General features: G+C 68.3%; 29 protein-coding genes and 3 pseudogenes. 19 read left to right on the forward strand and 13 right to left on the reverse strand.

Annotated elements, in window-relative coordinates; translation table 11 throughout:
• Positions 1-49: 49 nt before the first annotated feature.
• From AB0N06_RS27520 to AB0N06_RS27535, 4 genes and pseudogenes are all read right to left on the reverse strand, one after another.
• The gene (locus tag AB0N06_RS27520; protein ID WP_366137369.1) at positions 50-5,860 is read right to left on the reverse strand and encodes an RHS repeat-associated core domain-containing protein; all 5,811 of its coding nucleotides are present in this window, start codon (positions 5,858-5,860) and stop codon (positions 50-52) included.
• A 208-nt stretch (positions 5,861-6,068) separates the two neighbouring features.
• Positions 6,069-6,806: a LamG domain-containing protein gene (locus AB0N06_RS27525; protein ID WP_366137396.1), complete on the reverse strand. Its 738-nt coding sequence runs from the start codon at positions 6,804-6,806 to the stop codon at positions 6,069-6,071.
• Positions 6,795-7,244: pseudogene (locus AB0N06_RS27530) on the reverse strand (LamG domain-containing protein); the annotation flags it as partial. The pseudogene AB0N06_RS27530 and the gene AB0N06_RS27525, both read right to left, overlap by 12 nt.
• 72 nt (positions 7,245-7,316) lie before the next feature.
• Positions 7,317-7,817, reverse strand: coding sequence for a hypothetical protein (locus AB0N06_RS27535; protein WP_366137397.1), 501 nt, complete (start codon positions 7,815-7,817; stop codon positions 7,317-7,319).
• Positions 7,818-8,720: 903 nt separating this feature from the next.
• Between AB0N06_RS27535 and AB0N06_RS27540 the strand changes: the two are divergent.
• A pseudogene (locus tag AB0N06_RS27540) lies at positions 8,721-9,016 on the forward strand (hydroxymethylbilane synthase); the annotation flags it as partial.
• Positions 9,017-9,022: 6 nt separating this feature from the next.
• Here the strand turns inward: AB0N06_RS27540 and AB0N06_RS27545 are convergent.
• Together AB0N06_RS27545 and AB0N06_RS27550 are read right to left on the reverse strand one after the other, a co-directional pair.
• Entirely contained in the window at positions 9,023-9,229 is a 207-nt protein-coding gene (locus AB0N06_RS27545; protein ID WP_366137370.1) for a DUF397 domain-containing protein, read from the reverse strand.
• Positions 9,213-10,058: a helix-turn-helix transcriptional regulator gene (locus AB0N06_RS27550; RefSeq protein ID WP_366137371.1), complete on the reverse strand. Its 846-nt coding sequence runs from the start codon at positions 10,056-10,058 to the stop codon at positions 9,213-9,215. The genes AB0N06_RS27545 and AB0N06_RS27550 overlap by 17 nt, the downstream gene beginning before the upstream one ends.
• Before the next feature lie 151 nt (positions 10,059-10,209).
• Here AB0N06_RS27550 and AB0N06_RS27555 point away from each other — a divergent pair, with 151 nt between their 5' ends.
• Positions 10,210-10,854 (forward strand): histidine phosphatase family protein, encoded by a 645-nt coding sequence (locus tag AB0N06_RS27555; RefSeq protein ID WP_366137398.1) that lies wholly within the window; start codon positions 10,210-10,212, stop codon positions 10,852-10,854.
• A gap of 146 nt (positions 10,855-11,000) precedes the next feature.
• A complete protein-coding gene (locus AB0N06_RS27560) occupies positions 11,001-11,312 on the forward strand; it encodes a cupin domain-containing protein (RefSeq protein WP_358856361.1) in 312 nt (103 codons plus the stop codon).
• A 154-nt stretch (positions 11,313-11,466) separates the two neighbouring features.
• Here AB0N06_RS27560 and AB0N06_RS27565 read toward each other — a convergent pair whose 3' ends face one another.
• Entirely contained in the window at positions 11,467-15,315 is a 3,849-nt protein-coding gene (locus tag AB0N06_RS27565) for a GH92 family glycosyl hydrolase (RefSeq protein WP_366137372.1), read from the reverse strand.
• Positions 15,316-15,818: 503 nt separating this feature from the next.
• Between AB0N06_RS27565 and ngcE the strand changes: the two genes are divergently transcribed.
• The 9 genes from ngcE to AB0N06_RS27610 all read left to right on the forward strand — a co-directional run bounded on the left by ngcE (position 15,819) and on the right by AB0N06_RS27610 (position 28,210).
• The gene (ngcE, locus tag AB0N06_RS27570) at positions 15,819-17,267 is read left to right on the forward strand and encodes an N-acetylglucosamine/diacetylchitobiose ABC transporter substrate-binding protein (RefSeq protein WP_366137373.1); all 1,449 of its coding nucleotides are present in this window, start codon (positions 15,819-15,821) and stop codon (positions 17,265-17,267) included.
• A 50-nt stretch (positions 17,268-17,317) separates the two neighbouring features.
• Positions 17,318-18,241, forward strand: a complete 924-nt coding sequence (locus AB0N06_RS27575) for a sugar ABC transporter permease (RefSeq protein ID WP_366137374.1) — start codon at positions 17,318-17,320, stop codon at positions 18,239-18,241.
• On the forward strand, positions 18,241-19,158 hold the full coding sequence (locus tag AB0N06_RS27580) for a carbohydrate ABC transporter permease (protein ID WP_358856365.1): 918 nt from the start codon (positions 18,241-18,243) through the stop codon (positions 19,156-19,158). Before AB0N06_RS27575 ends, AB0N06_RS27580 begins: the two co-directional genes overlap by 1 nt.
• A 201-nt stretch (positions 19,159-19,359) precedes the next feature.
• The gene (locus tag AB0N06_RS27585) at positions 19,360-20,559 is read left to right on the forward strand and encodes an ROK family transcriptional regulator (RefSeq protein ID WP_366137375.1); all 1,200 of its coding nucleotides are present in this window, start codon (positions 19,360-19,362) and stop codon (positions 20,557-20,559) included.
• A 120-nt stretch (positions 20,560-20,679) separates the two neighbouring features.
• Positions 20,680-21,795, forward strand: a complete 1,116-nt coding sequence (locus AB0N06_RS27590) for a sugar ABC transporter substrate-binding protein (RefSeq protein WP_366137376.1) — start codon at positions 20,680-20,682, stop codon at positions 21,793-21,795.
• 253 nt (positions 21,796-22,048) lie between these two features.
• Positions 22,049-22,837, forward strand: a complete 789-nt coding sequence (locus AB0N06_RS27595) for an ATP-binding cassette domain-containing protein (RefSeq protein WP_366137377.1) — start codon at positions 22,049-22,051, stop codon at positions 22,835-22,837.
• Entirely contained in the window at positions 22,834-24,105 is a 1,272-nt protein-coding gene (locus AB0N06_RS27600; protein ID WP_366137379.1) for a sugar ABC transporter permease, read from the forward strand. The genes AB0N06_RS27595 and AB0N06_RS27600 overlap by 4 nt, the downstream gene beginning before the upstream one ends.
• Positions 24,106-24,597: 492 nt before the next feature.
• Positions 24,598-26,526: a 1-deoxy-D-xylulose-5-phosphate synthase gene (dxs, locus tag AB0N06_RS27605; RefSeq protein WP_366137381.1), complete on the forward strand. Its 1,929-nt coding sequence runs from the start codon at positions 24,598-24,600 to the stop codon at positions 26,524-26,526.
• Between the two features lie 172 nt (positions 26,527-26,698).
• Positions 26,699-28,210, forward strand: a complete 1,512-nt coding sequence (locus AB0N06_RS27610) for an amino acid permease (RefSeq protein ID WP_366137383.1) — start codon at positions 26,699-26,701, stop codon at positions 28,208-28,210.
• A gap of 7 nt (positions 28,211-28,217) precedes the next feature.
• Here the strand turns inward: AB0N06_RS27610 and AB0N06_RS27615 are convergent, their stop codons facing one another.
• Positions 28,218-28,628 (reverse strand): NTP pyrophosphohydrolase, encoded by a 411-nt coding sequence (locus AB0N06_RS27615; RefSeq protein ID WP_366137384.1) that lies wholly within the window; start codon positions 28,626-28,628, stop codon positions 28,218-28,220.
• A 26-nt stretch (positions 28,629-28,654) separates the two neighbouring features.
• Positions 28,655-29,761, reverse strand: coding sequence for an LCP family protein (locus AB0N06_RS27620; RefSeq protein ID WP_366137385.1), 1,107 nt, complete (start codon positions 29,759-29,761; stop codon positions 28,655-28,657).
• A 182-nt stretch (positions 29,762-29,943) separates the two neighbouring features.
• On the opposite strand from AB0N06_RS27620, the gene galE reads away from it, so the two are divergent.
• From galE to AB0N06_RS27655, 7 genes are all read left to right on the forward strand, one after another.
• Complete coding sequence (gene galE, locus AB0N06_RS27625; protein WP_366137386.1) at positions 29,944-30,930, forward strand: UDP-glucose 4-epimerase GalE; 987 nt, start codon at positions 29,944-29,946, stop codon at positions 30,928-30,930.
• Between the two features lie 107 nt (positions 30,931-31,037).
• On the forward strand, positions 31,038-32,147 hold the full coding sequence (locus AB0N06_RS27630; RefSeq protein ID WP_366137387.1) for a hypothetical protein: 1,110 nt from the start codon (positions 31,038-31,040) through the stop codon (positions 32,145-32,147).
• A 351-nt stretch (positions 32,148-32,498) separates the two neighbouring features.
• Complete coding sequence (locus tag AB0N06_RS27635; protein ID WP_366137388.1) at positions 32,499-34,355, forward strand: stealth family protein; 1,857 nt, start codon at positions 32,499-32,501, stop codon at positions 34,353-34,355.
• On the forward strand, positions 34,352-35,293 hold the full coding sequence (locus AB0N06_RS27640; RefSeq protein WP_366137389.1) for a hypothetical protein: 942 nt from the start codon (positions 34,352-34,354) through the stop codon (positions 35,291-35,293). Before AB0N06_RS27635 ends, AB0N06_RS27640 begins: the two co-directional genes overlap by 4 nt.
• Positions 35,294-35,302: 9 nt before the next feature.
• Entirely contained in the window at positions 35,303-38,176 is a 2,874-nt protein-coding gene (locus tag AB0N06_RS27645) for a stealth conserved region 3 domain-containing protein (protein WP_366137390.1), read from the forward strand.
• Positions 38,177-38,234: 58 nt separating this feature from the next.
• Complete coding sequence (locus AB0N06_RS27650; protein WP_366137391.1) at positions 38,235-40,238, forward strand: PIG-L family deacetylase; 2,004 nt, start codon at positions 38,235-38,237, stop codon at positions 40,236-40,238.
• Positions 40,239-40,281: 43 nt separating this feature from the next.
• Positions 40,282-41,670 (forward strand): GDSL-type esterase/lipase family protein, encoded by a 1,389-nt coding sequence (locus AB0N06_RS27655; protein WP_366137392.1) that lies wholly within the window; start codon positions 40,282-40,284, stop codon positions 41,668-41,670.
• 24 nt (positions 41,671-41,694) lie between these two features.
• Here the strand turns inward: AB0N06_RS27655 and AB0N06_RS27660 are convergent.
• From AB0N06_RS27660 to AB0N06_RS27675, 4 genes and pseudogenes are all read right to left on the reverse strand, one after another.
• A pseudogene (locus AB0N06_RS27660) lies at positions 41,695-42,033 on the reverse strand (NTP pyrophosphohydrolase); the annotation flags it as partial.
• Positions 42,034-42,198: 165 nt separating this feature from the next.
• Positions 42,199-44,328: a 3-hydroxyacyl-CoA dehydrogenase NAD-binding domain-containing protein gene (locus AB0N06_RS27665; protein WP_366137393.1), complete on the reverse strand. Its 2,130-nt coding sequence runs from the start codon at positions 44,326-44,328 to the stop codon at positions 42,199-42,201.
• Complete coding sequence (locus AB0N06_RS27670; RefSeq protein ID WP_366137394.1) at positions 44,325-45,569, reverse strand: acetyl-CoA C-acyltransferase; 1,245 nt, start codon at positions 45,567-45,569, stop codon at positions 44,325-44,327. Before AB0N06_RS27670 ends, AB0N06_RS27665 begins: the two co-directional genes overlap by 4 nt.
• 284 nt (positions 45,570-45,853) lie before the next feature.
• Positions 45,854-47,128: a ribonuclease D gene (locus AB0N06_RS27675; protein WP_366137395.1), complete on the reverse strand. Its 1,275-nt coding sequence runs from the start codon at positions 47,126-47,128 to the stop codon at positions 45,854-45,856.
• Between the last annotated feature and the right edge of the window lie 139 nt (positions 47,129-47,267).

Below are 47,267 nucleotides of genomic sequence, written 5' to 3' on the forward strand. Positions count from 1 at the left end.
CTCCGCCGCACCGGCCGCGACTACCACCGGCCCCTACGAGCCCTCGGCCTCACGTGACGAACCCAGACAGATCTCGATCATGCAATGACCCTGGGTCGCCGCTGGAGAAGCAGTCCAGGGCCGCGGTGATGCCCAGCTCGTCCATGACGATCTTGGTGATCGCCTTGACGGCCTGCTTGATGCGGCCCTTGGAGCCGTTGAGGTTCGCCTCGGCGTTGTTCAGGTTGTCCGTGGCGTCGTCGGCGGCCTTCTGCTCAGTTGTCTGATTGGTTTTGACGCGTTGGCCAGTGCAACTGCTGGGGTGCTGCTGGCAGTACGCCCGCTCGTCCGGGTCGTACAGACCCGTCGGGTCACTCGCCGAGACAGGACGGTTGTGCGCGTACGCGTACGCGTTCAGCTGCTGGGGATCGCTGGTGTCCACCACCGGGTCGGGCGAGATGAACTTGCCGAGGAAGGAGTCGTACTCCCGCGCCCCGATCGTCGTCAGGCCCGTGGAGGCATCGATCGTGCCGCCCACGAAGCCCTTCTCGCCGGGCCAGGCCCCTTGCGCCGGCTGGGTACCGCGGTTGTTTCCGTACGGGTCGAAGCGGCGCTGGGTGATGGCCCCCGTCGTCGCGTCGATCGACAGCTCGCCGGTGCCGTGGTGGTCCGAGGCGAGGAAGGAGAGCTTCTTGGTGTTGTCTCGGACCGCGATCGTGGAGTCGCCGTACCCGTAGTAGCGGGTGGCCTTGACCGTCGACGAGCCGGCGTCGAGGCGGAGTTCGGTGCCGGGCAGGTAGATCGTGGTGCCCGAGGGGTCTTTGCGCTGGACCCGGCCGCCGTCGGCGTCGTAGAGGTAACTGGTCTGTGATGCCTCGTTCTTGGCGGGGGTCGTGACGTCGTCGGGCTGGCTGTTCTTGATCACCTTGCCTTCGGCGTCATACTCCAGGGTCTGGGTGTTGCCTCCGATGGTGCGGGTGTGGGTGTTGCCCGCAGAGTCGTAGGTGTAGGAGTACTCACGGTCACCGGTCGGGGTGTTCTCGACGACCTTGGACACCTGGTGAGTGCCCGTCTTGTAGGTCAGGTTGCGCTTGGTGTCCTTGGCGGCGTCCAGGCCGGTGTCGTGCACCGTCTCGGACAGCCGGTCGCCGACCTCGTCGAAGGTGTACGAGGTCCAGTAGGCCGCCGGGCCACCGAGTGCGGAGCTGCCGGGCGTGCCGCTGCATGCGGCCGGGCGCGAGCCACCGAGCGGGATCTGGCTTCCGACGGTGCCGGACGCCTTGGCGGCGTCCTTGCCGGTCGCCGGGGTCCAGGCCTCCGTCATCCGGTACTGGTAGTCGTAGGTGAAGCACTGCAGGTCGGGAGCCCCGGTGCCTGCGGTGTCCGCGACCGACAGGATGTTGCCGACCTGGTCGTAGGAGTAGCTCGACTCCTTGGCCGGACCGGTGGTGGAGCCCGCGACATCGACCACGGAGCGGGTCAGCCGGTCGGTTCCCGTCTCGTAGTCGAAGGTCTGCCAGCTCTTCTTGCCGCCGTTCGACAGCTCCAGCTGCTGCAGGAGGCTGCGTCCCGACCAGATGGTGTTGGTGACATACGGCGTGGCGCCGGTCATCGTCGTCATGCGCTGCAGGTCGTCGTACCCGTAGGCGAGTACCTCGGCGTCAAGACCGCCGACCGCGGGGACTCCGTCGCTCTGCTTGGTGCCGTCGCGGTTGTAGTCGGCGGTGTAGGTGTAGGTACCGGCCAGTGCTCCTTGGGAGGCGGGGACCGCGTAGGCCGTCTTCAGCGGACGGTAGAAGTCGTCCATGGACTGCACGACCGTGGCGAAGTACTCGGTGCCGCTGATGTAGCGCAGCGAGGCGTATTCCTTGCCCAACCAGCCGGCCTTGTCGTAGCGCCGTTCAGTGAGCTTTGTGCCGGTGGTCGGCGCGCCGTCCCAGGTCGTCATGGTGCGGCCGAGCTTGTCGTAGACCGTGGAAATGGTCTCGCTGCGGCGGCCGTCTGTGGACGAGAGGACCTGGTCCGCGTCGTCGTAGGTGGTCGTCGTCGTTCCGGCGTCCGGGTCCCGCGCCTCGGTCTGCCGGCCTCGCTGGTCGTACGTGTATTTCCAGCTGTTGCCTTTGGCGTCGGTCAGCTGCTTGAGCTGGCCCGCTGCCGTGTACTCGTACTTGGTGGTGTCGTAGCCCGAGGACGGGCCTCCCGTGACAGGCGAGGCACCCTTGTAGTGACGCATTTCTGTGGTCTGGCCGCGGGCGTTCGTCAGGGTCGTCGTTGGCGTGCCGCCGACCGGCGGGTCGATGTGGGTGCGGTCGCCGCCGTGGGTGTACGTGGTACGCCACTGCTCGGCGCCCGAGACCGCGAAGATCTCCGCGGTGGTGCGACCCAGGCCGTCGTACTCGTACTGGGTCTGCGCGCCGACCTCGCCGTTGCGCACGATCAGCAGTTCGTCCGAGGGAGCCCCGGACGCGTTGTACGTGGCGTTGGTCTTGAGGATCTTGCCGGTGGCGCCGTAGAAGGTGTCGGCGACCATGCGGGTGCCACCGGGGCCTTCGGTCTGCTTCTGGCGGGGCCTCAGCAGTCCGTCGTACAGCTCGTACTCACTGCCGTACGCACCGCTCTCCTCGATCTTCTCCGTCTTGACTGCGACGGCCTTGTCCCGGCGCACGATGTACGAGTACTTGATGCTCGGGGTCTGGGTCTTGGCGCGGTTCGGCAGCCAGACCGAGACCAGCCGGCCGAGGCCGTCGAACGCGAGGTCGGTGCGCTTGCCGTTCGCATCGGTCTGACCGGTGGACTGGCCCCAGGCCGCGGCGATGTCACTGGTCGTGACGTGCCCGAGCGCGTTGGTCACCTTCGTCTGGGAGATGAGGCCGTTGACGTCGGTGTACGAGGTCTTGGTCTCCGCACCGACAGCGTCGATCTGCGAGGTGGGGCGACCGAAGGCGTCGTATGCCGTGGTGCCCGTCACCTGATAGGTCGCGGTGGTGCCGTCGTGCGACTTGAGGCGCTCGGTCGTCGTCGCGTTGCCCTTGGTGGGTGCGGCGCCAAAGGCTCCGCTGTCGTACGAGGTGCGCTCGTCGGAGATGACCTGAGTCTTGCGGTCAGGTGTCGCGGTGCACTTGACGGCGACGGTCTCGATCCGTGACGTCAGCTCCAGCATGTTCGCTGCGGTGTTGTCCGCGTAGTACGTGCGGGTGCACGTGTCGTCGGCGGTGGTGGAGAGGTCACCGAGGTCCTCGGACTCGATCGCGCGGCCGGTGCCGTTGGACGTGTCGTACTTGGTGTTCAGCTCGGTCTCGCGGCGACCGTCACCGCCCTCGGTGACGGTGTAGCCGCGCACCTTGGTCGTCTTGGTGATCGACGCCTTGGTGGAGCCCCAGATGTTGATTGCCGTCGCGGTGAAGTACCGCGCGGGGGTGTTGATCGACTTGGAGACGAGCTTGTCTCCGTCGTAGGTCGCGGCCTCCAGCTCCTGACCGGTGAACTCCTTGTAGTCCGTGTACTTGGTGCCCTCGGAGTCGGTCACCTCCGCACTGCGCGTACCGCCTGCGGAGTCCTTGTCCCCGTCCATTCCCTGGAAGTACGTGTAGTCGATACGGGTGGTCTGCTTGTCCTCGGCACCGCTGGTCACCTTGACCTTGCCGTAGCCCTGCCAGCCGCCCCACGTGAGGTACTTGTCCTCGGTGATGCCGTCCGGCTCGGCCTTCCGCCAAGCGGCCGGGCCCTGGTAGTCGTACCTCGTCACCAGCTTGTCGCCGCCGCCGGTGCGGTCGGTCTCGATGACCTCCGCGACGACGTACTTGTGGAACCAGTCCGTGATCGGGTCGATGTAGCCCGGCGGGGACCACTTGACCGGATAGCAGCGCTTGGTCGACTCACCCGGCTTCGGCAGCGCGTCCTTGGTGCAATTGGTGGGCGCGTAGTTGACGTCCAGCTGGGCGCCCGTCTCGCTCAGGACCGCGGCGAGCCGGAAGCGGTAGAAGGGTGCGATGTTGTCGCCGATCGCGTCCACGCGGTTGGCAAGCTGCATGCCGTAGAGCTCCAGCGAGGGAAGCTTGGCGGCGGTGCCGACGCGGCCCTCGTGGTCGATCTTGGACAGCCACAGCGTCTTGGAGTCGTCGCCGTTGTCGGTGAACAGGTGGGTGAAGGTCCAGGCGTCCACGTCCTGGTACGTCGTGGCGTCCTTGCGGATCTGCGTGGTGACGCCGGCCAGCCGCTTGCGGGTCCAGAACGACGGCGCCACCTGCGAGGCGGTGCACTTGGTGCTCGCGGCGCAGTACCGGTCCATCGGGACGTCCGGCCAGTGAGCGGCGTTCTCCTTCTTGAAGTCGGCCGCCGCGCAGGTGAAGGTGTCGGTCGGCAGGCAGCGCTCCTGGGTGTTGAAGACGACGCGGGCGGGTGCCTGGGCGGCGTACACCTGGCCGTCGCGCTGGCCGTAGTCGATGCGCTTCAGGTAGCCGCCGGCGTGGTAGGCGGTGCCGTTGACGTCCGTCTTGCCGTTCAGCGCGTAGTAGTTGGTCTCCCGTGCGTAGAAGTACGAAAGGGCGTTGCCCTGCGGGTCCTTGACGTAGTCGAGGCTCCAACGCCAGGCCTGGTTGCAGTGGGCGCTGGTGAAGGTGGCGTTGTAGCAGGGCTCGCCGGAGTCGTCGCCGAAGACCGGGGTGGTCCAGACGGAGGCGGTCTCCTCGTTCCCCGTGGCCCAGCCGGGCAGCCGGTTCTTGCCGAAGTAGTACTCGGTGCCGTCGGTCGTGGTGATCATCCAGTACTCACCGTCGTTGTCGCCGTTGGTGGCGCCGGTGAGCTTCTCCACCTTGGCGCCGTCGTCGGCGGCGAGGTGCCACTTGCCGTCGGTGGCGTCCTTGACCAGCTCCGTCGACATGCCGTTCAGCAGGACAGTGGCGTTCTCGAACGCCCAGCACTGCTCGGCGGAGCCGGAGTGGCCGTCGTCGGAGCAGGCCTTGTAGCGGCGCTCGATGTAGCCCGGCTCATAGCTGAAGCCCTCACCGATCCAGGAGCCCTGGTTGTTGGTGTCGGCGGTGCGGCCGTCGGCGGACTGGGACGAGTAGGCGAGGCCGACCGTGGGCGTGAGGCCGCCGGGGGTCGGCGGCGTACGCAGCGGGTACGACCAGGAGAAGCCGCCCGAGGAGTTCGCGACGGTCCAGCTCGCGGACTTCGACAGCGGGGTGGCCGAGTAGTTGCCCTGCGACGAGGAGTCGCCTGCGGCCAGGGCGACCAGCGAGTCGCCCGTCACGGCCATCGTCGACGTGCCGGAGGCGGCCGGAACAGCGGTGACGTCCGCGGAGACCGTGTGGTCCTTCGCGTTGTTCACCGTCGGCAGTTCCTTGGGCAGTTCGGGACAGGTCTTGCTGCCCGGCTCGGCGACCGCGGCGCAGGCAGGCAGCTGTACGAGGCGCAGCCGGGCCCCGTAGTTGCCGCCGTAGCCGTCGCCGAACGCCGAATAGTCCACGTTCAGGCGGACCTTGGCCGCTTGCTCCCCCTCGTCCGCCCGCTGCACGCGCAGCAGTGCGCCGGCGCCCAGCTTGGCGGCGCGCTGCGGGTCCAGAAGGTCGATCTTGACCTTGCCCGGCGCCGTACTCGCCGTCCCCGCGGTGGACTTGGCCTTGGCGGAGTCCTTGGGCGCGGTGACAGAGACCGGCAGGCCGCCGACCTTGACCTCGGTGGGGCTCTTCGCCCCGGCGGCCGACACGGTGATGTCGGCGCTGCCCTGACCGGGCCAGACAGCCTTGTCGAGCTGGGTCACGGCGGCCTTGCGGGCGGGGTCGGCCGGTCGGCCCTTGACCTTGCCCGCGGTGCCGTCGACCGGGTCGCCGAGATCCTGGACGCCGGGCCGGCCCTGACCCTTGCCGTCGGCGTAGGCCACGGCCTGGATGGTGGACGCGGACAGCGCCAGCGTCAGGCCGAAAACTGCCCCGCTGAGGAATCGTCTTGGTATGCGCCGATCAAGCAATCGGCCACGTAGATACATCAATGCACTCCGCATATCGATGTCGCAATGAGCAAAGTGAGCAGGAAAAGAAGTCGCGGGTGTGCCGGCCTTCCGTGGAAGGCCGGCAAACCCGCGGGGTGTGTTACATCTCCGGCAGCGCCGTCAGCGCCGCCATCTGGCGGATAGCTACCGGGTCGGCTGCACCGCTGTAGGCGCGCACCTCATCGATGGCACCGGCGAAGTACTCGCTGCCGCCATCCAGCGCCGAACGGCCCACCTGGAGACCGCCGGTGGCGGACCAGAGGGTTTCCTCGGCGCCGTGTGCCGTACTGGCCAGCTGTCCGTTGACGTACAGCCGGATCTCATTGGCGAAGGCGTCATAGACCACGGCCAGGTGCTGGCCGGAGCCGTCCGTGTCGGGCAGCTCCTGGTCGTCGTTGAAGACCTTCACGTCGGCCGTGGCCGAGTCGGACTCGGCGACGGCCAGCTCCCACTGCTGGGTAGCTGCCTGGTACCGGACCTGGACTCGGTTTGCGGCCGTACCCGGCAGCGAGAGCACGGTCTGCGACTTCGTCGCATCGAGCGAGGTGAGCAGCGCCCGGGCGGAGATCGTGAAGCTGGAGCCGCCGGTGACCGGGGCCGTGGCCGTGGCCGCGTAGTCCCCGTCTCCGTCCAGCACCAGGTTGCCTTCGCCAACCAGCGGCGCGGTGTCGAACAGCGGGTCCGCCGGGCGGTAGATCGACGCATTGCCGGCGAGGGTCAGGCCCGCACCGTTCCCGGTCTCCGCGGAAACACCGTTGGTGGCCGTATCGAGCTGCCAGTAGCCCTTGCGCTGCGGCTTGACCGTCTTGAGCTCAGCGACCTGCGCTGCGGGCAGCACCCGGTCGAAGACACGGACCTCGGCGATGTCTCCGGTGAAGTTGTCGCGGTAGCCGCTCTTCGCCGTGGCACGGCCGATCTGCAGCGGGCCGTACGACTTCCACACCGAGCGACGCACTGCGACGCCCTTGGACAACTCATTGATGTACAGCTGCAGTTCGGTCCTCTGGGCGTCGTACACGCCGGTCAGCAGGACCCACTGGTCCTTGACCACGGAGACCCCAGTGGACACGGCCTTCCATTGGCCGATCGTATCGACGTCGGTGACGGGCACGGAGAACGCCCAGGTTCCGGCTGTGGCGTCGTAGCCGAGGGTGAAGCCGGGCTCGCCCGTGCCGTCCTGGCTCACGACCGCCATGCTGTGGTCCAAGGCCGTGGGACGGACCCAGGCGCTCACGCTGAAGCCCTTCGAGGAGTCAATCACCGTCTCACCGGTGTCGAGGTAGGCGCCCGCGCTGCCGGGCCGCCCGCCGTGGACGCAGTCACTGTCGTGGTCGGGCTGGCAGTGCCGTCAAAGGCGTACCGGTACTTCACGACGTCGGTGTCCGGTACCGAGTCGTTCGGGTTCGGCGCGAAAGTGAAGGTGCCGTAGGTGCCCACCCCGTCGTGGTAAACCGTGTCCGACGGGTACTCTCTGGACAGCACGTTCACCGGGTCGCTGCTCGCGACCGAGGCCACTGAGCCGGTTGGATGTGGAGACACACTCGATCCGGCAAGGTGGAGGCGCGGTGGCAGAGCCCATCTTGTCGCAGACCGTCGTAGTGGTGTTGGAGAGGGAGTCCGTGGTCGAGAGCAGCCGGTCCAGGTCGTCGTACTCGTAACTGGTGGAGTCGGTGTCCGGGTCGGTCGAGATGTGCTTGCGACCATGCTGGTCGCACGTGTACGACCAGACGATGCTCTTGTTGTCGGTGACCTTGTCCAGCCTGCCGGCCAGGGTGTAGCCGTACCGGGTGGAGACGTAGTCGGCCGCGGTGCCCGTCGGAAGCGGCTTGTCGTCCTTGTACTGGCGCAGCTCGACCGTGCGGTCCCCTGTTCGGTATGGGGCAGGGCTGTACCGCGGGGCCTGATCGCGCGGCTCAGGAGGGTGACCAGTACGGGACTTCGGTGGCGATGGCGCCGTACCGCCCGAGCGGGAAGGCGACGGTCACCAACTCGATGCTCGCGGTGGGTGTCCCGGGTGAGGACATAGGAAGCGTTGTGGATGCCGGCGCGGCGCAGGTCTACCAGATCAAGGCGACGGAACGGTCGCAGAGACCCAGTGGATCGACCAGGATGCGCCCGACGTCGAGGGGGAGGTGGAACCCCGTGACTCCTTCGGCCAGCGGCTCGCCGCCGTCAACACCACTACGAACGTGGTCAGTACCCCGGCCATGATGCGGCTAGCCGTGGGGGTCCCGGGCGAGGATTCGGCGCCGGAGCAGGCAGATAAGGGTGGCGTGGCGTTGTTCTCGATGCTCGGAGCTCCCGGAGCCGCCGACAGGCTGGATCGAGCCAGGTTAGGTTACGGAATCCCTTCACAATCAGCTCCACGGCAGTTCGCCGGCATGAGCCTGGGCAGTAGTCCGTCCCTGTTGTACGTGGGCATGCCCTATGGCCCGGCGGAGGGCCGCGCGGTGTATGGCCCCCCCCTGGGGGCACCGCCAACGAGGGTGCCCCCAGCCAGACCTTCAAGCCCGGTGACGGCGGCCTCCCTGCCGATGGTCTCGCCTTCGGTGCCACAGTCCGCTGATCGCCATGTAGTACCGATGATCAGCGGCTCGCTCCTGCGGCGTCCCATCACGTCGAGACGTTCCTCGCTTGCCTCCTCTCGAAGGCTGCGGACCTGCGGTGGGCATCTATCGCACATGTGCCCGAGCGCCCCAACTGTCCTACGTCTCCGCTGACATGGGTAGGCGGCGTGCGCTGGGGAAACCGGGGGGACGCGGACCTCATCGACGCGATCAGCGGCCTCGGCCACCCGGCCAGCGAGGCTACCGCTGAGCGCATGTTCCTGCACGTCCTGCAGGGCCACTGCAATAGCCCCATCGTCGGCTACGCCCGCACCGAAGGCACCGGCGAGCTGTCATTGCGGGCGAAGGACTTCACACCCGACGGCAAGGATCCTCAACGCGCGCGAGTGGGCGGGCCGCCTGGACCCGGCCACGCTCGGAACGTCCGTCGCGGTCGCCCTCCTGCGCCAGGCGCGAACTCATCGACGGGATCCCTCACTGAACTGCTTCAGAACGCACGGCTCTTGACGCCCTTGACGAAGGCCATCCAGCCGACGGCGCCGAACACGAGCACCGGACCGTCCGTGATCTTGCTGTCGCGCACGGGGACGAGGTCCGGGGCGCCGTCGGCCACCTCCACGCAGCTGCCGCCGTCCCCGTTGCTGTAGGTCGACTTGCGCCAGGCGGCCGAGTTCGGTTCAGGTGCGGTGCTCATCTGGTGCGTGCTCCTTCGCCGCCGATTCGATCAGGGCCAGGGACGTCTCCGGCGACAGAGCGACGGCCCTGGCCAGATCGTATGAGGATTGAAAGTCCGCTACCAGGGCCGGTTCGTCGACCAGTTGGCCCGTGTAGGACCCTTCGGTGTACACAACCGGCGGAGCATCGGCGAACTGCATCAGCGAGACCATGGTGTTCAGGAACGGATGTGCACCGGCGGAAAAGGGCAACACCTGCAGAATGATGTGTGGGTGAGTGTGTGCCATCTCGACGAGATGCATCAGCTGGTCGTGCATCGCGACGGGACCGCCGAGAGGTACCCGGAGTGAGGCCTCATGGAGAATCGCCCAGAAGAGGGGCCGATCGCCGCCTGTGAGTAGTTGGGCGCGTTCCATACGTGTGCTGACGTGTTGCTCGACGACGTCATTCGGGGCGTACCGCTGTACGGACTTCGTCAGTGCTCTCGCGTAGGCCGGTGTCTGGAGCATTCCCGGAACCACCATCGGGGCGAACTCGCTGATCGCTGTTGCCCGTTGTTCCAGTTCCGCGGCATCGGCGAAGTAGTCCGCCACCTTCGACTTTCCGGCCAGCCGGCACAACCGTTCCAGATGCTCCCCGCTACCGAAGAGCTGATCGAAGACGCGGGACATGTCGATCTGCGGCCGCCGGTTCGCCGACTCGAACTGCCCGATGTACGACCCCGAGCAGAACACCCGCTCGCCCAGCTGCTCCTGGGACAACCCGGCGGCCTCGCGCAGGCGGCGCAATTCGGAGCCGTAGAAGGCTCGCGGGTTGGTGTACGGGTCCAGTTCCTTGGGTTGCGGCATGTGGCGGAATGTAGCCGGACACGAGGTCCCCGGACTCGGAAACGCGGTACCGGCCACCCCATCGTGGACGGTCCGGAATGCAATCGTGGATCAGCGGGTTTGCAACATCCGCAGCACGCGGCGCGAACAGTACAGAGAGCGGATGGCACCCATGGGCGAGTTGATCCTTATCCGGCACGGCGAGACCGAGTGGTCCCGGAACGGGCGGCACACGAGCCACACCGATCTGCCCCTGACCCCCCTCGGTGAGCGTCAGGCCCGTGCGATCGTGCCGCTGATCGCCGACCGGAAGATCGGGCTCACCCTGGTCAGCCCGGCCCTGCGCGCCCGGCGCACCGCCGAGCTCGCCGGCCTTGACTCACCCCGTGTCACACCCGACCTGCGCGAGTGGGACTACGGCGGCTACGAGGGCGTGACCACCGTCGAGATCCACCGGACCCGGCCCTCGTGGAACCTGTGGACCGACGGCGTCACCCCCGGCCCCGCGGCGCACCCCGGGGAGACGCCGGCTGAGGTGGGCAGGCGCGCCGACCGCATGCTCACCGAGATCCGGACGGCCGCCGAACAGGTGGGGGACGCGGACATCGCTCTCGTTGCGCACTCCCACTTCCTGCGCGTGCTCACCGCCCGCTATCTGGGGCTGACTCCTGCCGGCGGCACCATGTTCCAGCTCGCCACCGGGGCCGTCTCCCGGCTCGGCACCGAGCACGGGCAGCCGGTCATCACCGCTCTGAACCTGGCCCTGCCCGAGAGGCTCTTCCGCGCCGCCGTCCCGGAGTCGCCCGAGCAGGGCTGAGCAGGGCCACGCTGTTCATCCCGGGGCGCCGGTGCGGCGCTGATGGCGGCACGTATATTCGGCTGGTGCGACGCGGCGATCAAAGCTGTCACGTGGGATTTTGCGGCCCGGAGCACGAGTACGAACCAACAGCGAGGAGCAGGCCGATGACGACAACCGCTCGCCCGAGTGTGCAGCACGAGGACGACCAGGTGCGGGTCACCCGCTGGGACTTCGAGCCCGGGACGCGTACCGGCCGCCATGTCCATGCGCATGACTACGTGGTCGTGCCGGTCGTCGACGGTGTCATCAGCGCCTTCGCGCCCGACGGGTCGGTGACCGAGTCTCAGCTGCGGGCCGGTGAGTCGTACGCCCGCCCGGCCGGTGGCGAGCACGATGTCGTCAACACCGGCAGTGCCTGGCTGGCCTTCGTCGAGATCGAGCTCAAGGGGACATCGGCTGCGGCCGCTTCGTCCTGAGTCCGAGCGCCATGGACCGCCGGGGATGCCGTCCCCGTACCTCTCGGCTCCTCGGCGGCCGGCCCGATCCGACGACCGAGTCCGTCTGCACCGTGGGACGAAAGAACGGCCGGTACCTCACCCGAGGTACCGGCCGTTCACAGGAGTGGAGAGGTCAGGAGATCAGCTCCACCTCCGCCAGCGTCCCCTCACCGACCGGCACCAGGCGATAGCGCGCGTACGTTCCCGCCGTGCCCACCGAGAACACCCGGGTCTGCTTGTCCCACGCGAACGACTGCCCGGACCGCCTGTCGAGGTCCTTCCACGTCGTGCCGTCCGCAGAGCCCTGCAGAACCCAGCCCGTCGGCGCCTTCGCCGCGGCGCCCGAGGTCAGCGTGTACTGGACCGCCCTCGTCGCCGACCCCACCGGGAGTTCCACCTCGCCGGTCACCGTCGCCGTCGTGGCCGACGTGTTGTCGAACAGCGCGCCTTCGCCCTTCAGTACGTCCTTCTTCGGCGACGGCACCTGGTCGTCCTGGGTGATCGACGTCGGGGCCGCGTTCTTGCCCGTGCCCCACGCCGACGGCTTGGCGCCCATGTCGAACTCCAGGACGCCACCCTTGGCGAGCAGCTCGTGCGGCAGCGACGTGGACGTCCACTTCTTGCCGTTGACCCTCAGGCCCTGCACGTAGATGTTCTTCGCGCTGTTCTTCGGGGCCTTGACCACGAGGTCGTGGCCGTTCTCCAGGTGGACGGTGGTCTTCGTGAAGAGCGGCGAGCCGATGGCGTACTCGCCACTGCCCATTACCAGGGGATAGAAGCCGAGTGAGGAGAAGAGGTACCAGGCCGACTGCTCGCCGTTGTCCTCGTCGCCGTGGTAGCCCTGGCCGATCTCGCTGCCCGTGTAGAGGCGGCCGAGGACCTCGCGGACCTTCTCCTGGGTCTTCCAGGGCTGCGACGCCGCGTCGTACATGTACGTGACGTGGTGCGCGACCTGGTTGCTGTGGCCGTACATGCCCATCCGTACGTCACGGGCCTCCGTCATCTCGTGGATGACACCGCCGTACGAGCCGACGAACTCGGGACCGGCCGTCTCCGGGGTGGAGAAGTACGTGTCGAGCTTCTTCGCCAGGCCGTCGCGGCCGCCGTACAGGTTGACCAGACCGCGGCTGTCCTGCGGAGCCGTGAACGCGTAGCCCCAGCCGTTCGTCTCCGTGTAGTCGTAGCCCCAGATCCGCGGGTCGTACGTGTCCGAGGCGACCCGCCAGTCACCCTTGGCGTCCTTGCCCTGGAAGAAGCCCGCCTTGGAGTCGAACAGCTCGACATAGTCGCGGGCCCGGTTCAGGAAGTACTCCGACTCCTCCTTGTACCGCTCCTTCTTCGTCTTCTTGTAGAGCGCCTGGCCCATCTGCGCGAGGCCGTAGTCGTTGAGGTAGCCCTCCAGCGACCAGGACAGACCCTCGTGCGTCGACGTGTTCGCGTAGCCCACGAACGGGGACGTCGCCATCCCCTTCCGGCCGACACCCGACGTCGGCGGAACCACCGTGGCGTTCTTCAGGGCCGCCTCGTACGCCGCCTCGCCGTCGAACTTCACGCCCTTGACGTACGCGTCCGCGAACGCGACGTCCGACGAGGTGCCGGTCATCAGGTCGGCGTAGCCGGGGGAGGACCAGCGGGAGATCCAGCCGCCGTCCTTGTACTGCTGGACGAAACCGTCGACCATCACGCCGGCCTTGTCCGGTGTGAGGAAGGAGTACGCGGGCCATGTCGTCCGGTAGGTGTCCCAGAAGCCGTTGTTGACGTACACCTTGCCGTCGACGATCTTCGCCCCCGTGTGGGTGGGGGTGTCCGGGCCGATCTGCGGCGAGAACGGGCTGGCGTACCGGTCCTTGCCGTCGACCCGTTCGAAGCCCGAGTTCGGGTAGAGGTACAGCCGGTACAGGCTGGAGTAGAGCGTCGTCAGCTGGTCGGCGTCCGCGCCCTCGACCTCCACCTTGCCCAGGATCTCGTCCCAGGCCCGCTGCGCCCGGTCCTCGACGCGGCCGAAGGAACGGGACGCGGGGATCTCGGCGGCGAGGTTCTGCTTCGCCTGGTCGATGCTGATCAGCGAGGTGGCCAGACGGAGGTTGACCGTACGGTCCTTGCCGGCGTCGAAGCGGAGGTAGCCCGTCACGTCGTCACCGCCGCCGCCCTTGAGCTTGCCGCTCGCGGTGACCGGGGCGTCGAAGACGCCGTAGACGAAGAGCCGGGTGGCGCCGGTGGAGAGGCCGCTCTTCACGTCGGAGAAGCCGGTGAAGGAGCTGGTCCCCGGGTCGAGGGTGAGTCCGCCGTCGTTGGAGATGTTGTCGAAGACGACGGACGCGTCGTCACCGGGGTAGGTGAAGCGCATCCGCGCCGCGTGGTCGGTCGGCGTCATCTCGGCCTTGAGGCCGTTCTCGAACGTCACACCGTAGTAGTGCGGCTTCGCCGTCTCGTTCTCGTGCCTGAACGGCAGCGCGCGTGCCGTGCGGGAGGCGTCCGGGGTGTCCTTGGCCACCGACGGCATCAGCTGGAACGTCTGCCGGTCGCCCATCCACGGGCTCGGCTCATGGCTCGCGCTGAACGCCTGGAGCGTGGGCAGGTTGTCGGCGTTGTTGGCGCGCTGGTAGTCGTACAGCCAGCTCGTCGAGGCGGCGTTGGTGACCGGCGTCCAGAAGTTGAAGCCGTTCGGGACGGCGGTGGCGGGGAAGGTGTTCCCGCGTGAGAAGCCGCCGCTGGAGTTGGTGCCGCGGACCGTCGACGCGTAGTCGGACAGGTGCGCCCTGCGGCTCTCCGGGGCCTTCGGGGCGAGCTTGATGTCGTCGATCCAGCCCTGGAACTTCGCCGGGCCCTTGGGGGAGTCGTACGCCACCAGGATCCGGTCGACGGTCTTGCCCGCCGCGACTCTGCCGATGCGCGAGGCGACCTTGTTCCACTGGTTGACGTACAGCCGCTTGGCATCGGCCTGGCCCTGCGGGGTCAGCGGGCCGCCGTGGCTGTCGGTGGCGCCCAGATCGCTCAGGTACGTGCCGTCGGTGAACGCGAGGTCGACCGCCACATGCGTGGCCGGGTACGCGAGGTCCGTCTCGCCCATCTGCGGATAGACGAGGTAGGAGAGTTCGGTGTCCCGGGTGACGGCCGTGTCGACGTCGAAGACCTTGTTGTACGAGTACGCCCGGCCGTCCGCCTTGTGCGTGCCCGCGTAGCGCAGGGCCTTCTTGCCCGTGAAGCCCGCGCCGGCCTTGGCCGTGGGGGAGCCGGACGGACCGCGGTCGGTCTGGCTGCGCATCTCGGCGGGCGCCGGCGTGCTGGTGTTGCCGTCGGAGAACTGGACGTCGGCGAGCTGGGTGATGTTCGAGGCGCCGTTGTTCTTCGTGATGTCCAGACGGAAGTGCTGGTAGGCCGTGTCGGCCGTGATGTCGTACGACTTGGTCTGGAAGCGCTCGCTGAAGGACTGGTCGGTCCGGGAGTCGAGGTCCTTCCACGTCTTGCCGTCGGACGAGCCCTGGAGCGTCCAGTTCCGCGGGTCGCGCTCGGCGTAGTCGTTGGCCGAGGTGAGTGCGTAGGTCACGACCTTGACCGGCTCGGCCAGATCGAACTCCAGCCAGGCGGTGGGCTCGAAGGTCAGCCACTTGGTGGCGGACTCCCCGTCGATGAGGTTCTCCTTCACCTCACCGCCGCCGGTGTTTTCGTCACTGGCGCGGACATCCATGACCTTGTCCGTGACATTGCCCGGTATTCCGGACGAGAAGCCACCATCGATGCCCGACGACCGCTTCTTTCCGTCAGGTCCCTCTTCCGCGGTATTGCGCCAGTCCGGCTGCTTTTCGTCTGCCTCGAACGAGGAGGTGAACGTCTGGTCGGCTGTGGGCTTTTCACCCCTTTCGGGGGAACTTGCCGACTGGGCGGCGGCCGCCGTCGGGGCGGTCACGACCAGGACCAGTGAGGCCGCAATGAATGCGGCTGTGCGGCTTTGTCTCTTGCGAGAACCATGTCGGGGCTGCATGCCGAGCCATTCCTCCCGGGGAAGTGCGCGCTGGACAACGTTGTCAGAGTGATGCGCAGGATCCAGTAGGGAGCCAAGTGGCCGGATGTGTCAAGGGTGTTGGACGCGGAGGGCTGGGTGAATCGACCGGATTGCGGAAATCGTTACACCCGGACGAGGGCGCACGGGGCCCATGTATCCGCGAGGTCTCAACTCGGGAAAGACTGCTGTCCAAAGCTGCATTCGATCTTGCTCAGTTGGCCGCAAGTGGACTATACCTGTCGGCGTCTGCCCCGCCGTTTTCCACGCGGGCGGACAAGGGGGCCGGGGGAACGGTCGAGGGGGTACCCATGAGGTGCATCCGCCGCTCGATCTCCCGAAACCCCCACTGCATCCGGCTAGCCTGCAAAATCAGCATGACCCAAGCGCAACTGACCGCGGTGGCGGGGCCCTTCGCCTGAGGCGAATTTCGACGGGCGACCGGTACACACCGCCTGAGTCCTGGAGAAGGCGAGGACTTGAGCATGGGATCCACCTCCGGCCACACGAATGAGGGCCTTGGCCGTCGCGACGTGATCAAGCGGTCTGCCGCACTCGGTCTGATCACCGTTCCGACCATGAGCTTCCTGTCGGCGTGTGCGAGTAGTGACAGCGGCACCGACGACTCGGTCAAGAAGGGCAAGACGAGCGCCAAGAACCCGCTCGGCGTCAACGAGACCGCCGCCCTCGACGTCGTCATCTTCGACGGCGGTTTCGGTCAGCAGTACGCGATCGACGCGGAGAAGAAGTACAACGCGGCCTACCCGAAGGCCCCGAAGGTCAAGCACACCGCGACCCAGAAGATCCAGTCGCAGCTGCAGCCGCGCTTCAACGGCGGCACCCCGCCGGACCTGATCGACAACTCGGGTGCCGAGCAGATGGACATGGGTGTCCTCGTCGGCAAGAAGCAGTTGCTCGACCTGACGCCGCTGATGGACGCCCCGTCCATCGACGACCCGAGCAAGAAGGTCCGCGACACGCTGCGCCCCGGTGTCCTGGAGATGGGCCAGTTCGACGGCGACCCGGTCTGGATCATGTACTACGCGTACACGGTCTACGGTGTCTGGTACTCGCAGACCGCGCTGGACAATCTCGACGCGCAGTACCCCGAGACCTGGGACGACATGCTCGCCCTCTGCGCGAAGGCGAAGAAGAAGGGCATCGCCGGCTGGACGTACGCCGGTAAGTACCCGTACTACCTGCCGTTCTCGCTCTACCCGTTCATCGCCAAGATCGGTGGCCGGGAGGTTCTCGACAAGATCGACAACCTGGAGCCGAACGCCTGGAAGGACCCCGCGGTCAAGGCGGCGTTCGAGGCGTACTACGAGCTGTACAAGAAGGGGTACATCCTCAAGGGCACCCCGGGCATGACCCACATCCAGTCGCAGACCGAGTGGACCAAGGGCAAGGCGCTCTTCATCCCGAACGGTTCGTGGGTGGAGAACGAGGCGGCGCCCACCACGCCCAAGGACTTCAAGATGATGGTCTCGGCGCCGTCCAGCCTGGACGCGTCCGACAAGATGCCGTTCGGCACCATCTGGGCCTCCGGCGGTGAGCCCTTCATCGTCCCGGCCAAGGCGAAGAACCCCCAGGGCGGCATGGAGCAGCTGCGCATCATGCTCTCCGAGGAGTCCTCGAAGAACTTCACCAAGCAGGTCAAGTCCCTCAGCGCCTTCAACGGCGGCACCGACGGTCTGACCCTGTCCACGGCCATGCAGGCCGGCGTCGACGCGCTGAAGAAGGCCGGCGACAACGTGGTGAACCCGCGTCTGCAGGACTGGTACGTGAAGCTCCAGAAGGAGCAGATCGGCGTCGCCGGCATCGGCGAGATGATGGCGGGCCGCGCGACCCCGGCGGAAGCCATCAAGAAGATCCAGGCCTTCGCGGACGCGGCGGCCAAGGATCAGTCCATCAAGCACTACAAGCACCAGTGAGCAACCGTCACCAGCGGCGGCACCCGCGGAAAGATCGGGGTCGGTAAACGATGCAGCACGGCAAGTACCGGTTCATTGTGGGGTTCTTGGCGGCCCCACTGGCGTTGTACGCGGTCTTCGTCATTTGGCCGTTCATCCAGTCCATCTACTATTCCTTCACGGACTGGACCGGCCTGAGCCCGGACTTCAAGATGGTCGGCTTCGACAACTACACCAGGATGTTCAAGGACGACATCTTCTGGAAGTCCCTGCAGCACAGTGTGTTGCTTGTGCTGCTGCTGCCGCTGGTGACGCTGGGCCTCGCGCTTTTCTTCGCCTTCATGCTCAATGTCGGCGGCCGGCGGCGGAAGAACGCCACGGTCGCCGGCGTGCGGGGCTCGGGCTTCTACAAGATCGCCTACTTCTTCCCGCAGGTGCTCTCGATCGTGATCGTCGCCCTGCTCTTCCAGTTCGCGTTCAACCCCAGTGACGGGATGCTGAATTCGACCCTGAAGGGCATCGGTCTCGGCTCCGTCCAGCCGGACTGGCTGGGCGATCCGAACCTCGCGCTCATCTGCGTCATGTCGGTGCTGGTCTGGTCGACGGTCGGATTCTTCGTCGTCCTGTTCTCCGCCGGAATGGCGTCCATTCCGAAGGACTTCTACGAGGCGGCGCTCCTCGACGGCGCCAACCGCATCACGACGTTCTTCCGGATCACCCTGCCGCTGCTCTGGGACACCGTGCAGTCGGGCTGGGTCTACATGGGAATTCTGGCGCTCGGCGTGGAGGCGTTCACGGCCGTACAGGTCATGACCGTGGGTCCCGGTGGTCCCGACTACTCGACCACGGTCCTGCCGCTGTACGTGTACCAGACGGCCTTCCGTGACGGCCAGGCAGGATACGCAACAACGATCGGTGTCGGACTGCTCATCGTCACCATGGCCTTCGCGGCCATCGTGATGCGACTGGGCCGGCGCGAGCGGCTGGAGTTCTGATGAAGACCACTGACACCCCTCCCGCGCCTGCGGCGGACCGCGTGCCCGTGTCGCCGGTGACCGTGCCCGGTGGCAAGAAGGAGAAGAGCAGCGAGGGCTCCGTCCTCAACGTCTTCTCGCACGGTGTACTGATCATCTGGGCGATCCTGGTCGTCATGCCACTGCTCTGGGCGGTGATGGCGTCCTTCAAGTCGGACGACTCGATCCTGTCGACGCCGTGGGCGCTGCCCGACAAGCTGCACTTCGAGAACTGGTCGCGCGCCTGGAGCCAGGCGCACATGAGCGACTACTTCTTCAACACGATCATCGTGGTGGGCGGCTCGCTCATCGGCACCCTGCTGCTCGGTTCCATGGCGGCGTACGTACTGGCGCGGTTCGACTTCCCCGGTAACCGTTTCCTCTACTACCTGTTCATCGGCGGGATGAGCTTCCCGATCATCCTGGCGCTGGTCCCGCTGTTCTTCGTGATGAACAACATGGGTCTGCTGAACACGGTGCACGGACTGATCCTGGTCTACATCGCGTACTCGCTGCCGTTCACCGTCTTCTTCCTCACCTCGTTCTTCCGGACGTTGCCGACCTCGGTGGCCGAAGCGGCGATGCTCGACGGGGCCTCGCACACCCGGACGTTCTTCCAGGTGATGCTGCCGATGGCGAAGCCCGGCCTGATCAGCGTCGGCATCTTCAACTTCCTCGGGCAGTGGAACCAGTACATGCTGCCGACGGTGCTGAACACCGAACCGGATCACCGGGTGCTCTCCCAGGGCCTGGTCGAACTGGCCACCAGCCAGGGATACAAGGGGGACTGGTCCGGCCTCTTCGCCGGTCTGGTGATGGCGATGCTGCCGGTCCTCGCCGCCTACATCATCTTCCAGCGCCAGGTCGTCGCGGGCCTGACCGCGGGAGCCGTGAAGTAGCGGCGCGCCGCACACCGTAGAGACGGACGAACCGCCCGCCGGCCCTGTGCCGACGGGCGGTTCGTCCGTTCTCTGTGTCCGCCCCTCGGGGCCTGCCCGCTCATCCGAGGCTTGGACTGCTCAAGGTCTTGACGGGGAGGACCCCAAAACGGTCAGCTTAGAGTTCACATGTTGGAGAAAACGGTAGGAGTGAGAGAGTCGATGGAGACTCCGGGGTCGCAGACATCTCTGCATCGCGCCAACCTTGAGCGGGTCGTGCGTGCCGTACGTATGGCGGGTTCGCTCACCCAGGCGGAGATCGCCAGAAGCACGGGCCTCTCCGCGGCCACGGTCTCCAATATCGTTCGCGAACTGAAGGAGGGCGGCACGGTCGAGGTGACCCCCACCTCGGCGGGCGGCCGCCGGGCCCGCAGCGTCTCCCTGAGCGGTGACGCGGGCATCGTGATCGGCGTCGACTTCGGACATACGCATCTGCGGGTGGCAGTCGGCAACCTTGCCCACCAGGTGCTCGCCGAGGAGTCCGAGCCGCTCGACGTGGACGCCTCCTCGGCGGAGGGGTTCGGACGGGCGGAGCGGCTGGTCAATCGACTGATCGAGACGACCGGGATCGGCCCGGACAAGGTGATCGGAGTGGGCCTCGGCGTTCCCGGTCCGATCGATGTGGAGTCCGGCACGCTGGGCTCCACGTCGATCCTGCCGGGCTGGACGGGCATCAATCCGAGCGCGGAGCTCGCCGCACGGCTGGGCGTGCCGGTGTACGTCGACAACGACGCCAACCTCGGGGCGCTGGGAGAGCTCGTCTGGGGGAGCGGCCGGGGGGTCAAGGATCTCGCGTACATCAAGGTCGCAAGCGGTGTCGGCGCCGGTCTGGTGATCGACGGGCACATCTACCGGGGGCCGGGCGGCACAGCCGGCGAGATCGGCCACATCACGCTCGACGAATCGGGCCCCGTCTGCCGCTGCGGCAACCGCGGGTGCCTGGAGACCTTCACCGCCGCGCGGTACGTGCTGCCCTTGCTCCAGTCCAGCCACGGGTCCGATCTCACGATGGAACGGGTGGTCAAGCTGGCCCGGGAGGGCGACCCGGGCTGCCGCCGGGTGATCGCGGATGTCGGGCGGCACGTCGGCAGCGGCGTTGCCAATCTCTGCAACCTGCTCAACCCCAGCCGGGTGGTTCTCGGCGGCTCCCTCGCCGAGGCGGGGGAGCTGGTGCTCGGGCCGATCCGCGACTCGGTGTCGCGCTATGCCATCCCCAGCGCCGCCCGGCAGCTCTCGGTCCTTCCGGGTGCCCTCGGCGGCCGGGCCGAGGTGCTCGGTGCGCTGGCTCTCGTACTGAGCGAAATGGGGGATTCAACCCTTTTGGAGAGCGCCCAGCCCACGTCAACTCCTGCCTTCACTTAGATAACGAATGGCACCGTTGTCATCTCGTTAAGGATTTACTCCTTGACGTTGACGTCGCAGCCGAGTTGACTTCCAGCCACCTCGGCCGCAACGTCGCGGCCTCGTCAGGGAGGTTCGAGAATGAACACGCGTATGCGTCGTGCCGCCGTTGCCGTTGCCGCCACCGCGATGGCCGTGTCCCTCGCTGCCTGTGGCAGCGCCAAGGACGCCGATGGCAAGAAGAGCACGGAGTCGAGCGCCAAGAAGGGCGACGACATCACCATTGGTCTGCTCCTTCCGGAGAACCAGACGGCGCGCTACGAGAAGTTCGACAAGCCGCTCATCGAGAAGAAGGTCAGCGAGCTGACCAACGGCAAGGGCAAGGTCCAGTACCTCAACGCCAAGCAGGACGCGCCGACCCAGGCCCAGCAGGTCGACACGATGATCACCAACAAGGTCGACGCGCTGATCGTCGACGCGGTCGACTCCGCCTCCATCAAGACCTCGGTCCAGAAGGCCCACGACGCCGGTATCCCGGTCGTCGCCTTCGACCGCCTGGCACAGGGCCCGATCGACTCGTACGTCTCCTTCGACAACGTCCAGGTCGGACACGTCCAGGGCAAGGCGCTGCTGGAGGCGCTCGGCGACAAGGCGAAGTCCGGCAAGATCGTCATGATGAACGGTGCCATCACCGACCCCAACGCCGCCGACTTCAAGAAGGGCGCGCACGCCGAACTCGACGGCAAGGTGAACATCGGCAAGGAGTACGACACCAAGGAGTGGAAGCCGGAGAACGCCAACGCCAACATGGACGCGGCGATCTCGGCCATCGGCAAGGACAAGATCGTCGGTGTCTACTCCGCCAACGACGGCATGGCCGGCGGTATCATCACCGCGCTCAAGGCCGCCGGTATCTCCCCGCTCCCGCCGGTCACCGGCCAGGACGCCGAGCTCGCGGGTGTGCAGCGCATCGTCGCCGGTGAGCAGTTCATGAGCATCTACAAGCCCTACGTCCAGGAGGGCCCGATCGCTGCCGAGATGGCGGTGAAGCTGGCCCAGGGCAAGAAGCTCGGCTCCCTCGCGACCTCCACGGTCGACAGCCCGACGACCAAGCAGGTCCCCGCGGTGATCATCCCGGTCGTCTCGCTGACCAAGGAGAACATCCAGGACACCGTTCTCAAGGACGGCATCTACCAGGTGAGCGAGATCTGCACCGCGAAGTACAAGGCCGCCTGCGACAAGCTCGGCCTGAAGTAGGGCTCTCCCTCGTCGAGGGACCGGTCGGCCGACTTCCGCGGAACTCCGGCCGGTCGACCTCTCCAAGGCTGCAAGTACGCTGATTCCTCCGCGACGTGCAGCTGTTGAAGCCTGTCCGGCGCCCCGCACATCAACCGTCCCGCTATCGGGCGGGGCGCCGGGCGGAACGCTTCCCCCCGCTCTTGTTCTCTTCTGCTCGACCACCGCGCCTTCCCCCAGGCGTGGCATCCCCGCCGGTCAGGCGGCGAAGGAGATGGTTCATGTGTCCGCTACGCCCGTGCTGGCGTTGCGAGGGGTCTCCAAGCGATTCGGTGCTGTGCAGGCACTCACCGACGTAGAGCTTGAGGTCCACGCCGGTGAGGTCGTCGCCCTGGTGGGCGACAACGGAGCCGGTAAGTCCACGCTGGTCAAGACGATTGCCGGTGTGCACCCCATCGATGACGGCGTCATCGAGTGGGAAGGCAGGGCCGTTCAGGTCAACAAGCCGCAGGACGCCCAGCACTTGGGCATCGCGACGGTGTACCAGGACCTTGCGCTGTGCGACAACATCGATGTCGTCGGCAACCTCTATCTCGGCCGGGAGCTGCGCAGACGTGGCATCCTCGACGAGGTGGAGATGGAGCGCCGCTCGCGCGAACTGCTCAACACCCTCTCCATCCGCATTCCCAGTGTGCGCATTCCGATCGCCTCGCTCTCCGGCGGTCAGCGCCAGACCGTCGCGATCGCGCGCTCGATGCTCGGCGAGCCCAAGCTCGTCATCCTGGACGAGCCCACCGCGGCGCTCGGTGTCGAGCAGACCGCCCAAGTCCTCGACCTGGTCGAGCGGTTGCGTGAGCGCGGCCACGCGGTCATCCTCATCAGCCACAACATGGCGGACGTCAAGGCCGTGGCCGACAAGGTGGCCGTACTCCGTCTCGGCCGCAACAACGGCGTCTTCGACGTGAAGAGCACATCGCAGGAAGAGATCATCTCCGCCATCACCGGAGCCACGGAGAACGCCGTGACCCGTCGTGCGGCGCGCAACGCGGAGGTTCAGAAGTGAGCACCGAAAAGACCGGCGTCCCCACGACCGAGGCCGCCAAGGGCGCCGTCACCGCGGTGGACCCCCGGCTGCTCGTACGCGAGCAGGGCTTCAAGGGCTATGTGTCGGAGTTCCAGCGCAAGATACGGGCCGGGGACCTGGGATCCCTGCCCGTCGTGCTCGGCCTGCTGATCATCTGGGTGATCTTCCAGAGCCTCAACTCGAACTTCCTCTCCGCGGAGAACCTGAGCAACATCTCCGTCACGATGGTCGGCACGGGCATGATCGCCGTCGGTATCGTCTTCGTGCTGTTGCTGGGTGAGATCGACCTCTCGGTCGGCTCGGTCAGTGGTGTCTCGGGTGCCGTCGTCGCGGTGATCACGGTCACGCACGGCATGAACGAGTGGTTCGCGATTCTCGTCGCGATCGCCAGCGGTGCGGCCATCGGCGCCATCCACGGATTCTTCTTCGCCCGCGTCGGCGCCCCCGCGTTCGCCGTGACCCTGGCCGGTCTGCTGTTCTGGCTGGGCTTCATGCTCCAGATCCTGGGCAGCAACGGCACGATCAACCTGGACTCCGAAGGCGTCGTCGGGCATCTGACCACGTACTACTTCACCGATGTGGCGGCCGCCTACGGTCTGGCCGTATTCGCCGCGGTGGTGTACTTCCTCAGCACGTTCTTCGAGAACCGGCGGCGTGAGGCGGCGGGCATCCCCTCCCGGCCGCTCACCGAGATCCTGGTGCGCACGGGCCTGCTCGCGGTCCTGGCCCTGGTCGTCGCCTATGTGCTCAACCAGTACAAGGGCCTGCCGCTCGCGTTGGTGATCTTCCTCGCGTTCCTGGTGGCCACGGACTTCGTGCTGCGCCGTACCGCCTACGGTCGCAAGATCTTCGCGCTCGGCGGCAGCGTCGAGGCATCGCGCCGAGCGGGTATCAACGTCACGGCGATCCGCATCTCCGTCTACACGATCGCCGGGACGTTCGCGGCCATCGGCGGCCTGTTCCTGGCCTCCAAGATCGCCGCGGCCAACCAGAGCGCGGGCACCGGCGACCTGCTGATGAACGCCATCGCAGCGGCCGTCATCGGCGGCACCAGCCTCTTCGGCGGCCGCGGCCGCACCTGGAACGCGCTGCTCGGTGTCATGGTGATCACCTCGATCCAGTACGGCCTCGCCCTGGAAGGCATCGCCACCCCGATCCAGTACATGATCACCGGTGGTGTGCTTCTCGCCACGGTCGTCATCGACTCGATCACCCGCAAGACCCAGAAGACCGCGGGCCGCGCCTGACCGCGGTTCCGCAGGCTGTGCCCGGCATCCGTCATGGGTGCCGGGCACGGCCGTGTCCGGGGACGGATGCGGCGCGGCCGTGCGCGCAGGTCGAAGTGGTCACTCGGGTGTGACGGCGGCTGCGCCGCGTGCGCCCCGTACGAGGGCCCGGGCGGCCGTCCGCACGTCGCCCTCGCCGGCGTACCCGCCCAGGCCCAGCTGTACGGCTCGACTCCGCCGCCGGGCGCAGGATGCACTGGCGGGTACACCCGCTCCACCCCCCGACGGCCTCAGGCATCTGGTCGCGAGCAGCGACGCGACTCCCTGATACCACGTGATCTCGCACGTGGTCACCGGAAAACACGAAACGCAAGAAATATCAAGAGATATGTGGTATTTCCCGCCGAAGGTGTGACACACGAACGCGCCCCCTGCCGAAAGCCGTCCCGTGCGGAACATTAGACTCTGCGGATCGGCAAGAAGTTCGACCGGCTCATACGCAAGGAGGCACGGGTGCCGTTGCTGACCCACATCAGGGGACCGCGCGACCTGGACCGGCTCGGCCCGGAGCAGCTGAACCAGCTCGCCGAAGAGATCCGGACCTTCCTCGTCGACGCCGTTTCCAAGACCGGTGGCCACCTCGGCCCCAACCTGGGTGTGGTCGAGCTGACCATCGCCCTGCACCGGGTCTTCGATTCGCCGAAGGACAAGGTGCTTTTCGACACCGGGCACCAGAGCTACGTGCACAAGCTGCTCACCGGTCGCCAGGACTTCTCGAAGCTCAAGAGCAAGGGAGGCCTCTCCGGTTACCCCTCGCGCGCCGAGTCCGAGCACGACATCATCGAGAACTCGCACGCCTCCACCGTCCTCGGCTGGGCCGACGGTCTCGCCAAGGCCAACGAGGTACTGAAGAAGGACGACCACGTCGTCGCGGTCATCGGTGACGGCGCACTCACCGGCGGCATGGCCTGGGAGGCGCTGAACAACATCGCCGCCGCCAAGGACCGTCCGCTCGTCATCGTCGTCAACGACAACGAGCGCTCCTACGGCCCCACCATCGGCGGCCTCGCCAACCACCTGGCCACGCTCCGTACCACCGACGGTTACGAGCGCTTCCTGGCCCGCGGCAAGGACATCCTGGAGCGCACCCCCGTCGTCGGGAAGCCGCTCTACGAGACGCTGCACGGCGCCAAGAAGGGGCTGAAGGACTTCATCGCCCCACAGGGCATGTTCGAGGACCTCGGCCTGAAGTACGTCGGCCCGATCGACGGCCACGACATCGAGGCCCTGGAATCCGCGCTGCAGCGCGCCAAGCGCTTCGGCGGACCGGTCATCGTGCACTGCCTCACCGAGAAGGGCCGCGGCTACACCCCCGCCCTCCTCGACGAGGCCGACCGCTTCCACGCCGTCGGCAAGATCCACCCCGACACCGGTCTGCCCATCTCCACCTCCGGCCTCGACTGGACCTCCGTCTTCGGCGAGGAGATGGTCAAGCTCGGCAGGGAGCGCAAGGACATCGTCGCGATCACCGCGGCCATGCTCCACCCGGTCGGCCTCAGCAAGTTCGAGAAGGCGTTCCCGGACCGTATCTACGACGTCGGCATCGCCGAGCAGCACGGCGCGGTCTCCGCGGCGGGCCTCGCCACCGGCGGACTGCACCCCGTCTTCGCGGTGTACGCCACCTTCCTCAACCGCGCCTTCGACCAGGTCCTCATGGATGTCGCCCTGCACAAGTGCGGCGTGACGTTCGTCCTGGACCGTGCCGGTATCACCGGCACGGACGGCGCCTCGCACAACGGCATGTGGGACATGTCGATCCTGCAGTGCGTGCCGACCCTGCGGATCGCCGCCCCGCGCGACGCCGACCAGGTCCGCGCCCAGCTGCGCGAGGCCGTCGAGGTCGACGACGCCCCGACCGTGGTCCGCTTCTCCAAGGGTGCGGTCGGCCCGGCGGTCAAGGCCGTCGGCCGGGTCGGCGGTATGGATGTGCTGCGCGCGCCTGACGCGCCCCGCCCGGACGTCCTCCTGGTCTCCGTCGGTGCGCTCGCCCCGATGTGCCTGGAGATCGCGGACCTGCTGGACGCCCAGGGCATCACGACGACGGTCGTCGACCCCCGCTGGGTCAAGCCCGTCGACGAGGCCATGGCGCCGCTCGCCGAGCAGCACCGCGTCGTCGTCACCGTCGAGGACAACAGCCGGGCCGGCGGCGTCGGTTCCGCCATCGCCCAGGCGCTGCGCGACGCCGGGGTCGACGTACCGCTGCGCGACTTCGGTATCCCGCCGCGCTTCCTCGACCACGCCTCACGCAAGGAGGTCATGGCCGAGATCGGGCTGACCGCGCCGGACATCGCCCGTCAGGTCACCGGACTCGTCGCCAAGCTGGACGGCCGCTTCGACAGCGATGCCGACAGCCGCTCCGTGATCGAACCCGCGCGCGACTGACCCGTTCGAGCACGGTCCCCGCGACCGGCGAGCGATACGGCAGATGGGCCGGTCGGCCACCCTGTGAGGGTGGTTCGACCGGCCCATTCGCGTGAAATCGCCGGGTGCGGAGCCTCCCGCGACCGATGGGTCCCAATCATGGCGTACACGACGAGTGCGTGGAGGTACGCCGGTGACTGCCCAGCAGGACACACCACCCAGGAAGGACGGACTGTTCCGGACCAAGACGGTCGAGCAGTCCATCCGCGATACTGAGGAACCGGACCACGCGCTCAAGAAGTCACTCTCCGCCCTGGACCTCACGGTCTTCGGAGTGGGTGTCATCATCGGCACCGGCATCTTCGTCCTCACCGGCAAGGTGGCGAAGGAGACCGCGGGACCCGCCACCGCCCTCGCCTTCGTGGCCGCGGCCATCGTCTGCGCGCTCGCCGCGCTCTGCTACGCCGAGTTCGCCTCCACCGTGCCCGTCGCCGGCTCCGCATACACCTTCTCGTACGCCTCGCTCGGCGAACTCATCGCCTGGATCATCGGCTGGGACCTGGTGCTGGAATTCGCCCTGGGCACCGCGGTGGTGGCGGTCGGATGGTCCGGCTACGTCCGCTCCCTGATGGACAACGTCGGCTGGCACATGCCCGATGCGCTCTCCGGGCCGGATGTGGCAAAAGGATTCGGCTTCGACCTCCTGGCCTTCCTCCTGGTGCTCGTCCTGACCGCCGTCCTGGTGCTCGGCATGAAGCTCTCCGCCCGGGTCACGACGGTCGTGGTCGCCATCAAGCTGGTCGTCGTCATGATCGTGATCATCGCGGGGCTCTTCTTCATCAAGGTCGCCAACTACTCGCCCTTCATCCCGCCGGCGCAGCCGCAGCCGGCCGGCTCCGGACTGAGCGCGCCATTGATCCAGCTGATGTTCGGCTACGCACCGACCAACTTCGGCGTCATGGGCATCTTCACCGCAGCCTCCATCGTCTTCTTCGCCTTCATCGGCTTCGACGTCGTCGCGACGGCCGCCGAGGAGACCAAGCTCCCGCAGCGCGACATGCCGCGCGGCATCCTCGCCTCGCTCTTCATCTGCACGGTGCTCTACGTCGCTGTATCGCTGGTGGTCACCGGCATGGAGCCCTACACCGAACTGTCGGTGAGCGCCCCGCTGGCCGATGCCTTCAAGGCCGTCGGTCATCCCGTCTACGCCGGGTTCATCAGCTTCGGCGCGGCGGTCGGCCTGACGACGGTGTGCATGATCCTGCTGCTGGGTCAGACCCGGGTGTTCTTCGCGATGAGCCGCGACGGGCTGCTCCCGCGGTTCTTCTCCAAGACGCACCCGAAGTTCGGCACCCCGTACCGCCCGACCATCCTGCTCGGCGTGATCATCGCGATCGTCGCCGGCTTCACCAGCATCAACGAACTGGCGACGCTGGTGAACATCGGCACGCTCTTCGCGTTCGTCGTCGTCGCGCTGGGCGTCCTGGTGCTGCGTCGCACCCGCCCCGATCTGCACCGCGCGTTCCGCACCCCATGGGTGCCGGTGCTCCCGATCCTCTCGGTGGCCGCGTCGGTGTGGCTGATGCTCAACCTGCCGGCCGAGACGTGGCTCCGGTTCGGCATCTGGATGGTCGTCGGCGTGATCATCTACTTCGCGTACGGGCGCAGCCACAGCCGGATCAACGCCGCGAGCGGCCGTCCGTGAGCTCCTCTTAGTCCGTACGCGACGGCGGCAGCGGCCGTACTGCACGGGGGCCCACGCACTGAGCCCCGTATGCCTGCACCCGCTGCCGCAGCTCCCGGTCGGCGGTGACCACGACACAGTTGTGGCCCGCCGGCCGGGCCGCTTCGGCCGCGACCAGTGCGACGATCAGGTCGTCCCCACTGCCGGGCGCCGACTCCACCCGTACCCCCGGCACCGACGCGACACCGCGGGCCGCGCCCTCGACGACCAGTACCAGCTCGATGGGGCCGGGATGCCCGGGCAGACCGTCAGCGGCGAACGGGACCAGGGAGTCCCGCAGCCGCTCGGCCGCGCCCCGCCGGTCCCGCCACCAGCCGTCCGGCACCGACCCGAACACATTGGCCGCGTCGACGATCACCAGGGTCTGTTCGGTCAGCATGCCGGAAGGGTGTCACGCACGATCGGTCAGCCGCCGGTGGCGGGGGACTTCTTCGCCGACTCCGGGATCGTGTCGTCCTTGCGGATCGCCTTCCAGAGGTCACCGGCCTGCGGCTCGGCCGCCACCACACGGTTCGGGTCCTGCTTGTCGTACGCCACCGGAAGCATGATCGTTTCCATGGTGCTCGGGTCCACGCCGTTCATGGACCGGCCGAAGTCGGCAAGGGACTTCAGCGAGGCGAGCCCGGAGTCCGTGGTCAGCGACTTGGTGGCCGAGTTGGCGATCCTGTACGAGTTCGTCGGACTGCTCAGCAGATCCTGCGACTTGACCTCGCTCAGCAGCGCGAGGAGGAACTGCTGCTGGAGCCCGATCCGGCCCAGGTCGCTGCCGTCGCCGATGCCGTGCCGGGTGCGGACGTACGCGAGGGACTGGGTGCCGTCGAGCTTGTGCTGGCCTGCCGTGAGGTCGAGGCCGGACGACGTGTCATGGATGTCCTGCGGGACATCGACCGTGACCCCGCCGATGGCGTCCACCAGGTCCTTGAACCCGGCGAAGTTGATCTCCACGTAGTGGTCGATCCGGACTCCGGACATCTTCTCGACGGTCTTGACCACGCAGGCCGGACCGACCTGCGAGTAGACGGAGTTGAACATCACGCGGTTCGCGGAAGGCGTCGTCGAGCCGTCGGCCTTGGTGCACTCGGGCCGCGTGACGAGGGTGTCGCGCGGAATGGACACGGCGACAGCCCTGCTCCGGCCCTCGGGTATGTGCACCACCATCGCGGTGTCGGACCGGGCACCGCTGATGCTGCCACCGCCGCCCAGTTCCTTGTTCTCGGCGCCGGCCCGCGAGTCGGAGCCGAGGACCAGCAGGTTCTGACCGCTGGTCGGCAACTTCTCCGGCCGGTCGTCGCCCAGCGCCTTGTTGATGTCGACGCCCTTGATGTTGCCGTCCAGCTTGCTGTACAGCCAGTAGAAGGTTCCGCCCGCGGCGAGGAGCAGCGCGAGCACGATGCTGAGCGTGATCTTGAGGCCGCGGCGGCGCTTGCGGGGCGTTCCTCTCCGCTTCCGTCCGCCGTCATGGGAGGCCGAACGACTGTCGCGCGGGCCCGGTGTCATGGCGTCGTGGCTCATCGTGGTCGAGTCCTCAATCTCATTGCCCGGGGTGGGCGGTGAAGTACGTGGGACTCGGGTGGGGGGTATGGCCGGTCCGTGAAATGCATGACTGACCGAGCACTATAGAACAGAGGATCGTGCGAATGGGTGCTTTGGCCCCCCGGAATCATGATCTGCGCTGCTCGAACTACTATTCGTTCATGACTTGGTTGATCACGGGTGGGGCGGGCTTCATCGGGGCGCATGTCGTCCGCGCTATGCGCGAGGCCGGTGAGTCGGTCGTCGTGTACGACGATCTCTCGACGGGCGACCGCTCGCGCGTGCCCGCGGATGTCCCGTTCGTCCAGGGATCGACGCTCGACGCGGACCTGCTGCGGAGCACCCTGGCGGAACTGCCGGTGCGGGGGGTGGTCCACCTCGCCGCGAAGAAGCAGGTGGCGGAGTCCGTCGAGCGCCCGCTGTTCTACTACCGGGAGAACGTGCAGGGCTTGCAGACCCTGCTGGAGGCCGTGGCCGACAGCGAGGTGCGGGCGTTCCTCTTTTCCTCGTCGGCGGCCGTCTACGGAATGCCCGACGTACCGGTGGTGACGGAGACGACTCCGTGCGACCCGATCAACCCCTATGGCGAGACCAAGCTGACGGGCGAGTGGATGGTGCGCGCCGCGGGGAAGGCGCACGGCATCGCCACCGCCTCGATGCGGTACTTCAACGTCGCCGGCGCGGCCACACCGGCCCTCGCCGACACGGGCGTCTTCAACCTGGTGCCCATGGTTTTCGAGAAACTCACGCGGGGTGAGGCGCCGGTGGTGTTCGGTGACGACTACGACACCCAGGACGGCACCTGCGTGCGTGACTTCATCCACGTCGCCGACATCGCCTCGGCGCACCTGGCCGCGGCGCGAGCACTCCTCGACCGTGAGCCGGGCACCGACCTGACCGTCAACATCGGCCGCGGGGAGGGTGTCTCCGTGCGGGAGATGATCGAACTGATCGGGGAAGTGACCGGATACGGTGCCGCCGCCACACCCGTGAGCGCCCCGCGCCGGGCCGGTGACCCTGCCCGCGTCGTGGCCGCCGCCGACCGCATCCGCGGCGAGCTGGGTTGGCACGCGCAGCACGATGCGCGTGCCATGGTCGCTTCGGCATGGGCCGGCTGGTGTCTGCGGATGCCGCAGGCGCGGCGCTGAACCGAGTGTCGACGGCCCGCCGGGGCGGGGCGACGCTGAGCATATGATGTGTCGGCCCTGTGAGGGCAGGATTAAGAGCCGGTGAGGCAGAGAGGGTGTTGCGGGTCATGCGGAGAAGAGGACCGGACTCCGCGAGCAGTGCCCGCCCTCTCGTCCCGTCGTCCGGGTGCCACCAGGTCTCCGGAACGCCGCGTGGCCGCTGGATGCCGCTCGGCAGGGACGGCAGGCTCACGCTCTACGCCCGCACGGACGGCGGTCTGTTGCGGTGGACGCAGCGGAGTCCGGGCGGGGACCGGTGGGACGGCCCGGAGTTCGTGCCGATCGCGGACCTGACGGACCTGACCGTCGTTCAGGGGGCCGACTCGTACGTGCACTTCCTCGGGCGGCGTGAGCGCCGTGGTTCCGACGGGCCGGTCGTGGACTTCGTGCACGCCATTCAGTACCAGACCGGTCGTCCCGTCACCGAATGGCGCTCCCTCGGCAACTTCTACCGTGACCGGGAGGCGGGTCGGAAGGTCGGTGCGCCGGCCGGGGCAGTCGACGCGCAGGGCACTGTCTTCGTCTTCGTGCGCAACGCGGGTCGCGGACTACAGGTGCGCCGCGAGGGGAAGGGCGGTAAATGGGGAGCCTGGCAGGACCTCAAGGGGGTCGGGCTCGCCGCCGAACTTGTGCCGTCGGTGACCTCGAGCGGGCTCGTGGAGGTCTTCGCGCCCAGCGATCGCGGGGTGCAGCAGTGGCGTCAGGATGATCCGGACGGCCCGCTGCAGATCGCTCCGCCCTTGCAGTTCTATGCGCTGACGGGTTCCGTGACGGCGCTGGAGACGGCGCCGGACCGCCTCACCTACTACTGGACCGATGCGAACACGGGAGGGGTCGTCGCCTACCGGGCGGGCGCCTGGCCCGTGCCGGTGGGCGGGTACCCCGGGGACGGCGCCCTCGTGGCGCTGCGCGCCCCGCTCGACGGTTACGACTGCACGGTTCTCGCGCAGCGCGGGGCGGGCGGCACTCTGCTGATCGGGGTCTGCGGTACCGAGGGGGAGCAGCACGGCGTCTGGTGGTCGGACACCACCGAGGAGTGCGTCGGTGACCCCGCGCTCGCCCTCGACGGACACGGTCGCGTCGTCGTAGCGATTCGCGGGCGGGACGGGGTCGTGTCCGTCGCCCGGCAGGAAGTGGGGCCCGGGCTCACGCTCTCGCCACACTGGCACCGGCTGTGACCCCGACGGGGGAGGGCGTCCCGGATCGCCTTCCAGGGTGCCGAGCGACATAGGTGCGTCACCTCGATGTCATGTGATGTTCTCGTGAGGTTGTAAAAGGTTGTACGAGTAACCGGTGGGATTCCTCACGGTCGCATTTTGGATATGTTCACTTTTTCGGCTGGACGTTGATCGGTTCTTTATGTGAAAGTTCTGTGACTTGCTCGCGGCTGGGCGGGTCTGACCGCCCGGTGGGGCGGTCTGCATGGTGGATGACAGGTTTCGGTCTCATACCGTCCGCAGTCCGGGCACGAGGTGGTGTCCTGGCCGCGGCAGGCGCTGGACCGCAGTGGCGTGGGTGGTGGATGCCTCGTGGTCGGTTCCGGTAACCCGGAGGCGGGATCGCTGGTCTCGGCCTATCGGTCGGTGGTGCCGGTGGGCGCGCGAAGGGGCATCGTCAGCAAGGTGCCGGCCCCCCTGCGCTCCGCCGTCAAGTCCTCGTTCACCTCCGTCGACGCCATCCGGTCGGCGACGGTCGTCTGGGCGATGGGCGGCCGCCGCAAGGTGCCCCGGCACAGTGCGGCCTCCGCGCGCCGGGTGGTGCGCGTCAAAGGCCGGCACATGCGTGCCCTGCTCGTGGAGGGCGCCACGGCGTGGGCGGCCCGGGCCCGCAATCTGCACATTCTCATCTCCGCGCTGGAGGCCGGGGACGTCGAATACTTCTGTGTCCGCGGTGCCACGAAGGACGTCCCGACGGTCGCGGTGCCCCTCGCGCTGCGTGAGTCGGCGGAGGAGATGCTCCAGATCGCCTTCGAGCAGACCCCGGGCTACGTGGGCGTGGCCACCGCATCGGAGTCGGACATGCGGCCGGGCGACGACGACAAGTCCTGGCGCCAGCTGCGCAAGCACGACGCCCTCCGGCTCGCCTGGTACGTCACCGATCCCACGCAGCACCTCGTCTTCGGCACCGACCAGGGGTGCGACCTCGAGTTCTGGACGGAACGGGACGGCCAGTACGAGGCCCCCCGCCCCAATCGAGTGGTCGATCTGGTTTCCGCAGACACGCCGCGACCGGCCGCTCCGCAGGCACTGTTCGCCCTCGTGCCCGGCGCCTACACCACCGGCGTCACGCGTACCCTGCCGGAGTTCACCCAGCCGCTGCCGGACGACCACCTCTTCCCCATCGACGTCGTCTACACCTGGGTCGACGACTCCGACCCGGTGTGGGCGGCGGAACGGGACGCCGCCCGTTCGGGGCGCCCCGGCGCGCCCGCCCCGAGTCTGCACGCGCAGGCCGCCAACGACGCCCGGTTCACCAGCCGCGACGAGCTGCGCTACTCGTTGCGCTCCCTGCACCAGTACGCACCCTGGGTGCGCAACGTCTACCTGGTCACCGCAGGGCAGGTGCCCGCGTGGCTCGATACCGACGTGCCGGGCCTGCAGGTCGTCGACCACCGCGAGATCTTCTCCGACCCCACCGCTCTGCCGACCTTCAACTCGCATGCCATCGAGAGCCAGTTGCACCGAATAGAAGGGCTGTCCGAGCACTTCCTGTACCTCAACGACGACGTGTTCTTCGGCCGCCCGCTCACCCCCGGACACTTCTTCCACGCCAACGGACTGAGCAAGTTCTTCCAGTCCAAGGCGGTCGTGCCGACCGGCTCCTCGAACCACGACGACCTGCCGGTGAACGCCGCGGGCAAGAACAGCAGGGCCCTGATCGAGCGGTCCTTCGGCACCCGGATCGCGCAGAAGATGAAGCACACCCCGCACGCACTGCGCCGCAGCGTCCTCGCCGACATCGAGCTGGTGTACGACGAGGAGCACCGCCGCACCCAGCACTCACGCTTCCGCTCGCCCCAGGATGTACCGATCGCCTCGTCCCTGCACCACTACTACGGCTTCCACACCAGCCGCGCGACCGTCGGCAACCTGCGCTACGTCTATGTGGACCTCGCCGCCGACCAGACCCAGCGCCGCCTGAACTCGCTGCTCGCCCGCCGCGACTTCGACACGTTCTGCCTCAACGACACGGTCGTGCATCCCGACCCCGAGGCGCAGGACCGCATGGTCCGGTCGTTCCTCGAGAGCTACTTCCCCGTCCCCAGCCGATACGAGCTGCCCGACGGGGCCACCGGTCCCACCCGGCTCATCGACCGCCGCATCCTGCCCCCGAGTCTGGACGCGATCCCCACCCACCACGGCCTCGCCGACGGAGTCGCCCGATGAAGCGCCGACGACCCCTGCGCGCACTGCGCCGCCGGATGCGCCGCCAGACCACTCGCGTCCGGTCGGTCCTGCTGCGCCGGTTCTTCCTGCCCCGGCGCAAGGGCCGGGCGGCCGTACTCCGCTATGCCGCGGTGCTCGACGGGCAGACCGTCAACCTGCACGCCCGGATGCCGCACTGGGTCCGGCCGGAGGAGGGGGCCCGGATCGAACTGAGACGCCGAGGCCGTCGGCTCGCCACAGCCGCCAAGGTCTACACCGACCACGACGGAGGCGTCGCGATGGACGCCGCGATCCTGCTCGGGCAGGACGTGAGCGGCCTGCCCCTGACCCCCGGCCGCTGGAAGATCCGGCTGCGCCTGTCACGGGGGCTGCGCCGCCGCACGCTGCCCCTGCTCCTCGTCGACCTTCCCGTGCCGTACGGCGGCCCGACGCGGCCCATGGAGGCATCTGCGGCGACCGGGGCCCGTTACCGGCTGGGCCGCAGTGTCACCGGGAGCGCCCGGGTGACGTTCAGCCCGCCCCAGCCCTCGGCGGAGGTCGTGCGTGTCCATGTGGCCCACAGTCAGGTCGAGGTCGCCTTCCGTGTGGTCGGAGGTGAACCGGAAGCCCCCTGGGCCGAGTTCGTCGCCTCCGGGCGTCGTCTGGAGGCCGACGTCGACCGACTCGACGGAGGGCTGTGGCAGGTGTCCGTGCCGCTGCACCGCATGGCGCCGCGCCGCGACCGCGCCGAGCAGTGGGACCTGGTCCTGTGCTCGGACAACCTGCGCGACATGCGCCTGGGGCGACGCCTGCACGACGTTCGCAACCCCGGGCGGGTCTTTGCCTTCCGGCAGACCGCCGTGACGCCCGTCGGCCGGTACCCCATGCTCGTACTACCCCGCTACACACCCGCGGGTAACTTCCGCATCCAGTGCAGCCCGATGACGGAAGCCGCGTAACCGCACACGATGAAGATCACCTTTCTCCTGCTCACCGCGGACGCGGTCGGGGGCACCGAACGAGCGGTGTTCAACCAGGCCGCCGAACTCGTGGGCAACCACGACGTCCGCGTGCTGAGTATCCTCAAGACCCAGCCGCAGTTGTTCTTCCCGGTCGACAAGCGCATCCGTGTCGACTATCTGATCGACCGGACCGGGCCCGTTCCCGTCCCGATCCGCCCCACCGGCCTGACCGCCGAGGCATGGGCGCAGGTGGCCGACCGGCCGAGCACCCTGGTGGATCCCGCCTGGGAAGCGGCGTTCAGCAGGCTGACCGACCTGGAACTGGAGTATGCGCTTCAGCACACCGACACGGATCTGCTGATCACCACCACACCAGCGCTCATGGCGCTCGCGGTGCAGTTGGCGCCCCCGCATGTGATGACGCTCCATCAGGAGCACCGTGTCTCCGAACTGCGGGGTCCCAGCGCCGAACCGCTGCTGCGCTACGCCTCCCGCCTGGACGCGCTCGCGGTGCTCAGCGACCGCACGCGCAACTGGTTCGCCGAGACCCTCGGCCACAGTGCGCCGCGCATCGATGTCGTCCCCAACGCCCTGCCGCGCGGGTTCCGGCCACGCTCCACTCTGGAGACCCGGACCGTCGTCATCGCGGGTCGTCTGGTCGGCGAGAAGCAGATCGACCACGCCATCACCATCTGGGACACCGTGGCCCGTCGGCACCCCACCTGGACGCTGCGCATCTTCGGTGACGGCCCACTCGCCGGCGCCCTGCGGCGACAGATCGACGTGCTCGGCCTGCACGACAGTGTCCAGCTCAACGGCAACTCCCCCCACCTGGCCGAGGAGTGGGCCAAGGCCAGCATCGCTCTCATGACTTCCCGCAACGAGGCCTTCCCGCTGGTGCTGACCGAGGCCCAGGCCGCTGGTGTGCCCGTGGTCTCCTACGACTGCCCCAACGGCCCGCGCGAAGTCGTCCTGGACGGGCAGACCGGCATCCTCGTGCCGGCGGGCGACACCGATGCCGCCGCCCAGGCGCTCATCCGGCTCATCGAGGACGCCCCTCTGCGCCACGGCATGGGTCACGCGGCCGCCGAATCGGTCGCCCGGCTCGCTCCGCCCGTGGTGACCGCGATGTGGGAGAACATCTTCGCCGAGTTGGAAAGCGAGCGGGCATCCGGGGAGCGTGAGGCCCGCAAGGCGGAGCGGCAGGCGCTGCACTCCTTGATGAGCGGCCAGGAAGGGATCCTCCGTCCGGCCGCCCCGGCCCCCGCCACCTCCATCGACACCAAGGAACAGCGGGCCCTGGAGGAGCGGCTGCTCCGTTCCGACCGAGGTCTCGTGCGCGACGGCGGACAACTGTGCCGTCGGATGGGGAGCGAATCCCCCTGGGACGTGGTCCAGCACAATCTGGCGTTGGTCGCCACGGCCCTGGAACAGGCGCAGATCCCGTACTTCGTCACCCGGGACACCAACGTCCGGCACGCGGTCGCCGTCCACGCCTCCAACCGGGAGTTCGTGTTCAAGGCGCTCACCGCCGCGCACGCTGGCAGCGCGGTCTACGTGGCGCTGCTCAACGAACGCCAGAACCCGACCGCCACAGTCCTCGCCGCCTTCGCCGAGCAGTACGCCCAGACCCCCTGCTCGGCCGTGCGCGTCTACCAGAACGCCGTCACGCCCGCCCGCACCCTCCGCCTCGCCGGGGTCTACGGCTGCACCATCAACTTCTGGGAGGAGGACCCGGAGGACCCTTACATGATGGTCTCCCCGGTCCGCACTGTGGTGGGCGACAGGTTGCCCACGCAGACCATGAGGGTGACCGGGACCGTGCTCGGCGGGCGCACCTATCCCACCATCGAGCCGTACGCCCATGCCGTCCACGGGGACGTCGACTTCCCCGTCGACGCCGTGTACACATGGGTCAATGGAGGCGACATCTCCTGGTTGGAGCGGAAGAACGCGGTGATGCACGCCCTCGGCATGCAGACCGAGGACTCCGCGAGCAGCGCCGCCCGCTTCCGCAACCGGGACGAACTGCGCTACTCGCTGCGCTCCATCGACATGTACGCCCCGTGGATCCGCACCATCTACCTGGTCACCGACCAGCAGGTGCCGGAATGGCTCGACCTGAACCATCCGCGGGTCCGCGTGATCGACCACAGGGAGATCTTCGCCGACCCGTCGGTGCTGCCGACCTACAACTCGCATGCCATCGAGAGCCAGTTGCACCGAATAGACGGGCTGTCCGAGCACTTCCTGTACTTCAACGACGACGTGTTCATCGGCCGTGTGCTCCAGCCGAGCATGTTCTTCCACAGCAACGGCGTCGCCAAGCACTTCATGTCTCCGACAACTGTGCCCATGGGGCCGACCACGACCGGCGACGAGTTCAACGTGAGCGCGGCCAAGAACAACCGCGGTCTGATAGCCAACACTTTCGGGCAGGTTCTCGCCCACTCGTTCCTGCACGCGCCGCACCCGCTGCGCCGCAGCGTCCTCGCGGACATCGAGCGTTACTACCCGGATGCCGTCGCGGCGACCGCCGCCAGCCGTTTCCGCAGTCACTCCGACCTTGCGATCGCGTCGTCGCTGCACCACTACTTCGGCTTCCACACACAGCGTTCGGCACCGGGCAGCATCAACTGCGGCTTCGTCAACGTGGGTCTGAGCGAGCACAAGCAGCGGCTCTCCCGCCTCCAGCTCAACCGTCCGCACGACGTCTTCTGCCTGAACGACTACCACGACGGTGATGTCACCGAGGACGAGCAGGATGCCGTCCTGGCGGCGTTCCTGCCGTCGTACTTCCCGGTGGCCAGCCAGTTCGAGGCAGGTTCCCCGCGCAATCAGCGTTTCCACGCCGGACATCTGCCGGGGTGGCCGCTGTGAGCGTGTCCCATACCGCCTGCCGTTCGTCAGCCGCGCCCGATCGGAGCGTCCACCGACCATGACCCAGCCCGCCGAGGCGAACTCCACCTCGTTGTTCCAGGTGTTCGCCCACGCCGACGACGATCTCTACTTCGTCAATCCCGATCTGTACCAGCTGCTGGCCGCAGGCCACCGTGTCACCAGCGTCTACCTCACGGCCGGCGAGGCCGACGGGCGCAACGTGGACACCCGTGACCCGCTGCGGGAGCAGGCCCCGGTCGACTTCGCCGGCTACATGGAGGCACGCCAGAACGGACTGCGCGCCGCCTACGCCACCATGGTCCTCGGCAAGAGGGAAGCCCCCTGGGTCCGGGAGCCGGTCGAACTCGTGCCGGGTGTGGCAGCGGAGCGGTGCTATCTGTCGGAGGCGCCACACGTGCAGCTCTTCTTCCTGGGCCTGCGGATGGTGGACGCCGCACACGGCTTCCCCGCAGACCAGCCGTCGGTCCGGCTGACGAGCCTGTGGGACGGACGCGCCGCCCGTCAGCTCACCCTCGTCGCCGCCGAGTCCGAGCTGCACCAACCGCTGGCCCTCGGCCGCGAGGACGTCGTCGCCGCCCTCGCGCAACTTCTCTCCTACGCGCAGCCCACGCTGCTGTGGACCATGGACCCGGACCCGCTGCACGAGTCGTACGACGAGGTACGCGGCATCACCTCCAGCGACCACGCCGACCACACCGCCACAGCCCAGTTCGCCCGCGAGGCGCTCCGCCGTCACCTGCGCGCCGGAGGCCGACCGCCGCTGACCGAGCACTTCACGGGCTACGGCAACAAGAACTGGCCGAACAATCTGAGCGAGCGCTCCCACGCGCTGAAGAAGTCCCTGATCGATGTGTACGCGGGGGCCGACGGCCACGCCTGTGCGCACCGCTACTGCGGCGACCTCCAACTCGGTGACGGAGCCGACATCCGCCGTTACGGTTGGAGTACCCGCAGCCGCTACCCGCAGGGCACACAGTGGCTGCACCGGCAGACCGACGGCCGGCTGGCCGCCTACACGGTCCTCGGCGACCAGGCCGCAGTGTGGACGGAGACCGAAGCCGGCGCCGGACGCTTCGAGGGACCGCTCCTGCTGCCCGGCGGTGACCTCCTGCCGCACCTTGCCGTCGCCCCCGACCGCACCGGCGGCGTCCACCTGGTCGGACTGCGCCGCCTCCCGGACGCCGAGGGCCGGGTCGATGTCGAAGTGGTGCGCATGTGGCGCCAGGCGCACACCGGCTCCGTGCTGCCCTGGGAGTCTCTCGGCAACCCCGACGAGACCACCCGCGACTGGCGGCGCTGCCGCGAGGTCGGTGTGCCCGCGGCGGTGGTGGACCCGGCCGGCCACCTCCACGTCTTCGCACGGAACTTCTCGGTGGGCGTCAGCCTGCGACGCGAGACGCCGGAGGGGCTGATCGCCTGGGAGGCGCTCGGTGGGCGCTGGATGCAGGACGCCCTGACCACCGTGCTGCGCTCCACGGGCCGTATCGACATGTACGCCACGAACCGCACCGGCGGGGTGCGATGGCGGCAGGACGCCGTGTACGGACCATTCAAGCTGGAGGACCAGCTGGTCACCGGCGTGCCGGAGAGTTGGCGGCCGGCCTCCGGTCTCACTCCCGTGCAGGTCGGCCGCAACCGCATGGCGTTGTTCTACCGGGAGGAGGACTCCGGAGCGGTGATGTGCCACCAGCAGCGTCCCAACGGAGCGTGGGAGCAGCGGGTGGAGCGGCTCAGCGACGACGGTGGCACCGGGGCCGTCGCCGCGGCCCGGTTGCTCGACCCGGACCGTGATCTCCTGGTCGTCGCCCGCAGGGACGAGCGGAGCAGGCCCGCGGTGACCGTGCTGTCCGCGGACGACCACATCTCGGCGCTGCCCGACTGGGAACGCCACGAGATCCAGATGGTCGGGGCACCGGCGATCGCCGCCGACGCGCACGGCCGGGCGGTCGTCGCGGTGCTCGGTACCGACAGCCGACTGCACTGGGCGCGGCAGGAAGAATCTCGGCCGGGCGTCGGCTTCGGCCCCTGGCAGGCGTGCTGACCCCCGACCCGGGGCCACGCGACAACGGAGACGAGAAGAAGACATGCGAAAGATCTGCGTCATCGGCAACTCGGTGGCCGCCTCCCGCACGGCGGAGGAGGCGCCGCTCGCGGGCTGGGGTCAGTACCTCGAGGAGTTCCTGGGGCCCGACTGCGACGTACGCAACTACGCGCGCGACGCCATGACGCTGCGGGACTACTACACCGGGCGGTTCGCGGCGCTGCTCACGTTCGTCAGTCACGGTGACCTCGTACTCATCGCCTTCGGCAATGTCGAGCAGCGCATCAACCAGCTCAACCGGTACCACGGCCCGCAGGAGTACAAGGAGTATCTGCGGCTGTATGTCGAGGCGCTCCGGGCCGAGGGTGCCGTGCCGGTCCTCGTGACCCCGGCGGCCCGCTGCGTCTTCGACATCTCGGGGAGTCCGGTGGACACCCACGACGGATACCCGCGGCTGACTCTGGAGGCCGCCGCGGAACTCGGCTGCCCGGTCATCGACATGACCGCTTCCACCACCCAGCTCCTCGCCGAGCTGGGTCCCATGCGGGCCCGGGGTCTTTTCCGGTGGCTGGACCCGGGAGAGCACCCGGCGCACCCGCACGGCATCATCGACGCCTCCCATTTCAACCATGTCGGGGCCCGGGAAGCGGCGCGGCTGGTGGCGAGCGGTCTGGCCGGCGTGCCGGGACTGCCGCCCGGGACAGTGGACATTCAACGGCTGGTGCCGGGGCAGATGCCGCCGGTGCAGACCGAGTTCACCGTGCAGCAGCCGCAGCTCGCGCTGACCGCGCAGCCCGAGGTGGCCGTCGCCCCGGCCGTCACGTCGCCGGCCCTCGCTGAATTGGTCGGTGCCGGACGCAAGCTGACGGGAACGGCGCCGGAGGGCGCCGAGTATGTGCTCTTCTTCGAGGGGGGCGATTACCTCGGTGGGACTCGCACCGCCGAGGACGGGACGTGGCAGTGGCGGCGCGCCGTGCAGTGGCCCGCCGGCCGGCACAAGGTGACCGCGATCGCCCTCGCAGGCACCGCGGTGTCCACGGCGGCGGAGACGGAGTTCGAGGTCCTCGACCGGCTCGAGGCGCCCGAGACGATCGGGCCGCGCAGGGGAGCGTGGAGCGGCCCCCGCCCCCGGTTCTCGGGCACGGCTGGGCGCGGCGTCCAGAAGGTCATGGTGCTGGAGCAGGGCCGGCTGATAGCCGAGGCCCCGGTGCAGGACGACGGAAGCTGGCGGGTCACGCACCCCCACGACTGGCGACCGGGCACCTACGCGGTGGAGTTCGTCGCGGTGTTCAGCGCCATCCACTCACCTCCGGCGCGTCTGGAGCTGAAAGTGCACGGCGTTCCCGAGGACAGTTGGCTGCACACGTCGATGTCCGCGCGCCTGCCCTGCGGCCCGGACTGCGAGCACTATCCGGCCCTGCCCGCCTGGTGACGCGGTGCGGGGCCGTCGCGAATACACGGTCCTCGGCCCCCCACACCTGGCACCCACTTCCTCCACCCTGCGCCGTAGTTCACGGTCGGTGGTGACCACGGTGCACGGGCGTCCGAGCCGCCCCACGAGCTCCACGATGTGGTCGTCCCCGCTGCCCGCCGCCGACTCCACCCGTACCCCAGGCACGGACTCGACCCCTCGCACCGCACCCTCGACCACCAGGATCACGTCGACGCCCTGCTGCTCCCCGTACGCCACGAGCCGGTCGCGCAGGCGCTCGGTGGCGCCTCGCCGGTCGCGCCACCAGCCGTCCGGCACGCACCCGACGACGTTGGCCCCGTCGACCACCAGCAGTTCCTTCATGCGCCCAGGGCCGCACGCGCCGCCGACGGGCCGAATATGTGGCTCCGCCGCGTGGGCGCGACCAGCTGTACGGCATGCCCGAAAGGGGCGCGGGGAACTGCCGACCGGCCACAGCCGGTCGGCAGTTCCCCACGCCCCTCAGCCAGCCGGGACGGAGCGAATCCGTTACGCCGGAACGCTCGCCACACCCTGCGCCAGGAACTTCTTGCCGTTCACCCGCTCCGAGACGCCCTCACGGTCCAGGTACGGCGTGATGCCGCCCAGGTGGAAGGGCCAGCCCGCACCGGTGATCAGGCAGAGGTCGATGTCCTGGGCCTCGGCGACGACGCCCTCGTCCAGCATGAGGCCGATCTCCTGTGCCACCGCGTCCAGGACGCGGTCGCGGACCTGCTCCTCGGACAGGACGACATCGCCCTGCTTGAGGAGCGCGGCGACCTCCGGGTCCAGCTCCGGCTTGCCGGAGTCGTACACGTAGAAGCCGCGCTTGCCCGCCTTGACGACTGCGGCCAGGTTCTCGGAGACGGTGAACCGGTCGGGGAATGCGCGGTTCAGGGTCTCGGAGACATGCAGACCGATGGCCGGGCCGACCAGCTCCAGCAGTACCAGCGGCGACATCGGCAGACCGAGCGGCTCGATGGCCCTCTCGGCGACCTCGACCGAGGTGCCCTCGTCGATGACGTTCTGGATCTCGCCCATGAAGCGGGTGAGGATGCGGTTGACGACGAACGCCGGGGCGTCCTTCACCAGCACCGCGGTCTTCTTCAGCTTCCGCGCCACACCGAACGCCGTGGCCAGCGAGGCGTCGTCGGTCTGCTCGCCGCGGACGATCTCCAGCAGCGGGAGGATCGCGACCGGGTTGAAGAAGTGGAAGCCGACGACCCGCTCCGGGTGCTGCAGCTTCGACGCCATCTCGGTGACCGGGAGGGACGAGGTGTTGGTGGCGAGGATCGCGTGCGCCGGGGCGACCGCCTCGACCTCCGCGAACACCTGCTGCTTGACGCCGATCTCCTCGAAGACGGCCTCGATGATGAAGTCGGCATCGGAGAAGCCCTCGGCCTTGTCCAGCACACCGGTGACCAGGGCCTTCAGGCGGTTGGCCTTGTCCTGGTTGATCCGGCCCTTGCTGAGCAGCTTCTCGATCTCGGCGTGGACATAGCCCACACCCTTGTCGACGCGCTCCTGGTCGATGTCGGTGAGGACGACAGGGACCTCGAGGCGGCGGAGGAAGAGAAGGGCGAGCTGCGAAGCCATCAGGCCCGCACCCACCACGCCGACCTTGGTGACCGGGCGGGCCAGGGACTTGTCCGGGGCGCCGGCCGGGCGCTTGGCGCGCTTCTGGACCAGGTTGAAGGCGTAGATGCCGGAGCGCAGTTCGCCGCCCATGATCAGGTCGGCGAGGGCCTGGTCCTCGGCGTCGAAGCCGGCGCTCAGGTCGCCGTCCTTCGCCGCGGCGATGATCTCCAGCGCGCGGTACGCGGCCGGGGCGGCGCCGTGCACCTTGGAGTCGGCGATGGCCTTGCCACGGGCGACGGCCCGGTCCCAGGCGTCACCGCGGTCGATCTCGGGGCGCTCCACCGCGACCGTGCCGTTCAGCACGTTCGCGGTCCAGATCAGCGACTGCTCCAGGAAGTCCGCGCCCTCGAAGATCGCGTCGGCGATCCCGAGCTCGAAGACCTGCTTGCCCTTCAGCTGGCGGTTCTGGTTCAGCGAGTTCTCGATGATCACCGAGACCGCGCGGTCGGCACCGATCAGGTTCGGCAGCAGGGCGCAGCCGCCCCAGCCGGGGACCAGACCGAGGAAGACCTCGGGCAGCGAGAACGCGGGCAGCGCCTTGGAGACCGTGCGGTACGAGCAGTGCAGACCGACCTCGACACCGCCGCCCATCGCCGCGCCGTTGTAGTACGCGAACGTCGGGACCGCGAGACCGGAGAGGCGGCGAAACACATCGTGGCCGCCCTTGCCGATGGCGAGCGCGTCGTCGCGGTTCTTCAGCAGCTCGACGCCCTTGAGGTCGGCGCCGACCGCGAAGATGAACGGCTTGCCGGTGATACCGATACCGGTGATCGCACCCTCGGCGGCCTCCTTCTCGACCTGGTCGACGGCGGCGTTCAGGTTCGCCAGCGACTGCGGTCCGAAGGTCGTCGGCTTGGTGTGGTCCAGGCCGTTGTCCAGCGTGATGAGGGCGAACCTGCCCGCACCCGCCGGGAGGTCGAGGTGGCGTACGTGCGCCTGCGTGACGACCTCACCCGGGAACAGCTCGGCTGCGCCCTTCAGAAGCTCAGTGGTCGAGGTCACTTGTTGCCTCCGTCGAAGTGCGGGTTCTCCCAGATGACCGTCGCGCCCATGCCGAAGCCGACACACATGGTGGTCAGGCCGTAGCGGACGTCCGGCTGCTCCTCGAACTGGCGGGCCAGCTGCGTCATCAGACGCACACCCGAGGAGGCCAGCGGGTGACCGTAGGCGATGGCGCCGCCGTACTGGTTGACACGCGCGTCGTCGTCGGCGATGCCGTAGTGGTCGAGGAAGGCGAGCACCTGGACGGCGAACGCCTCGTTGATCTCGAAGAGACCGATGTCACCGATCGACAGACCGGCCTTGGCGAGAGCCTTCTCGGTCGACGGGATCGGGCCGTAGCCCATGACCTCCGGCTCGACACCCGCGAAGGCGTACGAGACGAGACGCATCTTGACCGGGAGACCGAGCTCGCGGGCGACGTCCTCGGCGGCGAGCAGCGAGGCGGTGGCGCCGTCGTTGAGACCGGCGGCGTTACCCGCGGTCACGCGGCCATGCGCACGGAACGGGGTCTTCAGACCGGCCAGGGACTCCAGCGTGGTGCCCGGGCGCATCGGCTCGTCGGCGGTGACCAGACCCCAGCCCGTCTCACCGGCCGAGCCCGCGGCGGAGCCGCTATCGGCTGCAGTGGTGCGGCGCACGGAGATCGGCACCAGGTCCTGCTGGATCTTGCCGTTGGCGTACGCCTTGGCGGCCTTCTCCTGCGAGCGGACCGCGTACTCGTCGGCGCGGAGCTTGGTGATCTGGGGGTACCGGTCGTGCAGGTTCTCCGCGGTCATGCCCATGAAGAGGGCGGACTCGTCGACCAGCTTCTCCGACACGAAGCGCGGGTTCGGGTCCACGCCCTCGCCCATCGGGTGGCGGCCCATGTGCTCGACACCACCGGCGACGACGACGTCGTACGCGCCGAAGGCGATGGAACCGGCCGTCGACGTGACGGCGGTCAGGGCGCCCGCACACATGCGGTCGATGGAGTAGCCGGGCACTGACTGCGGCAGACCGGCCAGGATTCCGGCGGTCCGGCCCAGCGTCAGGCCCTGGTCGCCGATCTGGGTGGTCGCGGCGATCGCGACCTCGTCGATACGGGCGGGGTCCAGGTCCGGGTTGCGGCGCAGCAGCTCCCGGATGGCCTTCACGACGAGATCGTCGGCGCGGGTCTCGTGGTAGATGCCCTTCGGGCCCGCCTTGCCGAACGGGGTGCGGACGCCGTCGACGAAGACGACGTCCCGGATGGTACGAGGCACGATGGCTCTCCTCCAGGGTGCGGGATGGCACTGCTGCGGAGCACGCCTCGGAGGCGCGCCGCACCCCTTCATGCTACTTGCGGGTAACCAAGTGGGGTAGTCCCCGCGCCCGGAGCGGCGAACGTCACACTGGGTGAGGGGCCGCGTGTTTGTGCGGCGGCGGGCACGCCAGGGCGTGCGGCGCCGCCGACACGGCGATGTGGGGACCGGTGACGCGGGACCCGAGGCCGTCAGGCGCGGCCGCGGGCGGAAAACCTGGCCCGAATTCGACCTCGGGAAGCCGCTCAGGCGGCCTCGGCCAGCGCGCGGGCCAGCAGCGGCGCCACCTGTGCGACCTGCCAGCGGCGCGCCCCGTACGAGGTGAGCGCATCCTCGACCGCGCCCGGCGTCGGGTTCTTCGGCGGCTCCCAGCAGATGCGGCGCACCGTGTCCGGCGTGATCAGGTTCTCCTGCGGCATGTGCAGCCGCTCGGCCAGCTCTGACACCGCGGCGCGGGCCGCCGACAACCGGGCGGCGGCCGCCGGGTCCTTGTCCGCCCAGGAGCGCGGCGGCGGCGGGCCCGCGAGAGGCTGGCCCGGCTGAGGGAGCTCGGCTTCGGGCAGCGCCTTGGCCCGGTCGACGGCCGCCTGCCACTGCTCCAGCTGACGCCGTCCCATCCGGTGGCCGAAGCCGGGCAGGGCGGTCAGGGCCTGGACGTTGACCGGCAGCGAGAGGGCCGCCTCGATGATCGCCGCGTCGCCGAGTACCTTGCCGGGCGAGATGTCGCGGCGCTGCGCGACCTGGTCGCGGGCGTTCCACAGCTCCCGCACGACCGCCATCTGGCGGCGACGGCGCACCTTGTGCATACCGGACGTACGGCGCCACGGGTCCTTGCGCGGGGGAGCGGGCGGCGCCGAGGCGATCGCGTCGAACTCCTCCTGCGCCCACTCCAGCTTGCCCTGACGGTCGAGCTCCCCTTCGAGTGCGTTGCGCAGATCGATCAGCAGCTCGACATCGAGCGCGGCATAGCGGAGCCAGGGGTCGGGCAGCGGGCGGGTGGACCAGTCGACGGCGGAGTGCCCCTTCTCCAGCGCGTAGCCGAGCACGCTCTCGACCATCGCGCCGAGCCCGACCCGCGGGAATCCGGCCAGCCGTCCGGCGAGCTCGGTGTCGAAGAGCCCGGTGGGGGTCATCCCTATTTCGCGCAGACAGGGCAGGTCCTGGGTGGCGGCGTGCAGGATCCACTCGCTGCCCTGCAGTGCCACGCCGAGCGACGACAGGTCGGGGCACCCGACCGGGTCGATCAGTGCGCTGCCCGCACCCGCACGGCGCAGCTGTACGAGATAGGCGCGCTGGCCGTAGCGGTAGCCGGATGCCCGTTCGGCATCGACGGCGACGGGGCCGGTGCCCGCGGCGAAGGCCGCGACCACCCGGACGAGGGCGTCGTCGGAGGCCGCCACCGGGGGAATGCCCTCGCGAGGTTCGAGCAAGGGGATCGGCGCCGGGGCGACGTCGTCCGGGGGAGCGCCCCCGGTGGTTCGCAGTGAAGTGTCTGCTGCGGTCTCTTGGGCGTCGGTCACGTGTCAAGGGTATCTGTGTATGCGCGGCGCCCGTCGACGGAACGTTCCGTCGACGGGGGCGCCCGATATTTAAAAACCCCGGGGTCGAAATAAAGGTAATAGGGCGGGGTGGGTAGAGGGTGAGAAAAGGGGTGTGTTT

The organism is Streptomyces sp. NPDC051020 (assembly GCF_040683105.1).
Classification (GTDB): Bacteria; Actinomycetota; Actinomycetes; order Streptomycetales; family Streptomycetaceae; genus Streptomyces.

What these genes read in the sequence shown, in the direction of transcription:
- AB0N06_RS27545 (WP_366137370.1), bottom strand. Translation starts at nt 9,229, where the DNA reads ATGAGCACCGCACCTGAACCGAACTCGGCCGCCTGGCGCAAGTCGACC.
- AB0N06_RS27590 (WP_366137376.1), top strand. Translation starts at nt 20,680, where the DNA reads ATGAACACGCGTATGCGTCGTGCCGCCGTTGCCGTTGCCGCCACCGCG.
- AB0N06_RS27615 (WP_366137384.1), bottom strand. Translation starts at nt 28,628, where the DNA reads ATGCTGACCGAACAGACCCTGGTGATCGTCGACGCGGCCAATGTGTTC.
- AB0N06_RS27595 (WP_366137377.1), top strand. Translation starts at nt 22,049, where the DNA reads ATGGTTCATGTGTCCGCTACGCCCGTGCTGGCGTTGCGAGGGGTCTCC.
- AB0N06_RS27655 (WP_366137392.1), top strand. Translation starts at nt 40,282, where the DNA reads ATGCGAAAGATCTGCGTCATCGGCAACTCGGTGGCCGCCTCCCGCACG.
- AB0N06_RS27640 (WP_366137389.1), top strand. Translation starts at nt 34,352, where the DNA reads ATGAAGCGCCGACGACCCCTGCGCGCACTGCGCCGCCGGATGCGCCGC.
- galE (WP_366137386.1), top strand. Translation starts at nt 29,944, where the DNA reads ATGACTTGGTTGATCACGGGTGGGGCGGGCTTCATCGGGGCGCATGTC.
- AB0N06_RS27580 (WP_358856365.1), top strand. Translation starts at nt 18,241, where the DNA reads ATGAAGACCACTGACACCCCTCCCGCGCCTGCGGCGGACCGCGTGCCC.
- AB0N06_RS27620 (WP_366137385.1), bottom strand. Translation starts at nt 29,761, where the DNA reads ATGAGCCACGACGCCATGACACCGGGCCCGCGCGACAGTCGTTCGGCC.
- AB0N06_RS27650 (WP_366137391.1), top strand. Translation starts at nt 38,235, where the DNA reads ATGACCCAGCCCGCCGAGGCGAACTCCACCTCGTTGTTCCAGGTGTTC.
- AB0N06_RS27630 (WP_366137387.1), top strand. Translation starts at nt 31,038, where the DNA reads ATGCGGAGAAGAGGACCGGACTCCGCGAGCAGTGCCCGCCCTCTCGTC.
- AB0N06_RS27555 (WP_366137398.1), top strand. Translation starts at nt 10,210, where the DNA reads ATGGGCGAGTTGATCCTTATCCGGCACGGCGAGACCGAGTGGTCCCGG.
- AB0N06_RS27645 (WP_366137390.1), top strand. Translation starts at nt 35,303, where the DNA reads ATGAAGATCACCTTTCTCCTGCTCACCGCGGACGCGGTCGGGGGCACC.
- AB0N06_RS27560 (WP_358856361.1), top strand. Translation starts at nt 11,001, where the DNA reads ATGACGACAACCGCTCGCCCGAGTGTGCAGCACGAGGACGACCAGGTG.
- ngcE (WP_366137373.1), top strand. Translation starts at nt 15,819, where the DNA reads ATGGGATCCACCTCCGGCCACACGAATGAGGGCCTTGGCCGTCGCGAC.
- AB0N06_RS27565 (WP_366137372.1), bottom strand. Translation starts at nt 15,315, where the DNA reads ATGCAGCCCCGACATGGTTCTCGCAAGAGACAAAGCCGCACAGCCGCA.
- AB0N06_RS27550 (WP_366137371.1), bottom strand. Translation starts at nt 10,058, where the DNA reads ATGCCGCAACCCAAGGAACTGGACCCGTACACCAACCCGCGAGCCTTC.
- AB0N06_RS27575 (WP_366137374.1), top strand. Translation starts at nt 17,318, where the DNA reads ATGCAGCACGGCAAGTACCGGTTCATTGTGGGGTTCTTGGCGGCCCCA.
- AB0N06_RS27585 (WP_366137375.1), top strand. Translation starts at nt 19,360, where the DNA reads ATGGAGACTCCGGGGTCGCAGACATCTCTGCATCGCGCCAACCTTGAG.